This window comes from Flavobacterium piscis, assembly GCF_031457575.1.
Classification (GTDB): Bacteria; Bacteroidota; Bacteroidia; order Flavobacteriales; family Flavobacteriaceae; genus Flavobacterium; species Flavobacterium piscis_A.
Genome location: NZ_JAVDWQ010000004.1, coordinates 230,686 through 288,356, shown reverse-complemented (window position 1 = coordinate 288,356; position 57,671 = coordinate 230,686). Strand labels below are relative to the sequence as shown.

The 57,671-nt window shown below is 34.2% G+C and carries 53 protein-coding genes, 1 tRNA gene and 1 pseudogene (2 of these 55 only partly in view); 28 read left to right on the top strand and 27 right to left on the bottom strand.

Annotated elements, in window-relative coordinates:
• Nucleotides 1-520 carry the 5' portion of a response regulator transcription factor gene (locus J2W48_RS08355; protein WP_007811237.1) on the bottom strand. The gene continues 164 nt to the left of window position 1, outside the view, so only the first 520 of its 684 coding nucleotides appear in the window; its start codon is at nucleotides 518-520; its stop codon lies beyond the left edge, outside the window.
• 233 nt (nucleotides 521-753) lie between these two features.
• Between J2W48_RS08355 and J2W48_RS08350 the strand changes: the two genes are divergently transcribed.
• The 4 genes from J2W48_RS08350 to J2W48_RS08335 all read left to right on the top strand — a co-directional run bounded on the left by J2W48_RS08350 (nucleotide 754) and on the right by J2W48_RS08335 (nucleotide 6,417).
• Nucleotides 754-3,540 (top strand): TonB-dependent receptor, encoded by a 2,787-nt coding sequence (locus tag J2W48_RS08350; RefSeq protein WP_310280274.1) that lies wholly within the window; start codon nucleotides 754-756, stop codon nucleotides 3,538-3,540.
• A 175-nt stretch (nucleotides 3,541-3,715) separates the two neighbouring features.
• Nucleotides 3,716-4,906, top strand: coding sequence for a hypothetical protein (locus J2W48_RS08345; RefSeq protein WP_310280272.1), 1,191 nt, complete (start codon nucleotides 3,716-3,718; stop codon nucleotides 4,904-4,906).
• 104 nt (nucleotides 4,907-5,010) lie between these two features.
• Nucleotides 5,011-5,349, top strand: coding sequence for a T9SS type A sorting domain-containing protein (locus J2W48_RS08340; protein WP_310280270.1), 339 nt, complete (start codon nucleotides 5,011-5,013; stop codon nucleotides 5,347-5,349).
• A gap of 87 nt (nucleotides 5,350-5,436) precedes the next feature.
• A complete protein-coding gene (locus J2W48_RS08335) occupies nucleotides 5,437-6,417 on the top strand; it encodes a LuxE/PaaK family acyltransferase (RefSeq protein WP_310280267.1) in 981 nt (326 codons plus the stop codon).
• Here J2W48_RS08335 and J2W48_RS08330 read toward each other — a convergent pair.
• Nucleotides 6,414-6,758, bottom strand: a complete 345-nt coding sequence (locus J2W48_RS08330) for a hypothetical protein (RefSeq protein WP_310280265.1) — start codon at nucleotides 6,756-6,758, stop codon at nucleotides 6,414-6,416. The two genes, J2W48_RS08335 and J2W48_RS08330, sit on opposite strands and share 4 nt — an antisense overlap.
• Before the next feature lie 176 nt (nucleotides 6,759-6,934).
• A complete protein-coding gene (tyrS, locus tag J2W48_RS08325; protein ID WP_310280263.1) occupies nucleotides 6,935-8,230 on the bottom strand; it encodes a tyrosine--tRNA ligase in 1,296 nt (431 codons plus the stop codon).
• Nucleotides 8,231-8,373: 143 nt separating this feature from the next.
• Between tyrS and J2W48_RS08320 the strand changes: the two genes are divergently transcribed.
• Entirely contained in the window at nucleotides 8,374-9,375 is a 1,002-nt protein-coding gene (locus J2W48_RS08320; protein WP_310280261.1) for an NAD-dependent epimerase/dehydratase family protein, read from the top strand.
• 3 nt (nucleotides 9,376-9,378) lie between these two features.
• On the opposite strand, the gene J2W48_RS08315 is transcribed toward J2W48_RS08320, so the two are convergent.
• From J2W48_RS08315 to J2W48_RS08305, 3 genes are read right to left on the bottom strand one after another with little or no spacing between them, the layout of a single operon-like run.
• Nucleotides 9,379-9,852 (bottom strand): DUF4296 domain-containing protein, encoded by a 474-nt coding sequence (locus tag J2W48_RS08315; RefSeq protein WP_310280260.1) that lies wholly within the window; start codon nucleotides 9,850-9,852, stop codon nucleotides 9,379-9,381.
• Between the two features lie 9 nt (nucleotides 9,853-9,861).
• Nucleotides 9,862-11,202 (bottom strand): dihydroorotase, encoded by a 1,341-nt coding sequence (locus J2W48_RS08310; protein WP_310280258.1) that lies wholly within the window; start codon nucleotides 11,200-11,202, stop codon nucleotides 9,862-9,864.
• Nucleotides 11,203-11,211: 9 nt separating this feature from the next.
• Nucleotides 11,212-11,937 carry a polyprenol monophosphomannose synthase gene (locus tag J2W48_RS08305; RefSeq protein WP_310280257.1) on the bottom strand — a complete coding sequence of 242 codons (726 nt, stop codon included), beginning with the start codon at nucleotides 11,935-11,937 and terminating at the stop codon, nucleotides 11,212-11,214.
• Nucleotides 11,938-12,042: 105 nt separating this feature from the next.
• Between J2W48_RS08305 and J2W48_RS08300 the strand changes: the two genes are divergently transcribed.
• The 3 genes from J2W48_RS08300 to J2W48_RS08290 all read left to right on the top strand — a co-directional run bounded on the left by J2W48_RS08300 (nucleotide 12,043) and on the right by J2W48_RS08290 (nucleotide 14,084).
• Nucleotides 12,043-12,714, top strand: coding sequence for a DUF4271 domain-containing protein (locus J2W48_RS08300; protein WP_310280256.1), 672 nt, complete (start codon nucleotides 12,043-12,045; stop codon nucleotides 12,712-12,714).
• A 14-nt stretch (nucleotides 12,715-12,728) separates the two neighbouring features.
• A complete protein-coding gene (locus tag J2W48_RS08295) occupies nucleotides 12,729-13,478 on the top strand; it encodes a uroporphyrinogen-III synthase (RefSeq protein WP_310280254.1) in 750 nt (249 codons plus the stop codon).
• Nucleotides 13,479-13,613: 135 nt separating this feature from the next.
• On the top strand, nucleotides 13,614-14,084 hold the full coding sequence (locus J2W48_RS08290) for an Lrp/AsnC family transcriptional regulator (protein ID WP_007811264.1): 471 nt from the start codon (nucleotides 13,614-13,616) through the stop codon (nucleotides 14,082-14,084).
• A gap of 407 nt (nucleotides 14,085-14,491) precedes the next feature.
• Here the strand turns inward: J2W48_RS08290 and J2W48_RS08285 are convergent, their stop codons facing one another.
• The 3 genes and pseudogenes from J2W48_RS08285 to J2W48_RS08275 form a co-directional block, all read right to left on the bottom strand.
• On the bottom strand, nucleotides 14,492-15,178 hold the full coding sequence (locus J2W48_RS08285) for a zinc metallopeptidase (protein ID WP_310280250.1): 687 nt from the start codon (nucleotides 15,176-15,178) through the stop codon (nucleotides 14,492-14,494).
• A gap of 100 nt (nucleotides 15,179-15,278) precedes the next feature.
• On the bottom strand, nucleotides 15,279-15,521 hold the full coding sequence (locus J2W48_RS08280; RefSeq protein WP_310280381.1) for a response regulator transcription factor: 243 nt from the start codon (nucleotides 15,519-15,521) through the stop codon (nucleotides 15,279-15,281).
• A gap of 57 nt (nucleotides 15,522-15,578) precedes the next feature.
• Nucleotides 15,579-15,761, bottom strand: a pseudogene (locus tag J2W48_RS08275) (response regulator); the annotation flags it as partial.
• A 654-nt stretch (nucleotides 15,762-16,415) separates the two neighbouring features.
• On the opposite strand from J2W48_RS08275, the gene J2W48_RS08270 reads away from it, so the two are divergent.
• Nucleotides 16,416-17,393 (top strand): hypothetical protein, encoded by a 978-nt coding sequence (locus tag J2W48_RS08270; RefSeq protein ID WP_310280248.1) that lies wholly within the window; start codon nucleotides 16,416-16,418, stop codon nucleotides 17,391-17,393.
• 110 nt (nucleotides 17,394-17,503) lie between these two features.
• On the opposite strand, the gene J2W48_RS08265 is transcribed toward J2W48_RS08270, so the two are convergent.
• The 4 genes from J2W48_RS08265 to J2W48_RS08250 form a co-directional block, all read right to left on the bottom strand.
• Nucleotides 17,504-18,100 carry a hypothetical protein gene (locus J2W48_RS08265; RefSeq protein ID WP_310280246.1) on the bottom strand — a complete coding sequence of 199 codons (597 nt, stop codon included), beginning with the start codon at nucleotides 18,098-18,100 and terminating at the stop codon, nucleotides 17,504-17,506.
• Complete coding sequence (locus J2W48_RS08260) at nucleotides 18,087-18,560, bottom strand: RNA polymerase sigma factor (RefSeq protein WP_310280244.1); 474 nt, start codon at nucleotides 18,558-18,560, stop codon at nucleotides 18,087-18,089. Before J2W48_RS08260 ends, J2W48_RS08265 begins: the two co-directional genes overlap by 14 nt.
• Before the next feature lie 4 nt (nucleotides 18,561-18,564).
• Nucleotides 18,565-19,407, bottom strand: coding sequence for an alpha/beta hydrolase (locus tag J2W48_RS08255; RefSeq protein WP_310280242.1), 843 nt, complete (start codon nucleotides 19,405-19,407; stop codon nucleotides 18,565-18,567).
• Nucleotides 19,408-19,632: 225 nt separating this feature from the next.
• Nucleotides 19,633-23,205 (bottom strand): leucine--tRNA ligase, encoded by a 3,573-nt coding sequence (locus J2W48_RS08250; RefSeq protein WP_310280240.1) that lies wholly within the window; start codon nucleotides 23,203-23,205, stop codon nucleotides 19,633-19,635.
• Between the two features lie 168 nt (nucleotides 23,206-23,373).
• Here J2W48_RS08250 and J2W48_RS08245 point away from each other — a divergent pair, with 168 nt between their 5' ends.
• From J2W48_RS08245 to truB, 4 genes are all read left to right on the top strand, one after another.
• Nucleotides 23,374-24,249 (top strand): cell division protein FtsX, encoded by an 876-nt coding sequence (locus J2W48_RS08245; RefSeq protein WP_310280238.1) that lies wholly within the window; start codon nucleotides 23,374-23,376, stop codon nucleotides 24,247-24,249.
• Nucleotides 24,250-24,349: 100 nt separating this feature from the next.
• Entirely contained in the window at nucleotides 24,350-24,610 is a 261-nt protein-coding gene (locus J2W48_RS08240) for a DUF3098 domain-containing protein (RefSeq protein ID WP_310280236.1), read from the top strand.
• 81 nt (nucleotides 24,611-24,691) lie between these two features.
• Nucleotides 24,692-25,501, top strand: a complete 810-nt coding sequence (locus J2W48_RS08235; protein ID WP_310280235.1) for an undecaprenyl-diphosphate phosphatase — start codon at nucleotides 24,692-24,694, stop codon at nucleotides 25,499-25,501.
• Between the two features lie 3 nt (nucleotides 25,502-25,504).
• Nucleotides 25,505-26,197: a tRNA pseudouridine(55) synthase TruB gene (gene truB / locus J2W48_RS08230; RefSeq protein ID WP_310280233.1), complete on the top strand. Its 693-nt coding sequence runs from the start codon at nucleotides 25,505-25,507 to the stop codon at nucleotides 26,195-26,197.
• A gap of 708 nt (nucleotides 26,198-26,905) precedes the next feature.
• Here the strand turns inward: truB and J2W48_RS08225 are convergent.
• Nucleotides 26,906-27,523 carry a thioredoxin family protein gene (locus J2W48_RS08225; RefSeq protein ID WP_310280231.1) on the bottom strand — a complete coding sequence of 206 codons (618 nt, stop codon included), beginning with the start codon at nucleotides 27,521-27,523 and terminating at the stop codon, nucleotides 26,906-26,908.
• Between the two features lie 186 nt (nucleotides 27,524-27,709).
• Here J2W48_RS08225 and pyrH point away from each other — a divergent pair, with 186 nt between their 5' ends.
• From pyrH to J2W48_RS08210, 3 genes are all read left to right on the top strand, one after another.
• Entirely contained in the window at nucleotides 27,710-28,417 is a 708-nt protein-coding gene (pyrH, locus tag J2W48_RS08220) for a UMP kinase (RefSeq protein ID WP_310280380.1), read from the top strand.
• A gap of 74 nt (nucleotides 28,418-28,491) precedes the next feature.
• On the top strand, nucleotides 28,492-29,055 hold the full coding sequence (frr, locus tag J2W48_RS08215; protein WP_310280229.1) for a ribosome recycling factor: 564 nt from the start codon (nucleotides 28,492-28,494) through the stop codon (nucleotides 29,053-29,055).
• 119 nt (nucleotides 29,056-29,174) lie between these two features.
• Nucleotides 29,175-31,670, top strand: coding sequence for a DUF5686 family protein (locus J2W48_RS08210; protein WP_310280227.1), 2,496 nt, complete (start codon nucleotides 29,175-29,177; stop codon nucleotides 31,668-31,670).
• A gap of 236 nt (nucleotides 31,671-31,906) precedes the next feature.
• Here the strand turns inward: J2W48_RS08210 and J2W48_RS08205 are convergent, their stop codons facing one another.
• The 4 genes from J2W48_RS08205 to J2W48_RS08190 all read right to left on the bottom strand — a co-directional run bounded on the left by J2W48_RS08205 (nucleotide 31,907) and on the right by J2W48_RS08190 (nucleotide 36,667).
• A complete protein-coding gene (locus J2W48_RS08205) occupies nucleotides 31,907-34,177 on the bottom strand; it encodes a cation:proton antiporter (protein WP_310280226.1) in 2,271 nt (756 codons plus the stop codon).
• A 483-nt stretch (nucleotides 34,178-34,660) separates the two neighbouring features.
• Nucleotides 34,661-35,380 carry a LytR/AlgR family response regulator transcription factor gene (locus J2W48_RS08200; protein ID WP_310280224.1) on the bottom strand — a complete coding sequence of 240 codons (720 nt, stop codon included), beginning with the start codon at nucleotides 35,378-35,380 and terminating at the stop codon, nucleotides 34,661-34,663.
• Entirely contained in the window at nucleotides 35,343-36,104 is a 762-nt protein-coding gene (locus J2W48_RS08195; protein ID WP_310280222.1) for a sensor histidine kinase, read from the bottom strand. The genes J2W48_RS08200 and J2W48_RS08195 overlap by 38 nt, the downstream gene beginning before the upstream one ends.
• Nucleotides 36,105-36,337: 233 nt before the next feature.
• A complete protein-coding gene (locus J2W48_RS08190) occupies nucleotides 36,338-36,667 on the bottom strand; it encodes a DMT family transporter (protein ID WP_310280220.1) in 330 nt (109 codons plus the stop codon).
• 178 nt (nucleotides 36,668-36,845) lie between these two features.
• Between J2W48_RS08190 and J2W48_RS08185 the strand changes: the two genes are divergently transcribed.
• The 4 genes from J2W48_RS08185 to rpoN all read left to right on the top strand — a co-directional run bounded on the left by J2W48_RS08185 (nucleotide 36,846) and on the right by rpoN (nucleotide 43,319).
• A complete protein-coding gene (locus J2W48_RS08185) occupies nucleotides 36,846-39,278 on the top strand; it encodes an efflux RND transporter permease subunit (RefSeq protein ID WP_310280218.1) in 2,433 nt (810 codons plus the stop codon).
• Nucleotides 39,279-39,768: 490 nt separating this feature from the next.
• Nucleotides 39,769-41,202, top strand: coding sequence for an asparagine--tRNA ligase (gene asnS / locus J2W48_RS08180; protein WP_310280216.1), 1,434 nt, complete (start codon nucleotides 39,769-39,771; stop codon nucleotides 41,200-41,202).
• 170 nt (nucleotides 41,203-41,372) lie between these two features.
• The gene (locus J2W48_RS08175; RefSeq protein WP_310280213.1) at nucleotides 41,373-41,768 is read left to right on the top strand and encodes a GxxExxY protein; all 396 of its coding nucleotides are present in this window, start codon (nucleotides 41,373-41,375) and stop codon (nucleotides 41,766-41,768) included.
• A gap of 90 nt (nucleotides 41,769-41,858) precedes the next feature.
• Nucleotides 41,859-43,319: an RNA polymerase factor sigma-54 gene (gene rpoN, locus J2W48_RS08170; protein ID WP_310280211.1), complete on the top strand. Its 1,461-nt coding sequence runs from the start codon at nucleotides 41,859-41,861 to the stop codon at nucleotides 43,317-43,319.
• A gap of 272 nt (nucleotides 43,320-43,591) precedes the next feature.
• Here rpoN and J2W48_RS08165 read toward each other — a convergent pair whose 3' ends face one another.
• Complete coding sequence (locus J2W48_RS08165) at nucleotides 43,592-44,029, bottom strand: hypothetical protein (protein ID WP_310280208.1); 438 nt, start codon at nucleotides 44,027-44,029, stop codon at nucleotides 43,592-43,594.
• Between the two features lie 26 nt (nucleotides 44,030-44,055).
• Entirely contained in the window at nucleotides 44,056-44,646 is a 591-nt protein-coding gene (locus J2W48_RS08160) for a thymidine kinase (protein WP_264207438.1), read from the bottom strand.
• Between the two features lie 238 nt (nucleotides 44,647-44,884).
• Here J2W48_RS08160 and J2W48_RS08155 point away from each other — a divergent pair, with 238 nt between their 5' ends.
• From J2W48_RS08155 to J2W48_RS08145, 3 genes are all read left to right on the top strand, one after another.
• Complete coding sequence (locus tag J2W48_RS08155) at nucleotides 44,885-45,898, top strand: hypothetical protein (protein WP_310280206.1); 1,014 nt, start codon at nucleotides 44,885-44,887, stop codon at nucleotides 45,896-45,898.
• A 99-nt stretch (nucleotides 45,899-45,997) separates the two neighbouring features.
• Entirely contained in the window at nucleotides 45,998-46,717 is a 720-nt protein-coding gene (gene rsmI / locus J2W48_RS08150; protein WP_310280204.1) for a 16S rRNA (cytidine(1402)-2'-O)-methyltransferase, read from the top strand.
• Nucleotides 46,718-46,904: 187 nt separating this feature from the next.
• A complete protein-coding gene (locus J2W48_RS08145; protein WP_310280202.1) occupies nucleotides 46,905-47,252 on the top strand; it encodes a HopJ type III effector protein in 348 nt (115 codons plus the stop codon).
• A gap of 86 nt (nucleotides 47,253-47,338) precedes the next feature.
• Here the strand turns inward: J2W48_RS08145 and ade are convergent, their stop codons facing one another.
• The gene (gene ade / locus J2W48_RS08140) at nucleotides 47,339-48,961 is read right to left on the bottom strand and encodes an adenine deaminase (protein WP_310280200.1); all 1,623 of its coding nucleotides are present in this window, start codon (nucleotides 48,959-48,961) and stop codon (nucleotides 47,339-47,341) included.
• 230 nt (nucleotides 48,962-49,191) lie between these two features.
• Between ade and recJ the strand changes: the two genes are divergently transcribed.
• From recJ to J2W48_RS08120, 4 genes are all read left to right on the top strand, one after another.
• The gene (gene recJ / locus J2W48_RS08135; protein WP_310280198.1) at nucleotides 49,192-50,892 is read left to right on the top strand and encodes a single-stranded-DNA-specific exonuclease RecJ; all 1,701 of its coding nucleotides are present in this window, start codon (nucleotides 49,192-49,194) and stop codon (nucleotides 50,890-50,892) included.
• Nucleotides 50,882-52,162, top strand: coding sequence for an MFS transporter (locus J2W48_RS08130; protein ID WP_310280196.1), 1,281 nt, complete (start codon nucleotides 50,882-50,884; stop codon nucleotides 52,160-52,162). The genes recJ and J2W48_RS08130 overlap by 11 nt, the downstream gene beginning before the upstream one ends.
• Nucleotides 52,162-53,082, top strand: a complete 921-nt coding sequence (locus J2W48_RS08125; RefSeq protein WP_310280194.1) for an alpha/beta fold hydrolase — start codon at nucleotides 52,162-52,164, stop codon at nucleotides 53,080-53,082. Before J2W48_RS08130 ends, J2W48_RS08125 begins: the two co-directional genes overlap by 1 nt.
• Nucleotides 53,083-53,241: 159 nt before the next feature.
• Nucleotides 53,242-53,598: a hypothetical protein gene (locus tag J2W48_RS08120; RefSeq protein ID WP_310280192.1), complete on the top strand. Its 357-nt coding sequence runs from the start codon at nucleotides 53,242-53,244 to the stop codon at nucleotides 53,596-53,598.
• Here the strand turns inward: J2W48_RS08120 and J2W48_RS08115 are convergent.
• From J2W48_RS08115 to J2W48_RS08105, 3 genes are all read right to left on the bottom strand, one after another.
• On the bottom strand, nucleotides 53,595-54,338 hold the full coding sequence (locus tag J2W48_RS08115; RefSeq protein ID WP_310280190.1) for a UDP-2,3-diacylglucosamine diphosphatase: 744 nt from the start codon (nucleotides 54,336-54,338) through the stop codon (nucleotides 53,595-53,597). The genes J2W48_RS08120 and J2W48_RS08115 overlap by 4 nt on opposite strands.
• A 104-nt stretch (nucleotides 54,339-54,442) precedes the next feature.
• Nucleotides 54,443-54,892, bottom strand: a complete 450-nt coding sequence (locus tag J2W48_RS08110; protein ID WP_310280188.1) for a 6-pyruvoyl trahydropterin synthase family protein — start codon at nucleotides 54,890-54,892, stop codon at nucleotides 54,443-54,445.
• A gap of 163 nt (nucleotides 54,893-55,055) precedes the next feature.
• A complete protein-coding gene (locus J2W48_RS08105) occupies nucleotides 55,056-55,820 on the bottom strand; it encodes an enoyl-CoA hydratase/isomerase family protein (RefSeq protein WP_310280186.1) in 765 nt (254 codons plus the stop codon).
• Nucleotides 55,821-55,926: 106 nt separating this feature from the next.
• Between J2W48_RS08105 and J2W48_RS08100 the strand changes: the two genes are divergently transcribed.
• A tRNA-Ala gene (locus tag J2W48_RS08100) sits at nucleotides 55,927-56,000 on the top strand.
• A 66-nt stretch (nucleotides 56,001-56,066) separates the two neighbouring features.
• On the opposite strand, the gene J2W48_RS08095 is transcribed toward J2W48_RS08100, so the two are convergent.
• The 3 genes from J2W48_RS08095 to J2W48_RS08085 form a co-directional block, all read right to left on the bottom strand.
• The gene (locus J2W48_RS08095) at nucleotides 56,067-56,330 is read right to left on the bottom strand and encodes a hypothetical protein (protein ID WP_310280184.1); all 264 of its coding nucleotides are present in this window, start codon (nucleotides 56,328-56,330) and stop codon (nucleotides 56,067-56,069) included.
• A gap of 417 nt (nucleotides 56,331-56,747) precedes the next feature.
• Nucleotides 56,748-57,077: a YegP family protein gene (locus tag J2W48_RS08090; RefSeq protein WP_310280182.1), complete on the bottom strand. Its 330-nt coding sequence runs from the start codon at nucleotides 57,075-57,077 to the stop codon at nucleotides 56,748-56,750.
• A 128-nt stretch (nucleotides 57,078-57,205) separates the two neighbouring features.
• Nucleotides 57,206-57,671: the 3' end of a lipid A deacylase LpxR family protein gene (locus tag J2W48_RS08085; protein ID WP_310280180.1), read on the bottom strand. 485 nt of this gene lie beyond the right edge of the window; 466 of the gene's 951 nt are visible here — the last part of the coding sequence; its start codon lies off the right edge, out of view — the gene reads right to left on this strand; its stop codon occupies nucleotides 57,206-57,208.

Sequence of the window (57,671 nt, the reverse complement as noted above, 5' to 3'; positions counted from 1 at the left end):
GTTTTGATGCCAATAGATAAAACAATTCGAATTCTTTTCTTGGAAGGGAAATTTCGATATTATCCTTGATGATTTTATATTCTTCACGATTGATTTCAATTCCGCCAACATTTAACGTATCGCTCACTACTTCCTGTTCTTTAAGTCTTCTTAACAAAGCCTTTACTTTGCTGACCAGTAATTTTGGTTTTATAGGTTTGGTAATATAATCATCTGCACCGGCATCAAAACCAGCAACTTGTGAATAATCTTCGCTTCTTGCTGTTAAAAATGTTATGATAACGTTATTTAATTCCGGAATTTTTCTGATGTGCTCACAAGCTTCCATTCCGTCCATTTCCGCCATCATGACATCCATAATTATAAGGTCCGGTAATTCTTTCTGAGCTTTTGCAATTGCGTCTTTTCCATTTGAGGCCGTTACGATTTGGTAGCCTTCCTGCGCAAGATTATAACCAACGATTTCTAAGATATCCGGTTCATCGTCAACTAATAAAATCTTTGTTTGTGTTTTTTTCATAAAATAGCAAAAATTGAGTTTTCTCATCAAATTTCCTTACTCCGTAAATCTGATGGTTTTTAATTGCGATGGTAAATATAATAATAAATTAACCGTCAAAAATTGCTGTTAACGGTAATTTAATCTCGTAACAATTTGATAATCTACAACACACAAAAACATAACAAGTGCCTAACATGAACTTTACACTGCGTGCATTTCTTTGCACAAAAATAAATTAAACACAACACAGAATGAAATTCAATTTAAAATTTCTAATTATTACGTTATTTATTTGTGCTCTTTCGACAGCGCAAAACAAAGGTACAATTTCTGGGGTTTTAACCGACAAGGAAATGAATAATGAAGTTTTACCTTTTGCAAATATATTGGTAAAAGGAACTAATATTAGCGCCAACACTGATATTGACGGAAAATATTCAGTAACAGTAAATCCGGGAAGTTATACTGTTATTTTTAGTTTCGTAGGTTATGAATCTGTAGAGACACCTGTAACTGTTAAAGCAAACGAGACTGTTACGGTTAATCAGGCACTTTCATCCGGCGGTTACACACTTCAGGATGTAGTTGTAAAAAACACAACAAGTCGTGAAAAAGAAACAGCTCTTTTATTGGATCAAAAAAATGCAGTAGTGATCAAACAAAGTATTGGTGCTCAGGAAATGTCCAGAAAAGGAGTTAGTGATGTTGAAGGTGGTTTAACTAAAGTAACGGGAATTACTAAAGTTGACGGAAGGGGTTTATTTATTAGAGGTCTTGAGGATCGTTACAACAATTTATTGGTTAATGATTTACAGACACCTTCAAACAGTCCTTTCAAAAAGATTATTCCTCTTAATTTATTTCCAACGGACATAGTAGGCATCTTAAATATTTACAAAACATTCAATCCAAATATTTCAGGTGATTTTGCCGGAGGAACAGTAAATATCGAAACAGCACAGCCAAAAAACATTACCAAACTTAATGTTGGTTTTGGCTATACTACAAACAACAATCTTAAAAAATTCCTGCTTTCTGATGATGCTAACACTACAAAAGGGGCTTTTGGATTAAATGGAGACGATAGAGAACGACCAGGTGTATTTGGTTCTGTTCCTAACGGAAAAAGATTATCTCCAGACGAATACAATAGTGCTTATGGGGATAAAAACTGGGATGTTGACCAAACAGCGAGTCCTTTGAACTCAAGTATCGGATTTTTGCATTCTCAGAAATTTGATCTTGAAAAAGAAAGAAACATTAGTTACATCATGTCTATTAACTTTGACAACAAATATCTTTTTAGAGAAGGTGTTGACAGAACCTTTAACTTAGGTCAGGGTAACTATGACAACAATCTTTACAATACTCAATATTCTTACCAAACAACTTTTTCCGGTTTAGCAGGTATAAAATACAAAACCAACCGATTGAACCTAAACTTTACAACCTTGTTCATTCAGGCTACAGAAAGTATGATTCAGGATCAGTTAGGATACACCAACAGTTTGACAAACGTAACCAACAATCTTATTAGAGCAAATCAATTTGAAGAATCGAGATATTGGAATACTCAGTTATTTGGAGATTACAAATTGACAGAAGACGGAAAACAGACGATAAAAGCGGGAGGTTCTTATGTAAAAACCGGCTTTCAACAACCGGACAGAAAATTCATAACAGGACAGAAAGTGAATGATACCGAAATCAATATGTCATACGGGGGGAACAATCTTAACCGTCAGTATCTTGATATAAATGGAAACTTCTACTTCTCAGCTCTGGCAGAGTACAATTTGAAATTTGGAGACAAGGAAAAACAAAACAACTTATCTGTTGGGTACAACAATTACCTAAATGATATGGAGTCTACTTACCGTTTCTTTTCAGGAAGAAGAAATATCGAAAAAAATTATACAGCAGACTTAAATACAATTAGTGCTCCAATCAATGATGACATCAACAACGGAATTCTTTATGTTCAGGAAGAATCTAATGGAGATTACAAAGTAAAACTGAATCAGTTTGTTAATGCCGGATACTTCAATTTATTTTTGACTTTTGGAGAAAAATGGGATCTGAATGCTGGCCTTAGAGCTGAAAGTTCTACTCGTGAAATTAAATACAGATTACAAGGAGATCCGTTTGGTAGCCCGTTTCGCAAGAAAGCAGACGATAATTTAGATTTCCTTCCATCGCTAAATACTAAATATGCCCTAAACGAAAACAGTAATCTTCGTGGCTCTTTAAGCAAAACAATAACAAGACCAGTTGCCATGGAGTTGTTACCGATTACCTACGTAAATCCTGATGGAACTTCTGTAACAGGAAATCCGGACTTATTGAACAGCAACAATTATAATGCTGATTTTAAATATGAATTATTCCCTAACAGCAAAGAATTATTCGCAATTGGAGCTTTCGGAAAGTTGATTGAAAATCCTATTGAAAGAGTTTTTATACCTACTGCAAGCAGCGGTGGACAGATTACAACTTTCAAAAACTCTGAACAAGCTGTAATTTATGGTGCAGAAATCGAAATGATTTTATCATTGAACAGAATTAGCGAATCGTTATCAGACTTTACCTTTGGTTTTAATACTTCATTAATGAATACAGATGTAACAATTGATTTGACAAAACCAGGAAATGAATTAGAAAACAGTAAAAGTCGTAAACTTCAGGGTGCTTCAAACTGGATGATTAACTCAGATTTAAAATACGACTTCACCTTAAACAACGATTGGAAAAACACTATGACATTGGTTTACAACGTTTATGGGGACAGAATTTTTGCAGTAGGTTCTTCAGGAATTGACCATATGTATGAAAAATCATTTAGCAAATTAGATTTTATCTGGTCAAGCACACTTTCAAAAAACATCGAATTGAAATTTACAGCTGAAAATTTGCTTAATCCATATTACAGGAAAGAAATAGGTAACAATAGTACTCTTAACATTACCGAAGATTCGTTAGTACTTCGTGAATATAAAAAAGGAGTTGGTTTCTCAGTAAATCTTGGATATACATTTTAATCTACAAAAAAAGAGCGTAAAGCTCTTTTTTTGCTTAAAAGGCATAACATAGAATTTACATCAAGTTGATTGTTATATAATACTTTGATAACAATTAGCTAACCAAATTTAGAAATACCGGAAGTACTTTTGAATCAACATAATAACACAAAAAAAATAATCAAAATCATTAAAAATGAAAAAATTAGCAATCAGTCTTACTTTTTTAAGCTTAATTTTCGCAAGTTGTTCTTCTAGCGATGATGATACTGTGACTCCTCCGGCAACAGGTTCTGGAGATATTACCGGAGATATTACTGCTTCCAAAACATATATCAAAGGTGTGTACACAATAAGCGGAACTGTAAGAGTAAAGAAAGATGTAACGTTAACTTTTGAAGCAGGATCAATTATTACTGCTGATGCAGTTAACGGACCAGATGCTTTGTTAGTAGAAAAAGACGGCAAACTAATTGTAGCTGGTACAGCTGCTGAGCCAGTAGTATTTACAGAAAAATCTAAAACTGCAGGATCCTGGGGTGGAATTATCATGTTTGGTGATGCGCCAATAGTTTCAGGAAAAACAGCTGACGGAACTCCAATCACAACAGCAACTTCTGAGGACGGAACAAATATAATATACGGAGGTTCAAATCCTACTCACAGCAGTGGTTCATTGAAATACGTTCGTGTAGAATATGCTGGAAAGAAAATCCTTGACGGAAATTCAGAAATGAATGGTTTTTCATTCTACGCTGTAGGTTCAGGAACAGTTTTAGAAAACTTAGTAGCTTACAAAGGTGCTGATGATGGTTTCGAATTTTATGGAGGAACTGTAAGTGCTAAAAACTTAATCTCTTACGGAAATACAGATGATTCTTTTGACTGGCAAGATGGATGGCAAGGACAAGAAAACACTAACTGGTATGCTTACCAAACTGGTGCTGGAAATTTCGGAATGGAAATTGAAGCAAAAAGTGTTAACAATTCATTCTTCCCTAAAGTTTCAAATATTACTTTAAGAAGAGCTGCCGGAACAGTAACTGAAGCTGGAAACCCAACAGAAATTGATGCAATCCAATTCAAAAAAGACGGAAATGGTGAGTATTCAAACGTTGTAATCTCAGGTTACACTTCGACAGGTGCTGTTGCTGTAAGAATCCAGGAAGCTGCTACAAACACTAATCAGGTTGCTGGTGGAAAAATCAAAATGTTAAATGTAAAAGTTGAAGATGCTGCTACAGCTTTAACAGGAACAGGAGCTGCAGGTTTTACAATTGGTTTTCCTGATGGAAATTTCACAACAAGCACAACAGCAACTGGAGCCGCTTTAACTCCTGGAGCCTGGGCAATTGTTGACGGCGTAAACTTATTAGAAAAGCTATAAAGCTCACTTATAAACTGTTAAAAACATCCTAAAATTTTAGGATGTTTTTTTTTGGTGTAGTTTTTGAAAACTTTTTTGTATATTTACGTAACCAAAATAAAACAATGGCAAAAAACTACTTTTATATCACATTCTTACTGGCTTTTTTCTTTACCCTGAGCATTTCTGCTCAAGATAGTAAACAGTTGCCAAAACCTCAGGATTCAAAATCTATAGAAGGTCTGAGCCTGTACCCTAATCCTGTAGTAAACGGAAAAGTTTACATCTCTACTAAAAATGACTTAGAAAAAGAAATTGTAGTCTTTGATGTCCTCGGAAAAAAGGTGCTTCAGGCACATTTGAATTCAAAAGAACTTAATGTTTCTGATTTGACTCCAGGAGTTTACATTATTAAAATAAGTGAAGAAAACACCTCCGCAACACGGAAATTAATTATAAGGTAAAAATATTTCAAAGCTCCAAAATAACATTGGAGCTTTTTTATTGCCCATACATCCTACAATTATTTATACCTTTGCACAAAAAAAGATTTGATTACAGCTACTGATATATTTACTATTTCGAGTCAGAAACAATTTGAAAAAACAGCATTAAAAGTGTTTCGTTTTCAACATGAAAATAATCAGGTATATCGTGACTTTTGCAACTTTTTGAAAGTAAATCCACAACAGGTAAAATCTTTGGAGCAAATTCCTTTTTTACCGATACAGTTCTTCAAAACTCACGAAGTAGTTTCAAACACCAATCCTGCTCAGATAACTTTTACCAGCAGCGGAACCACCGGAATGATTACCAGCAGACATTTGGTTACCGATGTTTCTCTCTATGAAGAAAGCTACCGCAACGGATTTTCTCAATTTTACGGCAACATAGAAGATTACGTTGTTTTAGCCCTTTTACCCTCTTACCTCGAACGCGATGGATCTTCGCTTATTTACATGGTTGAAGACTTAATAAAATTGTCCAATCATCCTGAGAGTGGCTTTTATTTACACAATCATGATGACTTAATTAAAAAACTTACTGCCCTAGATAAATCTGGACAAAATGTGATTTTAATTGGTGTTACCTATGCTCTATTAGATTTGATTGAAAAGCACCAGTTTCAGCTTAAGAATACCATTATTATGGAAACCGGAGGAATGAAAGGCAAACGCAAAGAAATGATTCGCGAAGAATTACACGAACAGCTTTGCAAAGGATTTGGAGTTTCAGCAATTCATTCTGAATATGGAATGACCGAACTTTTGGCGCAAGCGTATTCTCTCGGCGAAGGTATTTTTGAATGTTCATCATGGATGCATATTTTAGTCCGTGATCCCGAAGACGCATTAACTTATGTGAAAGACGGAAAAACTGGCGGAATCAACGTTATCGATTTGGCCAATATCAATTCGTGTTCTTTTATTGCTACGCAGGATTTAGGCAAAAAAAATCCCAACAACTCTTTCGAGGTATTGGGACGTTTTGATAATTCTGATATTCGTGGTTGTAATTTGATGGTTCTTTAATTCTCTTTCACCAAACCAATACTGTCTATTCCTTCTTTTCTCAATAATTCTTTTTCTTCTTGTCCTTTATTTTCTAAATATTTATAGATGCCATAACATCCTAAACCTCCTAAAATAGCAAATACAAAATCTAATCCAGAGTTATAATAACTATCATCATCCAGGGCATCTATTCCGTTCACAAAAGCAATTATGATAACATAAATGATCGCTGCCAAAAAAGTAATTCCGTAATACGATCCTAATCCAAAGAAGAAATATTTCCATTTATTCTTATTGTATTCAATGGCCAAATTACTGAATGCTTTCCAAATCCAATAAAAAAACAGAAGTCCAAACATCTTTTTTAATTTAAGTAATAAACTTACTAAAATAAATCATAATCTCATTCTAATCACAAAAAAATCTCAACAACTCTTTTGAGGTATTGGTAGATTATTATAAGTGTTTAATTGCTAATTTGTTGATTTGTTTAATCTCTTAATCGGCTATACATTCCGCATAAACAATTAACCGATTAAACAATCCTCAACACAAAATAATTCTTCTTTCCGCTTTGCAACAACACAAACTGATTATTGATTAAATCATTTGCAGTCAACACAAAATCTTCTTTGATTTTTTCTCTGTTTACGGAAATTGAATTTGCTGTCAACGCACGTCTCGCTTCTCCGTTTGATTTAAAAAAACCTGTTTTTTCGTTCAAAACAGTAACAATATCTAATCCGTTTTCTAAATCTGCTTTTGCGATTTCAGCTTGCGGAACTCCGTCAAAAACTTCCAAAAAAGTAGCTTCATCCAATTGTTTTAAATCTTCAGCAGTTGAATTTCCAAATAAAATATTCGAAGCCTGAATTGCTTTTTCCAACTCTTCTTTACTATGAACAAAAATCGTGATTTCTTCAGCCAGTTTCTTTTGTAAAACCCTTAAATGCGGAGCTGTTTTATGCTCTTCAATTAAAGCATCAATTACAGTTCTGTCTAAGAAAGTAAAAATCTTGATATATTTCTCAGCATCAACATCAGTTGCATTTACCCAAAATTGGTAAAATTTGTAAACTGAAGTTTTATCCGCATCCAGCCAAACATTTCCTCCTTCGGATTTTCCGAATTTAGATCCGTCTGCTTTTGTAATTAAAGGTGTTGTTAATGCAAAAGCTTTTGCATTCTCGCCTCCCATTCTGCGAACTAATTCCGTCCCTGTGGTGATATTTCCCCATTGGTCAGAACCTCCCATCTGCAAAAGGCAATTGTTGTTTTTATATAAATGATAAAAATCGTAACCCTGAATTAATTGATAGGTGAATTCTGTGAAAGACATTCCTTCGCCCTCTCCGTTGATTCTCTTTTTAACGGAATCTTTCGCCATCATATAATTTACCGTAATACGTTTTCCAACTTCACGGGCAAAATCAATAAAAGAGAATTCTTTCATCCAATCATAGTTGTTTACCATAATTGGAGCATTTGGTTCATTTGAATTAAAGTCTAAGAAACGAGATAAAACACTTTTGATCCCGGCAACATTTTTTGCCAAAGTTTCTTCGTTCAACAAATTTCTTTCGTCAGATTTTCCGGAAGGATCACCAATCATTCCGGTAGCGCCACCCACAAGAGCAACTGGCTGATGACCAAAATTTTTCAAATGAACCAATAAAATGATCTGAACCATACTGCCAATATGCAGCGAATCTGCCGTTGGATCAAAACCAATATATGCCGCCGTTACCTCTTTTAGCAATTGTTCTTCCGTTCCTGGCATGCTATCATGGTATAAACCGCGCCACTTTAATTCTTCAACTAGATTCTTCATTTTTTAAAATATTTTGTGCAAATATAAACAATGGCAATGGCAATGTCAAAAAACAATTTCAATGCAAACATCAAAAGAAAAACCTCTGCAACTTTGAGCCTCTGCCTCTTTGCACCTTCCAAGCAAAAACTTATCTTTACAAAATGATATTAGTTACTGGAGGAACAGGTTTAGTTGGCGCTCATTTATTGCTTCATTTGATTGAAAATGGAGAAACTGTTCGGGCTATTTATCGAACAAAAAACAACATTCAAAAAACAAAATCGGTTTTTGAATTATACCAAAAAGGGGATTTATTTGAAAAAATAGATTGGCTTGAAGCCGATATTTTAGATATTCCTACGCTTGAATTGGCATTTACCGGAATTGAATATGTTTATCATTGTGCTGCTTTGATTTCATTTGACCCAAGAGATGAAGATGTATTAAGAAAAACAAACATCGAAGGAACCGCCAATATGGTTAACTTTTCTATTGCTAAAGAAATTAAGAAATTCTGTTTCGTGAGCTCCATTGCAGCTTTAGGCGATTTAGCTCCCCATGAAGTTTACATTACAGAAGCAACCGACTGGAATCCTGAAAAACCACACAGCGATTATGCTATCTCTAAATATGGTTCCGAAATGGAAGTCTGGCGAGGGCTTCAGGAAGGATTAGATGTTCTTATTTTAAATCCGGGCGTGATTTTAGGACCAATTCCAAAAACAAAAAAAGACACACAAGGCAGTGCTGAACTTTATACAAAAGTAGCTAACGGACTTTCGTTTTACACATTGGGAAGTACCGGATTTATTACTGTTAATGATGTTGTGAAAATTGCATTTGAATTAATGAAAAGTGAGGTCAAAAACGAGCGTTTTACTTTAATTGCTGAAAATGTTGTGTTTCGGGATATTCTCAATACGATTGCCGAGGCTTTGCAAGTAAAAAAACCAAGCATCCATGCAACGCCTTTATTCATGAATTTTCTTTGGATTGCAGATTGGGGTTTCTCAACTTTGTTTTTCCAAAAAAGAAGCATTACAAAAGCTACTGCAAAAGCTTCCTATTCCGGAAACCTCTATTCTAATGAAAAAATAAAAACCGCTCTGGGAACGGTTTTTTCAGATGTACATCAATATATAAAAGAAGTATCAGGACTATAAAATTTATTTTTTTATCAATTGCATTCTTCTTTTAATAGAATCAATATTGATTTTTCTGACCGGTATTTTAACGGAGTCATTTTTTGTATCGTTTATTTTATTCTTTTTTGCCTTGGCGGCCTTTTTTTCTTCTATTTTAACTAATGAGTCGGCTATTTTTTTATTCTTTTCCAATCGCTTACCAACCTCATCATATATGTCCTTGTAGTTTTGATAATCGGCAGCATAATACATATTACTCTGTGCAAATTGCAGACTGTCTACTTTGTATTTTTGCAAAATAAACTTTGCAGGACTGGTTTCCATTGAATCCAAAGAAGCCGGATTTTGATATCTTATTGCCTCCAAAAGAGATAAATCATACATAATATCAATCATTTTTTCTTTCTTAATAAGCTGTTTGGGTTCTTTAACCAAATCCTTTTTACAACTTATGGAAAGAAATAAAACCAATACTATCAATATAAACTTTTTCATTTCAGCTTTTTATCTTTCAAACAATAGTCTTTTGCCTGCGCGGACATCTTTTACCTTAAAATTATTGTAAACCAGTTCACCGTTTACAAAAGTATGTGTAATTCTGGATTTAAAAGTATAATTTTCAAAAGGAGACCAGCCACATTTTGCTAAAATATTCTCAGGTTTCACACTCCAGGGTAAACTCGGGTTAACAATTACCAAGTCGGCAAAGTAGCCTTCTTTTACAAAACCTCTTTTTTCGATTTTGAAAATTTTTGCCGGATTATGGCACATTTTCTCTACAATTTTCTCAATCGTAATTTTCCCCTGATGATGTGCTTCAAACATAGCTATTACAGCATGCTGAACTAATGGCCCGCCAGAAGGCGCATTTAAATACGATTGATTTTTTTCATCTTTTGTATGTGGGGCATGGTCTGTAGCAATAACATCAATACGACCATCATTTAAAGCTTTCCAAAGTTCTTTTCTGTCCTCAGCCGTTTTTACGGCAGGATTCCATTTAATAAAATTCCCTTTCGTTTTATAATCTTCATCAGTAAACCAAAGATGATGCACACACACCTCGGCGGTAATTTTTTTATCTTCTAATGGAATTTTATTGGTAAACAATTCCATTTCTTTCGCAGTCGAAAGATGAAAAACATGCAAACGTGCTCCGGTTTTTTTAGCCAAAGCAACTGCTTTTGAAGATGAAATATAACAAGCCTCTGCACTTCTGATTAAATGATGGGCCGTAACCGGAACATCATCACCATATTGTTCTTTAAAAGCAGCCAGATTATTTTGAATCGTTGTTTCATCCTCGCAATGAACAGCAATTAACATAGGCGTACTTGAAAATATTTTTTCTAAAGTCGCTTCATTATCAACCAGCATATTTCCGGTCGAAGAACCTAAGAAAATCTTGATTCCGGCAACGTTTTTCGGATTGGTTTTTAAAACTTCATCTAAATTATCATTGGTAGCACCCATCATAAACGAATAATTCGCAAATGATTTTACGGCGGCAATTTGATATTTATCTTCTAAAATTTCTTGTGTAACTGCATTTGGAACCGTATTTGGCTGTTCGATAAAAGAAGTGATTCCGCCTGCAACAGCAGCTCTGGATTCAGATTCTATATCTCCTTTGTGTGTTAATCCCGGTTCTCTAAAATGTACCTGATCATCAATTGCACCCGGCATCAAATAATTCCCTTCGGCATCTATAACGATACAATCTGATGTTTTTAGGCTAATGCTATCGGCAACTTCAACAATTAAGTCGTTTTCTATCAAGACATCGCCTTCAAAAATCGTCCCTTCGTTTACAATTTTAGCATTTTTTATTAAAATCCTATTCATGTTTTGAGTTTATAATGAATTGACTAATTTTTTTAATCTAAGCGAAATTACACCAAAAATAGCTTCTTTGATAATGGCATTGCTCATTTTTGAAACTCCTTTAGTCCTGTCTGTAAAAATTATAGGAACTTCTGTGATTTCAAATTTCGCACAGTAAGTCCTGTACTTCATTTCGATCTGAAAAGCATATCCCACAAATTTTATTTTGTTAAGGTTTATCTTTTCCAGAACTTCCTTTTTATAACAAACAAAACCGGCAGTGGCATCATGAATTTTCATTCCGGTAATAAATTTCACATAAACCGAAGCAAAATAAGACATCAACACACGGCTTAATGGCCAGTTGACCACATTTACACCTGTTACATAACGGGAACCAATCGCTAAATCAGCTCCTCCAAAATGGCAGGCATCATATAACTTCTCAAGATCGTTTGGATTATGCGAAAAGTCGGCATCCATTTCAAAAATATAATCATATTTGCGCTCTAAAGCCCATCTAAAACCATGAACATATGCAGTTCCCAAACCTGACTTTTTGGCTCTTTTTTCAAGAAATAATCTTCCGGAAAACTCTTCCTGCAAAGCAATAACTTTGTCAGCTGTATGATCCGGGGAATTATCATCAATTATTAAAAGATGAAAAGGTTTGTGTTGTGAAAGTACAGCCCTGACTATACTTTCTATGTTTTCGATTTCGTTATAAGTGGGAATTATGACAATACTATCATTCATTTTTCTGCGTAATTTCACCGCAAAAGTAAACTTTTTATGCCATTTGATTCATAATAAATTTATAATAAAAGTATTGATATAAAAAATTACTAATTTTGTAGCGCTATGATTGAACAACTTCATCCCAGGATTCTCGAAAACAAAGATTGGGCTACACTTTTATTTGTGTTGGCATTTGCGGTTATTGCTGTTACAAAGTCTGCTTATGAAAACAGATTCAGCGAATTTACAAAGCTTATTTTCTCTGATAAATACGTTAAAATTTATCGCGACACCAGTCATTTAAAAAGCCGTTTTACGATATCCCTGTTCTTAGTGCAAATTGTGTCCTATACCTTTTTCATTCAGCTTACGATGTATATTTTTGGACACATCGAAACAAAAACCGATTGGGTATTATTCATTCAGATTGCTACGTTTTTGTTTTATTTTATCCTCGCTAAGTTTTTAATCGAAAAAATTGTAGCAACTTCTTTCAATATAGATGAATTTACAGATGTTTTTAACCTGCAAAAAGTAACTTACAGAACTTACATTGGCGTTTTGATTCTTCCTGTAAATGCAATTCTGTTTTATTATGAGAATATTCCGCAAATTATTCCCCTAGTAATAATAGGGGTTTCAGTATGTATAAGCTTATTCTCCTATTTTATTTCAATTAAAACGTATCAAAATATAATATTCAGCAAGTTATTTTATTTTATTTTATATCTTTGCGCTCTTGAAATAGCCCCTTATTATTTTCTTTATTATTGGATAACAAAAGGGAGTGCTTAGAAAATGTTTATAATATGAAAGTGAAAACAATTTTGGTGTCACAGCCTGAACCTAAAGTGGAGAATTCTCCTTACTTTGAGCTCCAACAAAAACACAAAATAAAAATTGATTTCAGACCTTTTATTCATGTGGAAGGGGTTAACGCAAAAGAGATCAGATTACAAAAAATCGATCTTAATCATTATACTGCGATTATCTTGACAAGCCGAAATGCGGTAGATCATTTTTTTAGAGTAGCCGAGGAAATGCGCTACAAAGTTCCTGAAGGATTGAAGTATTTTTGTCAATCTGAAGCAGTTGCTTTTTACCTGCAAAAATATGTAGTTTACAGAAAGCGTAAAATATATGTAGGAGCTAAAGATTTTGCCGATTTATCTCCGCTAATCAAAAAATACAAAGACGAAAAATTTCTGCTTCCTGCATCTGATCAGTTAAATGCCGATGCGCCAATTACTTTGAATAATTTAAAAGTAGACTGGGCACAAGCTGTTTTTTATAAAACGGTAATGAGCGACTTATCTGATTTGGCTGATGTTTATTATGATGTTTTAGCGTTTTTTAGTCCAACCGGAATAAAATCGTTGTTCAAAAACTTTCCTGATTTTAAACAAAACGATACCAGAATTGCTGTTTTTGGAAGCACAACTCAAAAAGAAGCTCTTGATCATGGTTTAAGAATTGATATTCTTGCCCCAACTCCGGAAACACCTTCTATGACAATGGCTTTAGAGAAGTACATTAGCGAAGCAAACAAAGGAAAATAATCCTGTAAAATATTTTAAATTCCAAATTTCAGCTTTAACCTGTTGAAATTTGGAATTTTCTTTTTTACAGTATTTTAACTACATTTGATTCCTATTCTAAACCAAACTACAAGAATTAGTTTCAAATATCAAGTTATGAAAATCAACTCCCTATTAATTGAAATTGACGGTATCGACAAGGAAATCCTTCGTTACCTAATGGATGATGCCAGAAAACCAATTTTACAGATTGCCAACAAAATAGGAATTTCCGGAGCTGCTATTCATCAACGTTTGAAAAAACTGGAACAATCAGGTGTGATTTCAGGCTCAAAATTTACCGTAAACCCTAAAGTTTTAGGTTACAATACCATGGCGTTTATTGGTGTTTATCTTGACAAAGCATCCCGAAACTCTGAAGCTGTAAAAGACCTGAAAAAAATACCCGAAGTTCTGGAATGCCATTATACAACCGGAAACTGGTCGGTTTTGATTAAGATCATCTGTCGCGACAACGAACATTTGATGCAGCTTTTAAACACTAAAATTCAGGCTATCGAAGGAGTTTCAAGAACTGAAACGTTTATTTCATTAGACCAGCAGATTGACAGACAGATTCAGCTTTAATTAGACAATATGTCAATTTAGATAATTAGATAATTCTTTAAAATTCTTAATGATAAACATTAGACCTGAACTCAAAACAATACTTTTTTTCATTGGCTACTTTATAATAGCGTACTTATGTGACAAAATAAGTCCAAGTGGCCCATGTGCACCTGGAATAGGCGCTTTTTTATTTCTGCTTTCAATTCCAATAAGTATAATTTACACTTTAATACTTTTCTTTAAATATTATAAATCCCAAAACAAGGAATACTTAAACTGTGTTTACATTATATCCGGATTATGGGTTATATTTTTTATTATTTTAAATTTCCACCATTAAAACATAAAACAAAAAGACTCGACAAATTAAATCTGTCGAGTCTAAAATAAAATTATCTAATTGACTAATATTCTAAATTGTCACATTAGCTCCTCCTGCTTCCGGAATAAATCGAAATATAGTACAACAACGTAGCAATTGAACCAATAGCGGCCACTACATACGTTCTTGCTGCCCATTTCAATGCATCTTTTGCACCTGCCTGCTCTTGTTGTGTAAGCATACGCTTATTTTCCAGCCAGGCTAATGCCCTGTTACTCGCATCATATTCAACGGGTAAAGTTATAATTGTAAATAAGGTTGTAGCGGCAAAAATCACTATCCCGACTAACAATAATTGCGGAAAAGTTCTAATCATCAGGATTCCGGCCAGCAAAATCCATTGCACATAATTTGAGGCTACACTTACTATAGGTACCAATGTAGAACGCAAAGTCAACCACTCATAGCCAATAGAATGCTGAACAGCGTGACCACACTCATGAGCTGCAACTGCTGCCGCTGCTGCATTTCGATGGTTATACACCGCTTCGCTTAAATTAACTGTTTTATCTGCAGGATTATAATGGTCGGTCAATTGTCCCGGAGTTGAAATTACACGAACATCACGGATACCATTATCTGCAAGCATTTTTTCAGCAATTTCTTTACCACTCATTCCGTTTTGCAATTGCAATTTCGAGTATAGCTCGAATTTACTCTTTAGCCTTGAACTCACCAGCCAGCTGAATAACATAATTACCCCGGCAAGTATTAAATATTCATATCCCATATTTTTAGTTTTTTGATTGAGATTTAAAGTTACGAAACAAACTGCAATTTCTGAACCACTTTAACAAAATGACATTTTGACATTATTCAGTCCAATTTTCTTAATTCAGAAGATTATTTTTAAGTAGAAATGTTATCAGTTCTGCAACATTTTTAGTTTTATATTTCTGCAGAATATTTCGTCGGTGAGTCTGAACAGTTAAGAAACTTAAAAACAAATCCTCCGCTATTTCCTGAGTTGATTTTCCTTGTGAAAGCAATAGTGCAATATCACGTTCTCTTCTGCTTAAAGCCGGAATTCGCTCTAAATCTTCAGACAATGGCTGGCTAATTATAGTTTTCACTTCTTCACTAAACACAATTTCCCCTTCGATTGCTTTATAAATACAGTCTTTGAATTCGTTAAAAGAAGCACTTTTCAGAATGTAACCATTTCCTCCATTCTGAATAAACTGCATCACCAGGCTTCTTTCAGACTGACTGCTCATCCCGATAATTACAATTTTAGGATATTTCTGTTTGATTATTTTACATAAATCAACTCCATTTAGTATCGGCAAAAAAATATCCATCAAAATTAAATCAACCTCATGGTTTCTTTAATCAGCTAAAACCATCATCGGAAAATTTAAGAAGTTTAAAGAGACGTATTGAACGTCTCTTTGAATTTAATTGGATCTAAGCACCTATTAAGATACCACCAATAAGAATTGGCCCTGCAGTAGTGACAAGCTGCATTTGACTTACAATTTCTACTAAATTTAGTAATAATTCCATAATTACAAAGCTTAAAATTTAACAAAATATTTCTTTAATATTTATTAAACAAACTTACAAAAAATTAGTATAATTGAAAAAATAGTAGATCAAAAATATTTACATTAATATAATTTGAAATATAATAAATAATCAATAAGAATGTTATTAAATCCTTTTTTGTATTCCTGCACTTATTTCCCTTTAAATAAAATTAAAAACAATTTCTTTCCTGTTTACAATTGTTTTCCTTTTAAAAAATCTCTCTGATTTGTCAATTATGGCTAACTTTTTAATGTTTTATTATCTTTATCCCCTATAGTATAAAAGTAAATATATTTATAGTTTTTTACTTATATTATTAATTTAAAATTTAAAAATAATCCTATATCTTTGTTTCTGAATAAATTTAAGAATTAGCAGATTAAATGTATCTGTTATCCTTAAAGAGTAAAAATGTAATCTTAATTTAAATAACAAAAATGAAAAAGTATTTCTTATTTCCTATTATGCTTATAGCAATAATTTCATGTTCTAAAGATGAGACAACATCTGAAATCGTAACTAAAACCAGTGAAGTACTTGATTTCTCATCAATGTCAAAAATGGATGAAAAAGTAGATGAAATTTATGCAATTAAAGCAGAAATGGAAACTAAAACAGTTCAAACATATACTTCAAAAAGTTCTAGTTCTAAAAATAATCCATCCAACAATTCTATATCAACCATTTTAAGAAGCTATAATTTAGATAGATTATCTAACATCAACAAATTAAGGGAAAAATTAAATTTTGTAAGTATTCAAAGCATTGCTGATGAAATTAATTCATTACAATTAGTGAATCCAGAGAAGGCTAACAAATTGTTTATAAAACATAATGAATTTCTTAAAAAAAACAAATATAACCTAACAGAAACTATATTTGAAAATAGAACATCAGAAGTTATAAATGAGAAGGGGGACGTTCTTATTAATGGAAAACCAGTTAATTTTAAAATCAGTGACTCAAACAATACAACAAGTAAATTCATCACTAGTTCAGGAAAGCAAGGATCATTTTACGATGCAGATTTTAGATATATTATAGCATTTAGTGCTGGAAGACAAACCCATAAAGATGATTTTGGAAGGACATTTTTTAGATACTGGACTAGGTTAAACGCAATTTACAGAGATCCCACAACAAAAATGATGACACCTTGTCCAACATTTTTCGGCACAAATAGTAACTCCATAGCAGGATTTTCACAATCAGGATACAATCCATTAGCTGGCTTCGAATACACGAGGGAATATCCTAGTGGAACTGGCAGTGAAATAAGCAGTGTAAGTAGCCAAAAATGGACTGCTTATCAGGTTGAAGGGGGCCATATTCAAGGACTTTATCAGCCTTTAGTTGGAAATGAATTTTTTTTATATGTAGATTTTGATTATGATAGTGACTTACTTAAAAAATAAAACTATTTTTTTTAAGTAAAACTAATATACTACAAATGATTTTATATTAAATTTAATCATAACCCAAAAAAGCACTTCAAATTGTATTTTGAGGTGCTTTTTGGTTTTTTTTATGATTCTAACTGATGCGTTGCCTCTTCGAATCTCTGAATGAGACTATTGATTTTGTCCTGCTGTTTTTTGATTTGTTTGGGGCGAATGAAAAACCAGTTGAATAAAATCCATAAAAATGTTATCCCATAAGTCAACCCGGCTCCCAAAAGAGTCATTCGGCTTGCGTATTCATACATGTATAAGCCAATTCCGGCACTTAACATCACAAAATACAGGCTCATCATATTAGTTTGTAAAAATTGCTGTTTCTTTTTAATCAAAACTAATTTTTGGAGATAATCATGATTAGTAGTAGTAGCGTCAATATCTTTATATTTTCCAAATAATTTATTGTAAACTAACAGATAAACCACCATAGCGAGAATCACCAAAACGATTCCTATCTTAGTTGATATTAACTGAGGCTTAAAATATATCCAGATAAAAATGATAAAAATACTTGTTGCCAAAAGCATAATATTGGTCATCCACAAACTGCGCAGTGCCGCTTTTTTAAACACGCTCACCCTGGAAAGCAAATCCTGAATATCAGGCTGACTTACGGTTTGTTTCTTCCATAAATCTTTAAAATCTATATTGTTATCGTTGTCCATTTTCTTTAAATTTTTGAGTCAGTTTTTCTTTTGTTCTGTGAATTTTCACGCGTACATTGGCTTCTGAAAGTCCAACGATTTTGGCAATTTCAGCCTGTTTTACATCTTCTAATTCCAGGGAAATAATAATACGGTCTGTTTCCGGCAATTCAGCTATGCATTTATATAAAAACTGAATCTGTGGTTCAATGGAAGTTTGTTTTTCTTCTGAAAGGTGAACGGGCAAATCTGATTTTGGGAAACGTTTTTCTTTCTCGATCTGCTTTAGGCAATTGTTGGAGGCAATCCTGAAAATCCAGGTTCCTATTGCCGACTCGTTTCTAAAAGTTTCCAGTTTCTGCCAGACTATTATAAAAGTTTCCTGAGCCAGATCTTGTGCTGTATCATAATCGTTTACAAATCCCATGCAAAGCCTGAATATTCTGTCCCAATACGTTTTGTAGATATCTTCAAACTCCATTATTCTATTTTATAAAGTTGTTTAATTGTTCCAAATACCATGCTGTATCGTCGTACATAATAAAATGCAGTCCTTTGTTGGCATATTGAAGATTGGCAGTTTTCAGGTTTTTATACTGTTCTTCGATAGCAGGTTTTAAATTTACGAAATACGATTCCAGTAATATCAAGGAAGGACATTTTATGGTGGCAATTTTATCTCTCAAATCGGTATTCGAGAAATCGCAATACATTTCAGCAAATGTTTTTCTGTCTGACTTTACACTCCAGTCTATGATCAAATCCTTTTTTGAAGCATTTTCAACCAGTCTTGGAATACTCATTTTTTGCATATCATAAAATTGACTGTCAGACATTGCCATCATTTGATTGACCATTGGCGAACAATCATTATTTTCTTTTGATTTAAAAGAAGGATCCATCAGGGTAGACAAACTCGGCAATGCATCCACGACTACAATTTTCCCGATCAGTTCCGGATAATCAGCTGCAATTGCCAGTGCCAGTCCGCCTCCCATGCTATGACCAATTATAATTGGTTTTTCTATTTTGTTATTTTTGATGTAATGGGCAATTTCTGTTTTCCAATATTCGAAAGTAACATTCGGCTGCGGTTTTGCACCTGCGAAACCTGCCATTGTTAAAGTGTAACAAGTAAAATCTTTTTCGAAATTAGCTTTGGTTTCGTTCCAGACATCTGCTGAAGAAGCAAATCCGGGAATAAATATAATGGCTTGTTTTCCTTTTCCGGTTTTGTTAACCTCAAACGGATACGATTTGGTTTGTGCTAAAACATTTAAACATAATGCTGAAAATAAAAGGGCGGTAATCAAAATATACTTTTTCATTTTTAATAGTTTTAAATTGTTAATTAATCGGATCCACCCTTTGGATACGAGAACTATTAAAATGTTACAATGGAAATTAGGTTTGCCACGAATTACACTAATTTGCACGAATTAAATTGGTGAAAATCCGTGTAATTAGTGGCAAGAAAAAACTACCACAAAAAAAATCCCAAACCCCAATCGTAAAATTGGAATTTGGAATTTAAAATATTGGAATTTATTTGGTTATCCAACCAAATTAATAATCTTCCCAGGAACAATAATCACTTTATTGGGTGTTTTACCATCTAATTGTCTTAACGTTCTTTCATCTTTCATGATGATTTCCTCGATTTGTTCTTTGGTTAAATCCAAAGGCAATTCGATCGTGAAACGCATTTTTCCGTTGAAAGAAACCGGATATTCTTTACTGCTTTCAACCAAATGTTTGGCATCAAAAACAGGAAAAGCAACTGTCGAAATAGAACCTTTATGTCCCAATTGCGACCATAATTCCTCAGCAATATGCGGTGCGTAAGGCGAAACCAAAATAGCTAATGGTTCTAAAATCGCTCTTGAATGACAATTTTGAGAAGACAATTCATTCACACAAATCATAAATTGGGAAACTGAAGTATTAAAAGAGAAACTCTCAATATCTTCTGCTACTTTTTTGATGGTTTTGTGTAATGATTTTAAGTTGTCTTTTGTTGGTACGTCGTTATTTACGATTAAACCGTTATTTTCATCAAAATACAAACGCCATAATTTTTTAAGGAAACCAAAAACTCCCGAAATTCCAGCGGTATTCCAGGGTTTTGCCTGCTCTAACGGGCCTAAAAACATTTCGTACAAACGTAATGTATCAGCTCCGTATTCTGCACAAATATCATCCGGAGTTACTACATTAAGCCAACTTTTTGACATTTTTCCAATTTCTCTTTTACAAGTATATTTATCTGTAAATTTTCCTTCTCTGTCAATTATTAATGCATCTGAAAAATCTTTGTAGTAAGGAGCATTTCTAAATCTCTCAATATCTAAGTCATTTGTTCCAAATTTTAGAAGATTTATATCTAAACGAATATTTTGAATACTCGAAACCCATATCTTTTTATCTTCTTCAGTTATATTCGAATTAGGAAATTCAGATTCAATTTTAGAGAAATAGTTATCTCTTATACTTTTAAAAATTTCTGAGGAATTCAAATAATCATCAAGTTTCTTAAAATCTGTTCCATCTTCTCCGTTGTAAGAAATCAAAATTTTAGGAATACACTCTTTATAAATCTCAGGAATTCTTTCATTATCATCTACCTCATGGCGATCATCACTGAAGTGCCATTTAAACCCAATTTTAAGTTCATGTATATAAGCTCCCTCTCCCAAAATCATTCCCTGATTAATCAGTTTTTTGAATGGCTCTTCGGTTGGAGCAAAACCTTTGTCTTTTAAGAATTTATTCCAGAAACGAGAATACAATAAGTGTCCGGTTGCGTGCTCGCTTCCGCCAATATATAAATCTACGCTTTCCCAATACGCTAACGCTTCTTTGCTTGCAAATTTGTCTTCGTTGTGTGCATCCATATAACGCATCCAATACCAGGAACTTCCCGCCCAACCTGGCATCGTGTTCAGTTCAAGAGGGAAAATTTCAAAATTATCAACCAAATCAGTATTGACAACTTCATTGTTTTTGGTATCCCAAGCCCAGATTGTTGCATTTCCTAACGGAGGCAAACCATCTTCGGTTGGTAGATATTTCTCTACTTCCGGCAAAATAATGGGCAAATGCTGTGCATCAATCATTTTTGGCAATCCGTTTACATAATACACCGGGAAAGGTTCTCCCCAATAACGCTGACGCGAAAACACAGCATCACGCAAGCGATAATTGGTTTTTCCGGTTCCCTGCCCTATTTCTTCTAATTTTTCAATCGCTTTTTGAGTTGCCTCTTTATAATTTAATCCGTTTAAGAAATCAGAATTTGCGATTTCAACATTGTCTTTTGATCCGTAAGCGGCTTCAGAAATATCAACATTAGCAAAAATATTTTTGATTTCCGGCATTCCGTTTTGACCTTTAAAGAAATTGGCAAAAGCATAATCTCTCTCATCTCCGCAAGGAACCGCCATTACAGCACCAGTTCCATAGCCTGCCAAAACGTAATCTCCAATCCAGACTGGAATGGGTTCTTTTGTAAAAGGATGTTCTGCATAAGCTCCCGTAAATACGCCTGAAATGGTTTTTACATCAGCCATACGCTCACGCTCTGAACGTTTTGCTGTTTTTTCTATGTAAGCTTCAACGGCAGCTTTTTGTTCCGGAGTTGTGATTTTAGCTACCAAATCATGTTCTGGAGCTAAAGTCATGAAGGTTACTCCGAAAATGGTATCGGGACGGGTTGTGAAAACTTCAATAAACCTCACCCCCAGCCCCTCTCCAGTGGAGAGGGGAGTTTGCTCCTCTTTATCTTTAAAAGAATTTCGCAGGCTTAATTCTTCTTTTATCTTTGATAAAACTGATTCAATATCCTTTAAAACTTCTTCGTTTGTAAAGCGAATAACTTTAAAAATATGCTTTTGTTCTAACTCTAAAGTTCGCAGTTCATCTAATTCAATTTGCTCTTTTGTATCGTGATAACCTCCGTCAACTTCAATAATTAACTTTTTCTCCAGACAAACAAAATCAACAATAAAATTTCCAATATAATGCTGTCTTCGAATTTTATATCCTAAATTCGAATTTCTAACTTCCTGCCAAAGAATATCTTCAGCCTCAGTTGAATTCTTACGGTTTTCCCTCGCATTATTAACCAATTGCGAAGCAATCGAAGCATTAGCTGTCATATATCCTTTTTCAACAGCCTGGCTCCCCTCTCCACTGGAGAGGGGCTGGGGGTGAGGTTTTACAGCAAACTTAACCATCGCGCCAACTGATTTCCCAATCCAGTTTCTTTGAGATTCTTTTATAGACTCACTCCAGTCGATATCATTTAAACCCTGAAGCAAACGTTCGGCATAAGCAGAAATTCGCATGCTCCATTGTGTCATTTTTTTACGGATTACAGGATATCCTCCACGTTCCGAAACGCCGTTTACAATTTCGTCATTTGCCAAAACAGTTCCTAAACCGGGACACCAGTTTACTTCGGTTTCTGCCAAATAGGTTAATCTGTATTGTAGTAATATTTTTTCCTGCTCATCTGCTGAAAATGCATTCCATTCGCCTGATGAAAAACTTTGAATATTATCGTCCGAAACTGCATTTACATTCGCATTCCCTTCATTTTCAAAAATGGTTACCAAAGTCGAAATATCTTCGGCTTTGTCTGTGTTTCTATTGTACCAGGAATTGAACAGCTGAATAAATATCCATTGGGTATGTTTGTAATAATCCGGATTTGATGTACGTACTTCACGGCTCCAGTCAAATGAGAAACCAATTTTATCCAATTGTTTACGGTAACCCGCAATTTGTTTTCCTTCTTTATCTACTCCACCGTCAATATTTACGCGTGTTGTATCTTCCGGACGCTGACCGGTCTGGATCGCATATTGTTCAGCCGGCAATCCAAAACTGTCATATCCCATTGGATGCAAAACATTGAAACCCTGATGTCTTTTGAAACGAGAATACACATCTGAAGCGATATAACCCAGCGGATGCCCAACGTGTAATCCCGCTCCGGATGGATAAGGAAACATGTCTAACACATAATGCTTCGGTTTTTCAGAATTGTTTTTGGCAGCAAAAGTTTGGTTTTCAGCCCAATATTTTTGCCATTTCGCGTCTATTTCGTTTGGATTATACTTCATTATAAGGTTCAAAGGTTCAGAGTGACAAAGGTTCAAAGGCTTTTCACTATTAATTATACTATTTAAGTTGGCAAATTTACATTTATTGTACGAAAGTTGAAAGTTTGGCCGTTATTAACTTTAAATAAAGAAATTGTTTATTATTTTTACCACAAATTAAAGTAAACTATGAGTTCTAACTTCGATAAATTTCAAAAGCGCAGATTAATTTCCTCTTATTTTTCAGTTGTATTAAGTGTTTTTCTGGTATTATTCCTTTTGGGGGTACTGGGATTATTCATTATCAATTCTAAAAAACTGGCCAATGATTTTAAAGAAAAAATCGCCATGACGGTTTTCTTTAAAAACGAAGCAACTGATAGCGTTACCAAAGCATTTGATTCCGAATTAAAAAAAGCTCGTTTTGCAAAATCGTATGCGTATGTTACCAAAGATAAAGCCGCTAAAGAACATACTGATATTATTGGGGAAGATTTCCTGACTTTTTTAGGAGAAAACCCATTATTGAACTCCTACGACATTCACCTAAAAGCAGATTATGTTGAAAGGGACAGTATCGTTAAAATCGAAAGCAATTTGCGCAAAAATATAATGATTGAAGATATTGTTTATGATAAACAATTAGTCAACCTGGTAAACGATAATATCAAAAAAGTAAGTATGTGGATTTTGATTATCAGTGCATTTCTGGCTATCATTGCCGTTCTTCTTATCAACAGTTCATTGCGTTTGTCGATACATTCAAACAGATTTATCATTAAAACCATGCAAATGGTAGGTGCTACTAAAGCCTTTATTCGTAAACCTTTTGTGATGCGCAGCGTAAAATTAGGAATGTTGGGTGCAGGATTAGCTATCATTGCTTTGATTGCTCTTTTACTTTACGTAGAAAACAATTTCCCGGGATTAGGAATTTTAGAAGACAAAATTCTAATAGGATTGGTTTTATTAACTGTTTTCGGACTAGGTGTTTTAATTACCTGGTTAAGCACGCATTTTGCAACACAACGTTTCCTGAATTTAAGAACTGACGACTTATATTAGTATTCAGTCTCAGTTTTCAGTATTAAAAAAACTTCGACTCGCTCAGGGTGATAAAAAACAAACATCCTTTGGCTTTGGCCGGGATGACAAAAGAAATAAAATGAAAAACAATTTTAAAGAAGAACCACAATCACAACCACAAAAACAGGAATTTCTTTTTGACACTGTCAACTATAAAATTCTCCTGGTTGGGATTGGTGTTATTGCATTAGGTTTTATCCTGATGTCTGGCGGAGGAAGTGATGATCCGAATGTTTTTAACGAAGAGATTTTTAACTTTAGACGTATCCGTTTGGCTCCAACTACCGTTTTGATAGGTTTTGGAATTACAATTTATTCTATTTTCAAAAAATCCAAATAAACTTCTCAGACTGCATATATCTTAGATTATTTAGATAAATCTTGAAGTCTAAATAATCTAACGATTTAAAATCTAATTTAAATGAATTATTTACAAGCAATTCTTATTGCAATTGTTGAAGGATTAACAGAATATTTACCTGTTTCTTCTACTGCACACATGATATTTACAAGTTCTTATTTTGGAATTCAGGAAGATGATTTTGTGAAATTATTTCAGGTTTCCATCCAATTTGGCGCTATTCTGGCCGTTGTGGTTTTATATTGGAAAAAGTTTTTTGACTTTAGTAAAATTAATTTCTATGTCAAATTAGCCTGTGCCGTTATTCCTGCCTTAATTTTAGGAAAATTATTTGATGATAAAATTGATGCTATTTTAGGAAATCCTATTCCGATTGCCATTGTTTTAATTCTGGGCGGAATCGTTTTGCTTTTTATAGACAATCAATTCAAAAAACCGACTATTACTAACGAGGAAGATATCACTATCAAAAAAGCCGTTACTATTGGTTTTTGGCAGTGTCTGGCTATGATGCCGGGAACAAGCCGATCTGCTGCTTCTATAATTGGCGGAATGCAGCAAGGATTAGACCGACAAACTTCTGCTGAATTTTCGTTTTTTCTTGCCGTGCCAACCATGCTGGCAGTAACTACTTACTCTTTGTTTTTAAAAACGTATGAAGTTTCCCAACTTAAAGGATATGAATTATTGACGCAATCACCTGAGAACCTGAAAATGTTTTTTATTGGAAATATCATTGCTTTTATAGTTGCCGTTATTGCGATTAAATCCTTTATCGAAATCATCAAAAAATACGGTTTTAAACCTTGGGGTTATTATAGAATTATTGCCGGAATCCTTTTGTTGACTTATTTTTTCCTAAACAAATAAAATTTGAAAACGCCTGAAGATTACCTAAACGGACAGATTTTATTGATTGACAAACCTTTAAAATGGAGCTCCTTTCAGGCTGTCAATAAATTAAAATATCTTTTGATTAATAAGGTTGGACTTCCAAAAAAGTTCAAAATTGGCCATGCCGGAACTTTAGATCCTTTAGCAAGTGGTTTGCTATTAATTTGCACAGGAAAATTCACCAAAAGAATAACCGAATTGCAAGGTCAGGCAAAAGAATATACCGGAACTTTTTATATTGGGGCCACTACTCCATCGTATGATTTAGAAACTGAAATTGATCAGACTTTCCCAACTTCCCACATTGACGAAGTTTTGATTCACGAAACCGTAAAACAATTTTTAGGCGAAATCGATCAAAAACCACCTATTTTCTCTGCTATTAAAAAAGATGGTGTTCGATTATACGAACACGCCCGGGCTGGGGAAACAATAGAAATTGCCAGCAGAAAAACTACCATTCATGAATTTGAAATTACCCGAATTGCATTACCGGAAATTGACTTTAGGGTTGTTTGCAGTAAAGGAACCTATATTCGTTCATTGGCTTTTGATTTTGGAAAGGCTATGAATTCAGGTTCACATTTAACCGTTTTACGCCGGACCAAAATTGGTGATTACGATGTAAAGGATGCAATTGATGTTACTTTGTTTGAGGAATCATTGCAATAATTTCTTCAAAACAAACTCGTTTTCAATACCTTTAATTAACTTTACTATTATGAAGACAAAAAAACTCCGATAATCTTGCGACACCGGGAAAACCTATATCTCAAAAAAAATTCGCTTCGATGATTAAAGAAGCTGAAGAAGGAACTTTTTATACTTTAGAAGAATCTAAAAGACATTTTGAAGAATGGAGAGCAAAAAGAAAGAAGTAGTAACTTCTACTCTTTTCTTAGAGCCTGTTTAAATTTTATCTAATTACTTTTACGGATTATTTTCCGCTATATTTCGTTGAATTTACTCAAAAATAAGTCTATTATTCTTTCAAAATTTGCCTCATCTATCGAAAAATAATCTCATAAAAATCTAAATATTTAAATTTTAAACAGGCCCTTAAATAAAGTATTACTATCTCATACTTGTTTTTGAGTTAATAGTGAGGAATATTTTTTCCTCCAAACAAAAATCCAGAAATAAAATCGTAGAATCTTTCGAATAACTTTTTCATAATAGTGCATTTTTTAATCGTTATACATTAAATAAACACCAATAAAAGAGTAAACCAAAATTGATAATAGAAATGGGATTATTGATGCAAGGTAAAAAAATAATTTAAAACAAAACAAACATTTTACCACATTTTTAACATCAACGCATTTATTATCAATACATTAACAATTTAAAAAACTCTAACTATCCATTACAAGACAAAAATTATAATCGGTTGTATTTAATATTTTCCATAATCTGAACTAATTCTTCCTGAATCGAAATTCCTTTATCATGTAAATACCACAACTGTAAATCAGTTTTGATTTTTTCATCAATAACACCAAATTCATTTTTATAACTGGTCATCAATTCGGAAGCCCCTTTTGGTCTTGGTCCCCAGTCAGCACGAACGATTCCGGCTTCTTTGCAAATCACAATGACTTTTGGAATTGCTTTTCCGTCATTGGTCAGGTATTGGTTCATTAATTCTTCGTTTTCATCTCTCAAAACAATCCGAAGATCTATTTTTCTATTTGATTCAACAGCCATTTTATTGATTACAGGGAGTATTTGTGCAGCATCACCACACCAGCCTTCAGAGATGACCAGCCAGATGTAATGATTGTCTAAATTTTGCAGTTTTGAAATAACATCTTCCGAAATAGAAATTGTTTTTTCTAACCGATTCATTCTGGCTTCATTTAGTTTGGAGTAGTTTGTCAGACTTTCAGATTGTTCATTGCCTGTTGATTTTCCTTCTGACAACAAATCGGTAACTAATTTTCGATATTCAGAATAAGAATGACTATTGAATAATCCTTTGGCTACAATACTTTTCATAGGTGTTTCGTTTTGAATTCTATAAATCTACGGATTTTAAAAAGAGAAGGGAATGATATTTATCAGATTCAAAAAAATCCTAAAAAAACTTTATAGATTTAAAGATAAATGAGCAATTAATTTTTTTAAAACACTATTTTAAAAAATCAGAATATGTCTATATTTGCACAAACAAACGCAACAAACATGAAATATAAAAGAATTCTTCTAAAACTAAGTGGCGAAGCCTTGATGGGAGACTTACAATACGGAATTGACCCTAAAAGATTAGCCGAATATGCCGAAGAAATTAAGCAAATTCACAGTAAAGGAGTAGAAATTGCTATTGTTATTGGAGGAGGAAATATTTTTAGGGGAGTTGCCGGAGCCAGTGCAGGAATGGACAGGGTACAAGGTGATTATATGGGAATGCTGGCAACTGTAATAAACGGAATGGCGTTACAGGGCGCCCTTGAAGACAAAGGGATGAAAACCCGCCTGCAGACTGCCTTAAAAATGGAATCTATCGCAGAACCCTATATCAAAAGAAGAGCAGACCGCCATCTTGAAAAAGGAAGAATCGTAATTTTTGGGGCCGGAACCGGGAACCCTTATTTTACAACTGATACTGCAGCTGTTTTAAGAGGAATCGAAATCAATGCTGATGTTATCTTAAAAGGAACCCGTGTGGATGGTGTTTACGATTGTGATCCTGAAAAAAATGTATCAGCTGTAAAATTTGATTATATTTCGTTTGATGATGTCCTGAAAAAAGGATTAAACGTAATGGATACAACTGCTTTTACTTTAAGCCAGGAAAACAAATTACCAATCGTTGTTTTTGACATGAACAAAATTGGAAATTTATTAAAAATCTGTGAAGGCCAAAACATAGGAACTGTAGTTAATATATAGTCCTCAGTAACAGTTCACAGTCGTATTGGCTGAATAAACTGAAAACTGAGATTGCAAACTGAAAACTTAAAAAAATGAGTGAAGAAATAGATTTTATATTAGAAAGTACAGAAGAATCAATGAATGGTTCGATTGCGCATTTAGAAAAAGAATTTCTAAATATTCGTGCCGGGAAAGCATCACCGGCTATGTTAGGAAGTGTTTTTGTAGATTATTACGGATCTGCAACACCGCTTTCTCAGGTATCAAAAATTAGTGTTCCGGATGCAAGAACTATTACATTGCAACCGTTCGAAAAAAACATGCTCCAGGCTATCGAAAAAGCAATTATGATTGCCAATATCGGCTTCAATCCTATGAATAATGGTGATGTAATTATCATCAGCGTTCCGCCTTTAACAGAAGAGCGCCGCAGGGATTTAGCCAAACAGGCCAAATCTGAAGCTGAGGATGCCAAGATTGGTGTTCGTAATGTTCGTAAAGATGCCAATACGGATATTAAAAAATTAGAAAAAGAAGGAACTTCTGAAGACATTTGCAAATCTGCAGAAGAAGAAGTTCAGACTTTGACGAATGCTTATATCAAGAAAATAGATGAATTGTTAGCTGCAAAAGAAGCTGAAATCATGAAGGTATAAATTATTCAACAAAAAATAAAAAATCCGTTTAGTTAAATTATACTGGACGGATTTTTTTATTGCTATTTTTGCCATACCAAAATCATATTCTTTTCGTTTTAGAAACTATATTACTCAGTATGAAGCTATTTTGTTTATTGACTTTGTTTTTTACGCTTACCCTGCAGGCGCAATTTCAAATAAACGGAATTGTAAACGATCATAATAAAAAACCACTGCCGTTTGCTACAATTACAACTCCGGACAACACCAATACCATTACGGATGTTGATGGAAAATTTATACTTTCTTCAAAATTAAAAATTACCAGTTTTACTGTTTCTTACATTGGTTTTGAATCCAGGACTATTACAATATCGGATACTAAAAAATTTTATCCCGTTTCGCTTAGTCAGAAAACCGATGCTTTAAAAGAAGTTTTTGTTTCAAATGAAAATCCGGCTTTAGCAATTGTAAAAAAAGTCATTTTAAACAAGAGCATTAATAATCCACAAAAAAAATTAAAGAGTTTTGAATACAAAACCTACAACAAACTTATTGTAACTGCCAATCCTGACTCAATTGATGGCAGAATTGACTCCTCGGCCACTTATAAAGATTTAAAGAAAAAAAGAATAAATATTGATTCATCTGATTATAAATTCAAAGAAATAATCAGCAAACAGCACTTATTTCAAACCGAAAAAATATCCCAATATCAATTTGGAAGTAATAAACTCAAGGAAACCATTTTAGGTACCAAAATGGCAGGTTTTAAAAATCCAGTTTATGAGATTATTGCCTTCAACTTACAATCGATTTCTATTTATGATTCGAAATATGAACTTTTCGAAACCAAGTATAACAATCCAGTTTCTAATGATGCCCTAAAAGATTACAACTATAAATTACTGGATACCGTTACGATTAAAGGCCGTGATGCGTACATGATTTATTTCAAAAATAAAAAGAAAAGAAAATCATCCGGTTTAGAAGGCGTTTTATATATAGACCAGGAAAATTATGCGATTGCGAAAGCCGTAATGCGGATAAAAAACGTTTTGGATATTAGCGGTATCCATGAATTTGAATATGTTGCGGAAGAAAAAATCTGGTTTCCAGCCCAAACGACTTTTAAAATCGTAAAAGGTAAAAATGATGATGATATTAAAATATTAGGCGGAACTATTCAGTTTGACGGGGACGTTGAAGAAAATTTCGAGTCCAGAAAAAAAAGCGCCTCCGATTTCACTTATTTGCTTTCGGAAAGTAATAATTTTGACATTCATTACAACACGGCTTCCTTAATAAAAAACCCATCCCTTTATATTGAAATTCAAGAAGATGCGAACAAAAAACCGGAAAGCTTCTGGAACAGGTACCGTAAAGACAGTTTAGATTTAAAAAGCCAGAAAACATACCTGTTGCTCGACAGCATTTCTATTGACAAAAGAATTGAAAAACGATTGGGTTCAGGCCGAAAAATAATTAACGGCTATTTTCCCGTTGGCCCTGTTGACTTTGATTTGAAGAAATTAATCAGCTATAATAATTATGAAGGTTTTAGATTAGGTCTTGGCGGAATTACAAATGACCGTTTTTCTAAAAAATTCAGAATTGAAGGTTACTCTGCCTATGGCACGAAAGATGGAAATTTTAAATACAATATAGGCGCAGGAGTTCAACTTGAAAAAGCGACCAACACCTGGTTAAATGGCTATTATACTGACGATGTCCGGGAAATTGCAAGTACTTTTTTTGCAGTCGATAAACGTGTTTTTAAAATTTATGACCCGCGACCAATCAACATTAGTACCTTTTATAATTATGTGAGCTGGAAAGCCAATATTCAATCGAGGATTATACCAAAAACCGAAGGCATTTTTGAATTATCACGAACATATGTTGAACCAAAATTTGATTATATTTTTAATTTAAACGAAAAGTTATATTCCAATTATGTTATGACTACGGCAATGGTTTCACTTGTTTGGGCCCCATTTAGCGATTTCATGCAAACACCAACGGGAAGAAACGAATCAGACAAACGCTTTCCACGATTTACTTTTCAATACACGCAATCATTACCCAACGTTTTGGAAAACGATTTTTCATTTGCCAAAATAGATTTTAAAGCCGAATATGAACAAAAATATCTGAATCGTCAAAAAACGAATTTGCTTTTTCAGGGCGGACTGGCGATGGGAGACCTTCCAATTACGCATTTATACAATACCGGACCAAACAACCTGAACAAAGAAACCATAACACAACGTATCACTTTTTCAGGAAGAAACAGTTTTGAAACCATGTATTTTAATGAGTTTTTCTCCAGCCAATATGCAATGTTTCAGATAAAACATGGTTTTGACAGAATTACTATTTTGAAAAAAGTGCGTCCTTCATTAGTCCTGGTTACCAGAATGGCATGGGGGAATATGAAAAATCCTCAACAGCATGTGGGACCGACATACAAAACGTTAGATAATGGCTTTTTTGAATCAGGAATAGAACTTAACAAGATTTATAAAGGATTTGGTTTAGGCGGATTTTATCGCTATGGCCCTAATCAATTAATGAGAGTTGAAGACAATATTGCTGTTAAGATTTCTTATGTTCTTGATTTAGGTTTGTAAATTAATAATAGTTTAAAAAGCTGTTCCTGCTGTACGCTATATCTTTTATGCCAAACCCCGGCACAAAAGGATGCCGCTTCCATCACGGCTAAGGCTTTTGGTATCAAAAGAAATTTTTTATGAACAGATAATTTTATAATATTGTCATTTCTGACACAACAAAACTAAAAAAATCCAAATATCAATCTTTTATAGATTTGAAATTTGGATTTTTAATATTAGAATTACTTTCATTCTTATGGTTTCAAAATCAAAACCGAAGGTGTATTATTCAGCCATATACTCTGAGACTCAATTAGCTTTTTCCAACTGTCTAAGCTAATAATCATTAAGTTCTGACTCTCTAAAAATTCTTTTTTGATGGTTCTGTCATGCATAATCATAATATGATTGGGTGCAATTTGCTCTATCGACCGAATCGTTTCCTGGATATCACGGGTATTTTTTACTTCTCCTCCTGCATCCAGAACCGTAATTTGAGAACCATTGTTATTGATTAGTTTTTTAGCATAATCGATTAAAAAAGCATCTTCCTTGTTAAAAACCGGTATAAAAACCTGATTGACTTCTTCCAGATCCTTATCAATAAAAATACCTACCGGCATTTTGGTTTTAGCAATAATGTGGCGTGTTCTTTCATCAAAAGGAGAATTTTCAAATAAACCTTCTTTTCCGGTAAACTTGTCAATCAAACGATCCGGATTCACGATTCTGGTTGTGAATCCAAGTATTTTTCCAAGCAGGGTTCCGTCAAAAATAGACTGCCCTAGTCCTACCAATAATAAATCATATTCTCCCTGATTAGCCGTATCGATAATATCTGTATCAATATCATTAGTCACTTTAAAAACACTAATCATATTCTGGTTGAGGCGTTCAGATTCTTCAATAACCGGAACCAGCATTTTACGTTCATAGTCTTTTACATCAAATGAATGTATTTCCGTACTTAATGACAAATGCATCGCCGTTACAATTGAATTATCCGGCTGTTTTTTTACCAGACTATTGGCAAGCTTCAATAATTGTTTTCCCTTTTCCGGAGTTGCAAACGAAAGCAGAATCTTATATTTACTTTTATTACCAATTTCCTGAGGAATGGCGGTCATTTTATCCTTAAAAATATATCCGATAAAATCCAGTGCCGGTCCCGTCATAAAAGTAGTTACCAGAGCCATAATAACCATCATCGTAAAAATTTCTGTTGAAAGCACTCCCAAATCATATCCAATATTTAAAACCACCAGTTCCATTAAACCACGTGTATTCATTAAAGCCCCGATAGCCAGACTATCTTTCCAGTTCTGACCAACGAATTTTGCAGCCAAGGCACTTCCGAAGAATTTCCCAACCACAGCAACGGCAACAATAACAGCGGTAACTTTCCACAAATAAGGGTCGTTCAACGAACCAATTTGCGTACGTAAACCTGTAAATACAAAGAATAAGGGTAACAATAGGATTATCGCAACATCTTCAACTTTTTCAATAAAAATATTTCTGAATTTATTGTTTTCCGGCATAATTGCTCCGGCCAGAAATGCTCCAAACAAAGCATGAATTCCGATTAACTCTGCTGTATATGCAGAAAACAAAAGTGTTAAAAAGAAAATAGCCACAACCGGTTTGTTTAAACTTTCCCGGGTTGAATTTAAATCTCCAACACGTTTCAGAAACGGACGCACTATTTTCAGCATCACAATCACATACAAAATAGCTAAACCAATTACATACAAAGAACTCGTTAATGAACCTGCTTTTACAATTGCAATCACCACTGCCAGAATACACCAGGCCGTGATATCATCTGCAGCAGCACAAGTGATGGCAATGGTTCCTAATTTTGTTTTTTGGATTCCCCTTTCCTGAACAATTCTTGCCAAGACCGGAAAAGCAGTTATACTCATGGCAATACCCATGAACAACCCAAAAGAGGCAAACTCTACCCCATCAGGTGCAAAAGTTCCGTATATAAAATAGGCTAACGTTAATCCTAATGCAAACGGAATTACAATACTGGCATGGCTAATAACAACCGATTCATGTGCTTTATTTTTTAGCACTTTCAAATCTAATTCCATCCCGATAACGAACATGAAAAGTATTAGCCCAATCTGACTTAAAAATTGTAGGTTACCAAGAGACTCTGTTGGAAATAAAGCGGCTGAAAACGCTGGAAAATACATTCCCACCAAGGATGGCCCTAAAACAATTCCGGCAATCATTTCGCCAATTACAGAAGGCTGACCAATTTTTCTAAAAATCCAGCCGAACAAACGTGCCACTAAAATAATAGTCACAATCTGTGCTAACAAAATCGCTAAAGGATGTTGCAAGTTTTCAACCATCGACTGAAGGAAATCGTTCCAATGATTGCTTTCAATTTTTTTCTTCACAATTCCGCGTCCCACTTCCAACGCAGCACCTTTAGAAATTACCCAATATATTAAAGCTGTAAATCCTCCAATGATAGTAACGTAAAACAAGGAGTTTTTTATCTTATTCATAACTCTTTTTTTAATTATTGGTGCAAATATCATAACTGAAAATTAAGTGAAAAAGTAAATTCATGCTTAATTTTTAATGTATGTAACAAGTCCGAAAAACTTTGTAATAAGTTAGCGTAACGCAATGATTTCTGATTCTTATTAATATTTTTTTGCAACAACCCAACCGAAGATGAACTATTTTTACATGAAGCGTTCCTTATGGAACTTCTTTTTTCGGTTCTTGTTTTATTCCAACGGAATAAATTCCGTCGCTACAAAATAAATCGTTCCTGTGGAACTCAAACCAGAGAGTCATCGGCTCAAAAAATATTGCAGGGATGAATTTTAATTTGTCCAAACATATAAATCAATGTTCATTATAAGAGGCTGATGATAAGACATATAAGTCTTTGTTAAGCATTTATGACATTAAATTCATGTTGTATTTGTGAAATTAGTTCCTCAATTCCCTTCACCTGGGCCGTGGCAAAAAATCACAAATTACAATTTCACCTTTGCTAAAAAATCCGAACGATAGGTTTCGCTCAGGACTAATGCGCTGTTTTTGTCATTTTTTTCTAAATGATGCAAAACAATTTCATTGTGATTAAAAAACTTTATTGCTTTTACAGCTACTATTTCTTTTTTGTTCACACGGCAAAAATCAGTTTCAGGCAATTGTTTTAAAAGTGTATCGAATTTAACATTCTTCAAATTCAGAAAACTTCCATCTGTCAAAAGAACTATTTTATCACGGCTGTCACTTATGGCCGTTTTAATATATTGAATTTGATTAAAATACAATAACGTTTTTCCTTTGTCTGTATTTAACTGAATGAATTTTTTAGTCGTTTCGGGTTTATTAAAACGTTCATAAGCTTTTGAAATCGCTTTTTGCAAACGCTCTAATTTTACAGGTTTTGTAATATAATCTACGGCATCGATATTAAAAGCCTCGGCAGCATAATCTTTGTAAGCAGTACAGAAAATCACTAATTTATTCTGAATCATTTCTGCCAGATGCAAACCGTCAATTCCGGGCATTTCAATGTCTGAGATTAATAAATCAAAGTCGAGATCCGGAATTTCGGCCAATAGTTTTTCAGGATTATTAAACGTTTTTACGATTTCTACTTCGGGAATTTGTTCGCAAAGCATTTTCAGGTACGTTAATCCGGGCAACTCATCGTCCAGCAGTAAGCATTTCAGTTTTGTATTCAAGTAAATCTATTTTTAGATGAGCAATATAAATATCGTTTTCTACAAACCTTTCGAGTTTGAAGTTGTTTTTGTAAATAATCCTTAAGCGGTGTTCCAAAGTCGTATTTCCTAAACCGCTTCGTTCTTTCTTCAATACTTTTTTATCGGAGATTTTATTCGAAACCGTCATAAAAAAAGCATTGTCCTTAAACTCAAAAACAACCGAAATAAAAGCATCAGCACTTTGCAGATCCGCATGTTTAAAAGCATTTTCGATTAAATCAATCGAAATTAACGGTGCCAATAAAGGCTGTTCGTATAATTTATCCTCTTTGTTGATGTTGGTTTTTATCTTCAACTCAAAAAGCGGACTGATTTTGATTTTATTGATTTCGATTAGATTCAGTGCAAAATCAATTTCTTCTTTGGCAGTGACAAATTTTTTCTTGCTTTCGTACAGAATATAATCCAGAACATTGGCCAGTTTATCTAAAGCAAAATAGGTTTGGTAGGCATGTGACTGAATCGAATTCAGGATATTCTTAAACAAATGTGGATTCAGTTTAGATTCTAATGTTTCCAACTGCAGGTCATTCACTTTTCTTTCGAGCGCATAAAAACTTTCCTCCGCATTTTCTTTTGCCTTTCTGGACTGCATTAATTGATACACCATAAAACCAATGATAACGACAAGCAATAATATAATTGCCAGAAAAATAAAGGTGATGGTATTGTTTTCCTGCATTTTGTTCTATTGTTTATTTTAATTTCTTATTTCTATTCTTAAATAATAAAAGTTTCTTTTTCAACAGATTAAAATGATTTTATAGATTTAGAATTAATAATCAGTGGTAATACGTTTTATCATTATTATCCGCATCTTTTTTAAAACCACAAATTAAAAAGACTTTCACAAATTTTTAAATTAGAAATCAGCGTAGATCCTCTTTATCAGCATCATCGCGTTCCATCATTTTCTTAATGACCCGAAACAAATTTCAAACCAATAATCGAAGCAATCAATGTTGAAAGGAAAAATATCCTCCAAAAAGTGGCTGGTTCTTTAAATACAAAAACTCCAACCAAAACAGTTCCAACGGCTCCAATTCCTGTCCAGACAGCATAAGCAGTTCCTATTGGCAAAACTTGTGTAGCTTTATAAAGCAAAATCATACTGATTGAAAGGCAGACAAAAAAACCAGCCATCCAATACGTTGAAACCATTCCTGATGTTTCTTTTGCTTTGCCTAAACAAGAGGCAAAACCAACTTCAAAAAGCCCGGCTATGATTAATAAAATCCAATTCATTTTTGATGCTTTTAATTTTAACTACAAAGATGAGAAAACGTGACGTACAAATTACAGACAATTACTAAATTATCTAAACATTAAGTGTGTTAATTTATGTTAACAAATCGCAAAAACAGAGAGGATTACCAATGCTTTTTAACACTTTTCATTACATTTGCAACCATTTTATAAAAACATGAAAAAAAGAATAAATGTTGGTTTTTGGGAATTTATTGCCCGAATTGTACTCAAAAATAGAATTACAATTATTTCGCTCATCATTTTAATCACTATTTTCTTTGGATTACAATGGAAAAATATACGCTTTTCGTTTACTGAAGCCAATCTGCTTCCTGATGACCATATTGTCAATAAACAATACGAAGCTTTTTTGAAAGAATTTGGAGAAGAAGGAAACCTGATTGTCATTGGGGTTCAGGGAGATGCTTTTTTTACTCCAAAAGCTTTTGCTGCATGGGAAAAACTAACCAAATCGCTGAAAAATCAAAAAGAAGTTGATCTGGTTGTTTCAATAACTGATTTACAGAAATTACAAAAAAATGATTCGATAAAAAGTTTTGAATTAGTTCCTTTTGTTAACGAAAGTAAGACCAATGACAAAGCTTACTTAAAAAGTTTAAGAACTGAATTATTTGACAGAATGCCTTTTTATGAGAGCCTGCTTTTTAATAAAAAAAGCGGTTCTATCCGTTCGGCAATTTACTTGGATAAAAAAATTGTAAACACAGCGCATCGAAAAGATTATATTTTAAAAGACTTCATTCCGAAAATAGAAGCTTTTGAAAAAGAAACAGGGATTGATTTGCGTGTTTCCGGCATGCCATACATCAGAACATTAAATGCAAAGAGCATTACAGATGAAATCAGTTTGTTTGTTGGCGCCTCATTATTGATTACATCATTGATTTTCTTTTTCTTTTTTCGTTCTTTCAGGGCTACTTTGATTTCAATGGTCATTGTTATTATTGGCGTAATGTGGACATTTGGTTTGCTTGGGTTGTTTAATTATGAAATTACGGTGCTTACTGCCTTAGTTCCTTCTTTGGTCATTGTAATTGGCGTTCCCAATTGTATTTTTCTCACCAACAAATATCAGCAGGAATATCTTGCTCACGGCAATAAAGCCAGAGCTTTACAACGCGTAATCACCAAAGTTGGAACAGCCACTTTGATGACCAACCTTACAACAGCAGCTGGGTTTGCCACTTTTATTATTACCAATAGTCTTTTATTGAAAGAGTTTGGTATCGTGGCTTCCCTTAGCATTATCTCATTGTTTTTCTTATGTTTAATTGTTGTGCCTGTTTACTACAGTTATCAACCAGTTCCGAAAGCAAAACACCTGGAACATTTAAGCCGGAATTATACGCGTTCTTTCATGAATTGGATCGAAGAAACTGTTCGTTATAATCGTCGTTATGTTTATGCCGTTTCCCTGATTATTTTTCTGATAAGTACTTTTGGTGCGTTTCAGATAAAAACTTCGGGAAGTTTAATTGAAGATATGCCTCAAAAAACAGATTTTTTTAGAGACATCAAATTTTTTGAAAAAGAATTTAATGGCGTAATGCCTTTAGAAATTACAATTGACACTGAAAGAAAAAAAGGCGTTATGAAGCTTTCTACTCTTCAAAAAATAGATGAATTACAGCAAAAAATAGAAGAAATTCCGGAACTTTCGAAACCCGTTTCAATACTAAATTTGGTAAAATATTCTAAACAGGCTTATTATAACGGAAATCCCGATTTTTATGAGTTGCCTACTTCTCAGGAACAATCTTTTATTTTGAGTTATGCCAAAAACGCAACAAAAAACACCGACAAAAACATAATGAAAAGCTATGTTGACAGTACGGGGCAAGTAGCGAGAATCACAACTTTTATGAAAGATATTGGCACCGGAAATATGGCCAATATTGAAGACCAGCTTCAGAAAAAAATTGACACCATTTTTCCTGCAGACCGTTATAAAGTAGTAATGACCGGAAAGGCTTTGGTTTTTGAAAAAGGAACAAAATATTTACTCAACAACTTAGTGAGTTCTATACTTTTTGCAATATTATTGATTTCGCTACTGATGGTTTTTATGTTCAGGTCGTTTAAAATGGTCATAGTTTCTTTGATTCCGAATTTACTTCCGTTGATGATTACAGCAGGATTAATGGGGTACTTTGGCATACCGCTAAAACCATCAACGATATTAGTTTTTAGTATTGCTTTTGGCCTTTCGGTAGATGATACGATTCACTTTTTGGCGCAGTACCGTCAGGAATTAACTAAAAACAACTGGAAAATAAAACGCTCTGTTTATGCCACTTTAAAAGAAGCCGGAGTAAGCATGTTTTATACTTCGGTAGTTTTATTTGCTGGTTTTTCAGTGTTTATGCTTTCAGATTTTGGAGGAACAGTTGCTTTGGGCGGATTAATTGCAATAACACTTGCTTTTGGTATGTTATCAAATTTAATGTTATTGCCATGTTTGGTTCTTACTTTGAATAAATCACTGGCTAACGAACAGGAATTTATAAAACCTAAATTTGATGTTTTAGCTGATATGTCAGAGAATGATGATGAAGAAAATCAGGATGCTGAGAATAACAAAGATTAAAAAGACTTTAGCAAAAAGATTGCATTTGGTGGATTGATTTCATGCACATTGATTTTACCGGCCTTGGTTTTGGCTTTTAATACAGAAGAAAGCTAAGAAATAGGATTTTGGAGGGGTTGAAGAGGTAAAATTTCGCCACGCATTTATTAACGTAATCTTTCCCAAAGTTTGAACTTTGACAAAGTCTGACCACAAACTTGTCATTTCGACGAAAGAGAAATCACATCCGTAACTCTACAAAGATTGGCGATTTTGATTGCGGAGTTTCTAGTATGATTTCTCTTTCGTCGAAATTGACAAAAATGAGAATAATCGGTTCTCTTAAAAGCGATTGCCCTGGCCCAGATAGAAGCGACATCCTTTTGTTGCTTTCTTTAAGGCAACAAAAGATACAGCGGATAGCGGGAAATAGCTTCTAATTTTAATAATTATCGTTTATATTTGCAATTATTACACAACGAATAATTTAATTTCAACATTATATATAAAAATGAGACACACAAAAGTTAAAGACTTATTAAACAGTACGACGACGCTTCAGGAGGTTAATGCAAAAGGATGGGTGAGAACTTTTAGAAATAATCAGTTCATCGCTCTTAACGACGGTTCTACCATTAATAATATACAATGTGTTGTTGATTTTGAAAATACCCCGGAAGAAACTTTAAAAAGAATCACAACCGGAGCAGCTGTTTCAGTAATTGGAACTTTGGTGGAAAGTAAAGGTGCGGGTCAGAAATATGAAATTCAGGTTAAAAAACTTGAAATCTTAGGAGATTCTGATGCAGAGAAATTCCCAATGCAGCCTAAAAAACACTCTTTGGAATTCTTGCGTGAGAATGCGCACTTACGTGTACGTACGAATGCTTTTGGAGCGATTATGAGAGTACGTTCGGTATTGTCGTTTGCGGTTCACAACTATTTTCAGCAAAAAGGTTTTGTGTATGTAAACACGCCAATTATTACTGGAGCTGATGCAGAAGGCGCCGGAGAAATGTTTCAGGTAACTTCATTGCCCCTTGACAATTTGCCAAAAACGGAAGAAGGAAACATTGATTTCAAAAAAGATTTCTTCGGAAAACATACTAACTTAACGGTTTCCGGACAATTAGAAGGTGAAACTTTTGCGATGGCTTTGGGTCAGATCTATACTTTTGGACCTACTTTTAGAGCGGAGAATTCAAACACTTCCCGTCATCTTGCAGAATTCTGGATGATTGAACCGGAAGTTGCTTTCAACGACCTTGATGACAACATGAATTTGGCTGAAGATTTTATTCAGTACGTAATTAAATATGCTTTGGATAATTGTGGTGATGATTTAAAGTTTCTGGAAGGAAGACTTTTAGAAGAAGAAAAATCAAAACCTCAGGCAGAAAGAAGCGAAATGGCGTTGTTGGAGAAACTGAATTTTGTTTTAGAGAACAACTTCAAACGTGTTTCTTATACCGAAGCAATTGACATTTTGAGAGATTCAACTCCAAACAAAAAGAAAAAATTCAATTATATCATTAACGAATGGGGCGCTGATTTACAATCAGAACATGAGCGTTATCTAGTGGAGAAACACTTTAAATGTCCGGTAATTTTGTTTGATTACCCGGCCAACATCAAAGCATTTTATATGCGTTTGAATGAAGATGGAAAAACGGTTCGTGCGATGGATATTCTTTTCCCTGGAATTGGAGAAATCGTTGGTGGTTCGCAAAGAGAGGAGCGTTATGACGTTTTGGTGGAGAAAATGAAAGCTCTTGGAATCGATGAAGAAGAGTTATACTGGTACTTAGATACCAGAAGATTTGGTACAGCGACACACTCCGGTTTTGGACTAGGATTTGAGCGTTTGGTATTGTTTGTAACAGGAATGACAAACATTAGAGACGTAATTCCTTTTCCTAGAACTCCTGGAAGTGCAGAATTTTAATTAAAGAGAATGCCACGAAGACACTAAGTCACAAAGTTTTTTTATAAATTGTAAATTGCTATGCAAACAAATTGACTTATGTTTTACGTCATAATGACAAAAATGCCACAAAGCAAAACTAGTAACAACAACTTAGTGCATTAGCGCCTTCGTAGCTAAACTCAAAAAATATGCTCTCTGAAAGAATTGAAGAAATAGGAAGAATTATTGTAAACTCTGCATTTAAGGTTCATAAGCAACTTGGACCAGGATTATTAGAAAGAGTTTATGAAGTTTGTTTAGCTCATGAAATTAGTAAAGCTGGCCTTGATGTAAAACGCCAAATTGATATTCCAATTGTTTATGACGGAATTGAATTTAGCGAAGGATTACGATTAGATTTATTAGTTGAAGATTCTATAATCATAGAAATAAAAGCAGTTGAACAAGTTAATCCTGTTTGGGAAGCTCAAATTATAAGTCATTTAAAATTACTGAATAAAGATTTAGGCTTTTTAATTAATTTTAATGTTCCGTTAATCAAAAGTGGGATCAAAAGATTTATACACACAAAAAGAGTATTTTAAAACTTTCATATAAAAGCCTTTCAAAGGCAAATTAAAAATAAAAACTTTGCGCCTTCGCGTCTTAGTGGCTAAAAAAAGTAGTGCCTTATTATGCTAAAGCAATTTTTAAATTTAAAATTATCCCAAAAATTATCTCCACAGCAAATTCAGCTGATGAAGTTAATTCAATTGCCTACGCAAGCTTTTGAGCAACGTTTATTAGAAGAAATGAACGAAAATCCGGCTTTGGAGGCGGGACAGGAAGAAGAATACGAAGCGGATGAATTCGCTAATGAAGACTTCGACGATTATGATGATGCAGAATCTGACAGAATCGAAGCGGACGACATTAATATTGACGAGTACTTAAGCGACGATGATACTCCTGATTACAAAACACAAGCCAATAATTACAGTGAAGACGAAGAGCGTGAAACACCTTTTGCTTCACCCATTAGTTTTCATCAGGATTTAATCAATCAGCTGAATACTTTTATCCTGAATGACGAAGAGCGTGAAATTGCCGAATTCCTGGTAGGAAGTATTGATGATATGGGGTACATCCGCAGAAGCGTTGCCGATATGGTGGATGACATGGCCTTTACTCAGGGTATTTACACCGATGAGAAAATGGTTGAAAAAATGCTGCATGTTATTCACGAACTAGAACCTTCGGGAGTGGGTGCACGTGATTTGCAGGAATGTTTGTTACTACAATTAAAGCACAAAACGCCAACAGAATATGTTGATCTGGCAATCGATATTATCGAAAATCAGTTTGATGCTTTTACCAAAAAACATTACGATAAATTACTTCAAAAATACAGTGTTTCAAACGAACAGCTAAAAAAAGCGATTCACGAAATCGAAAGGCTGAACCCAAAACCAGGCGGATCTTATACCGGAAACAATAAAGTAACTGAAAATGTAGTTCCTGATTTTGCTATCAGAATTATAGAAGGCGAATTAGAACTAACCTTAAACGGAAGAAATGCCCCTTCCCTGCACGTTTCTAAAGATTATCAGGAAATGATGCAAACCTATAAAGATTCCCGTGATAAATCGACTGCCCAGAAAGACGCGGTTCAGTTTATCAAACAAAAACTGGATTCGGCTAAATGGTTTATTGATGCGATTCGCCAACGTCAGGAAACACTTTTTGTAACGATGAATGCAATTATGCATTATCAGGAAGAATTCTTTTTAGATGGTGATGAAACCAAGCTAAAACCAATGATTTTAAAAGACATTGCTGATATGGTTGGTTTGGATATTTCGACTATTTCGCGTGTTGCCAACAGCAAATATGTGGAAACTCCATACGGAACAAAACTAATCAAGGAGTTTTTCTCTGAAGCGATGAAAAACGATCAGGGAGAAGATGTTTCGACTTTGGAAATCAAAAAGATCCTGAAAAATACGATTGAAGACGAAGACAAAAAGAAACCTTTACCAGACGATCAGCTGGCAGAAATCCTAAAAGAAAAAGGGTATCCAATTGCCAGAAGAACTATTGCTAAATACCGTGAACAGCTTGATATTCCGGTTGCGAGAATGAGGAAGAAAATATAGTTTTTTTTAAACCATATAAGAAATATAAATTCATTTAAATAGTAATCCCGACAGATTTCAAAAATCTGTCGGGGTTTATTTTTTTATGGAAATTAGAAATTCTGTCGGGGTCATCACTGGATTTTCAGAATTTTTGAAATCTTTTTTATTGCGGGTTAAAATCACTTCAGATTGATGATGGACAGCACCAAAATATTGAACAGCATCATCAAAATCATTAAACAAACCCGATAAGGCAGATACTTATCAGGTTTATCATATAAAATTTACAACTACTTATATTGATTCGGTATTATTGTAATGTCAAATAAATAAATCTTTCTTTTATCAGTATACTTATAACCCAAAGTATAATTATGATCCCGAAATACTTTAAGCCCCGGATTTTCTTTGGCGGTACTGATTAAACTTGCTTCTATATTTTCTTTTATTGTTGCAATATCCGCAGTGGCTTTTTCAACATTTACTAAAGTTAAATTATATTGAACGGTATTATCTTTAGGCAAAGTAACACTATCCAGACGTATTCCTTCCTGAATCGTTAAAGGGCAATTTTTATTATACTTGGCAACCAACTCAGTCATTTGAGTATCTGTAACAGGCTTTTCAGAAAAAAAATCATATTGAGTTAAAGTCCAAAACAACACCACAAATACAATCACGATTCCTATTACAACTGTTATTTTATTATTCTTTCCTTGTTCCTGCATTTTATATTTGTTTTGAGAAAAGAATTTTACTTCTCCTGATTCTTTTTCATTGCGTTATAATAGGCTGCACGGCTTAATGGCTCGTATTCCTCGGTTTCCCCTAACATGACTAATTTATCATTATCTGTTTTACGGAAACTATAATTGGCAAGATTTCCCGTTCTGGTACATACAGCATGCACTTTGGTAACATATTCGGCTGTTGCCATAAGTCCTGGCATGGGTCCAAACGGGTTTCCTTTAAAATCCATATCAAGTCCTGCTACTATCACACGAATACCCTGATTGGCCAAATCATTACAAACAGTAATAATTTCGTCATCAAAAAACTGTGCTTCATCAATACCAACAACATCACAACCTTGTGCTAAAATCGCAATATTGGCGGCGGCAGGAACAGGAGTTGAACGAATTTCGTTGGCATCGTGCGACACCACCATTTCGTCATGATAGCGGGTATCAATAGCAGGTTTAAAAATTTCGACTTTTTGTTTGGCAAATTGGGCGCGTTTTAATCTGCGGATTAACTCCTCGGTTTTACCCGAAAACATTGATCCACAAATAACTTCAATCCAACCAAATTGTTCTTTGTGATTAACTGTATTTTCGAGAAACATTTTGTATTTTTCTACCTTTAAAAATGAATAGTTTTTATTACTTTGTACTGGTAATAAATCAACGTGAAAAATTGCTGTTTTTACACTTTTTCAAAAGTAGAAAATTTTTATCAAATCGAAGATTCGCAAACGCTTATTAACAGAAATAAAAAAATGTTCTGCGTATTTTACTTCAGGAATAAAGACATTCAAATACTAAATATACTAAAATACCCTATTCACTATAATTTCAACAGTTATGAAAAAAAAATTGGAAGCCGATTTAATCAGCATTGCACATCGAATTTTAAAAATTAAAAACAAATCCGATATCAATCTATTGTATCTGGAAACACAGAAATTATACGAGAAATTAGCCGTTTTGAAATTTGTAGAGGAGAATTTCGGTACTTTAAAACCAACAATTGGTCAAAGTGAAATTAATTCTGAACTGGAAACTATTTTTGACAAAGAAGAAGTACTTCCGGCAGAAATTCAAACCGAAGCCCCAGTTGCTGAAGAAGTAATTTCTCTTGAAGAATCTTATAAACCTGAAATTACGGAAGAAGCAATACCAGAAATTGTGGCTGAAACTCCTGAAGAAATACTTCCTGAATCTGTTGCCGAAGTTATTCCAGAGCCTGTAGTTGAAACCGAAGAACCTATTATTGATGAAATAGTAGAAGAACCTGTTTTGGAAACCAAAGAAGAAACAGAAACTGCCGAAGAACTTTCTTTTAGAACAATCAGCGATTTGAAACCAATTCCTGATTTCAAACCTGCTTTTGAATTAGAAAGAGATGAGGAAAAAATAGAAGAACCAAAAATTGAGACAGCTTCTAAATCAAACCCTGTTCAGATTTCATTTGAAGATTTAGGAATTAATTATGCCGATGCCCAATTTGTAAAAGTAGATAGTTTTGAAGCTGTTTCTCCTACTCCAACTCCATCAATAAATGAATTTAAAGAGAAAAAAGAGTCGGTTGAAACTGCAATTTTAGAATCGACAAAACCTAAGACTGTTCCCTTAAATGAAAAACTGACCAAAGGCTTTCACATTGATTTGAATGACCGAATTGCCTTTACCAAAAATCTTTTTGGCAACAATACCGAAGACTACAGCCGTGTTTTAAATCAATTACTGACTTTTGACAATTATACCGAAGCTCAGGAATTCATAGAAACCATGGTAAAACCGGATTATAATAACTGGGAAGGAAAAGACGATTATGCAGAACGTTTTATTGGAATTGTAGAGAAAAAATTCTCATAACACGAAGTTCACAGATTTATACTAATTTATATTTGTGAAATTTTAGCACTCAATCATTCGTGTTAATTCGTGAAATCTGTGTTTAAATATTAATTAATTATGTCAAAATTATATATCGTTCCCACGCCAATTGGCAATCTTGAAGACATGACTTTTCGTGCTATCCGGATCCTGAAAGAAGTCGATTTGATCTTGGCGGAAGACACCAGAACGAGTGGTAAATTGTTGAAGCATTTTGAAATTGGCACGCACATGCACAGCCATCACATGCACAACGAGCACAAAACAACCGAGAATTTAATTTCGCGTTTAAAGGCTGGCGAAACCATCGCATTAATTTCTGATGCAGGAACTCCGGCGATTTCAGATCCCGGTTTTTTATTGACGCGTGCCTGTGTCGAAAATAAAATTGAAGTAGAATGTTTACCCGGCGCAACTGCGTTTGTCCCTGCTTTGGTAAACAGCGGATTACCGAACGACAAATTTATTTTCGAAGGTTTTCTGCCTGATAAAAAAGGCCGTCAAACCCGGTTTTTGGCTTTAGCCGAAGAAACCAGAACAATGATTTTATACGTTTCGCCACATAAATTAGTCAAAACTTTAGCTGAATTCATTACTTATTTTGGCGAAGACAGACAAGTTTGTGTTTCAAGGGAATTATCAAAATTACACGAAGAAAATGTCCGCGGAACCGCCAGAGAAGTATTAACCCATTTTGAAAAAACAGCACCACGTGGCGAAATTGTCGTTGTCGTTGCCGGAAAAACAATAATCAAAGAACCTAAGAAAAGCAAGTTTTCTAAGGATGATGAAGAATAAAATATGTAGGCTACAAATTAATATGGATTAAATTTTTTAGCCACAAATTGCACAAATTTTCACAAATCGGTATATGAAATTAATTTGCGGGAATTTGCGGGAATTTGCGGAATTTATGGTAAAAAAACAAAAGCGAAAAATGACTTCAATCCTCTAAATCTGTGGCAAAAAACTAAAGCCCAATACTATGACAATTCAAGCCTTTTTAGAAAAACTAAAACAAACTCCAACCCAAATAACATTTCCTGAAACTATTGCAGTAATTGAGGAAAACTACAACTTTACTCCAACTGCTTTTCAAAACGGAACACAGCATAATGCTGTCGGAGAAAATTCCGGTTCCTGTAAACTATTTTCTTTCGCAAAGTTGCAAAACTTAAGCAAAGAAGAAACTTTGTCCTGTTTTGGCGCTTTCTATTTTGAAGAAGTATTGGGAGATCCAGAAGGTGCAAACCACCAAAACATTCGTAATTTTATAAAATTAGGATGGGATGGCGTTCAATTTCAAGGAGAAGCTTTGACTTTGAAATCTTAAATATTTTGGCCACAGATAAAAACGGATAAAACGGATTTTACTTATATTGAGAAAAACAAGTTACTTCTTGATTGACCTTTATATGGTTAAATAATTTCCAAATCAACAAATGAAAAACTATTTCCGCTAAATAATCCTTTATCGGATAACTTTAAATCGGGAATAACCAGTAGAGCCATGAACGAAAGCGTCATAAAAGGCGCTTTCAGATTGCTTCCCAATTCTTTTGCCATTACATCAATTTCCTGATATAATTTTCCGGTTTCCCAACCGTTTTTATCGCTCATAATTCCGGCAACAGGCAACGGCAGCATTTTGCTTTCAGAACCATTTACGGCACAAACTCCACCGGTATTTTTAATAATCAGATTGACAGCATTGCAAATTTCTTCGTCAGAAGTTCCCACAACAACAATATTATGACAATCGTGTGCTACAGAACTGGCGATAGCACCTTTTTTCAGACCAAAATTCTTAATGAAGGCAATAGCAGGTTTGGTATCCTGATAACGATTCACAACAGCCATTTTCAGAATATCATTTTCGGTATCTGAAACGATTTTTCCATCAACAAGTAATGATTGATGGTGAATTTCATTAGTAATTAATTGTCCTTCTAAAGCTTCAATTACTCTGATTTTTGAACCCGAACCCGAAACTTTAAAATCGCTTGTTTCTTTGGAAGTGATATTGAAATTATTAGGCGTTTCAAATGGAATATGTTTTATAAAAGACTCACCATGTTCGGCAACTAATTCGCCGTTGATGTAAGTTTGTTTCACTTTGAAATCAACTAAATCTTCGACTACAATAAAATCGGCAGCATCGTTTACTTTCAATAAACCTACATCCATTTTATAATGATTCACAGGATTCACACAAGCTGCTTGTAAGACTTTAAAAACGTCAATTCCTTTCGCAACTGCGCGAGCGCAAAGCGAATTAATATGACTTATGATTAAATCATCAGGATGTTTATCGTCTGAACAAAACATCATGTTTTCGAAATTTTCCGGAAGTAAATCGATGAGTGCTTCGAAATTTTTGGCAGCACTTCCTTCGCGAATAATTACCTTCATTCCCAGAGATAATTTTTCTTCAGCTTCTTCAAAAGTAAAGCATTCGTGGTCGGTAGAAATCCCGGCTGAAATGTATTTTTTAACCGCCTCACCTCTTAATCCCGGTGCATGACCATCAACGGGTTTGTTGAAATGTTTCGCCCATTGAATTTTCTTTAAAACTTCTTCGTCATTTAATAAAACACCGGGATAATTCATCATTTCTGCCAAATAATAAATGTCGGGAGAAGCCAATAATTCCTTAATTCCGTCTGAATCTATGATAGCACCAGCACTTTCGAAAGAAGTAGCAGGAACACAAGACGGTGCGCCAAAATGAAATTTCAACGGTACTTTTTTGCTGTTTTCAATCATATAATAAACGCCTGTCGTTCCTAAAACATTTGCGATTTCGTGTGGGTCAGAAATGGTACCGACTGTTCCGTGAAGTACGGCAATTTTTGCAAACTCAGAAGGAACGAGCATCGAACTTTCGATATGAATATGGGCGTCAATAAATCCCGGCATAATGTAATTTTTTACATTGTGGTTTTTCTCCATTATCGAAATGATTTTTTTGTTTTCGACAGTGATTTCCCCAGCATAAATACGTCGGTTTTGGATGTCAATAATTTGCCCCTGAATTTGCATTTTGTTTGTTTTAAAAATGATATAATCAAAAGTAACAACAAATTTTCATTTTTTGTTTTCTCAAATGACCTTAATATAGCTTATTAAGACCAATAACCATATAAGATCAACTTAAGGTTTGTATTTGATTAAAATTTGCATTGAAGAAGATTAAAATGATTAGCTATTTTAAACTAAATTTGTTCTCTCACATAAAATCCTAATTCTTAATTTTCAATTCATAATTATTTATGCGCTGGACCATCAAATCAAAACCTTCAGAAGGAAAGGTAAAACATCTTGCAGCCGCTTTAAATGTAGAAGATTTTGTAGCAACACTTTTGATTCAGCGTGGTATTGAAACTTTTGAAGATGCCAAAAACTTTTTTCGTCCTTCATTAGAACATCTTCATGATCCGTATTTGATGAAAGATATGGACAAAGCGGTTGCGCGAATCGAATCAGCTATTGAAAATCAGGAAAATATTCTGGTGTTTGGCGATTATGATGTTGATGGGACAACAGCTGTTTCTTTGGTTTCCTCCTATTTAAAATCACATTATCCCAATATTGCGACTTATATTCCGGATCGTTATGACGAAGGATACGGAATTTCGTTTAAAGGAATTGATTTTGCCTACGATAACGGATTTTCGTTAATTATAGCACTCGACTGTGGTATCAAATCCATTGACCATATCGCTTATGCGAAAGAAAAAAACATCGATTTTATCATTTGTGATCACCACAGACCCGGAGAATTTTTACCAGATGCAGTGGCGATTTTAGATCCAAAAAGAGAAGATTGCTCCTATCCTTATGATGAGTTATGCGGTTGTGGCGTAGGCTTTAAATTGATTCAGGCTTTAGGTCAGAATCGAAATGAAACCATTGAAGATTTGGTTCCTTATCTCGATTTGGTAGCTACCGCAATAGCTGCCGATATTGTTCCGATAACAGGCGAAAACAGAGTTTTGGCTTATTTTGGATTACAGGTTATCAATAGCGAACCAAGACCGGGAATTAAAGCTTTGGTACATCAAATCAAAAAGAAAGTTTTAGATATTACGGATGTCGTTTTTATCATTTCACCAAGAATAAATGCCGCAGGAAGAATTAAACACGGCAACCATGCTGTTGAATTGTTAACTGAATTCAATTTTGAACAGGCACAACAATTTGCTTCAGAAATCGAACAATACAATTCAGACCGAAAAGATTTAGACAAAAGAATTACCAAAGAAGCTTTTCAGCAAATTATAGAAAATCAGGAAGAAGAGCGATTTTCGACCGTTGTTTTTCAGGAAGACTGGCACAAAGGCGTAATTGGAATTGTGGCTTCCCGTTTAATCGAAACCTATTATCGACCAACTTTGGTATTTACCAAAAGTGGAGAAAAATATGCAGCATCTGCAAGATCTGTAAAAGGTTTTGATGTATACAATGCCCTGGATGCCTGTGCAGAACATCTGGAACAATTTGGAGGTCACATGTATGCAGCCGGAATGACTTTGAAAGCAGAAAATTATGTAAATTTTAAAGATGCCTTTGAAAAACAGGTCCAGGAAACCATTCTCCCGGAAATGCGTACACCTGAAATTGAAATTGACGCTGAAATTAATTTCTCAGATATTACACCAAAACTGATTCGCATTCTGAAACAATTCGAACCTTACGGTCCACAGAATATGACACCGGTTTTTATGTCTTCGAATGTAAAAGACACCGGTTACGCCAAAACTTTAGGTGCGGATGATGAGCATTTGAGGCTTTTTGTCAAGCAAAATAATTCTGAAGGGCTAGCTGCAATAGGTTTTGGGCTCGGAAAAAAAATAGCGCTTACAGAAAATCAAAAATCTTTTCAGTTGGCATATTCCCTTTGCGAAAACGAATGGAATGATAAAATTTCTACGCAGCTTATGTTAAAAGATATCAGGACAAATGAAGAATAATACAGACAAACGCGATCCTTATCAGGCTTTACGCTTTAGAGAATTTAATATTTTTTTATTATTACGTTTTGCCATGGTTTTTGCCTGGTCGATGCAGTTTATCGTAATCGAATGGGAAGTATATAGCCTGACCAAAAATCCGCTTTCATTAGGGTTGATTGGACTAATGGAAGTAATTCCGGCTGTTTCGATGGCATTATTTGCCGGACACATGGTAGATCAACGAGAAAAGAAAGGATTATTGGTAAAATGTATTCTGGGATTTTCTGTAATTAGTTTTGGACTGTTTTTACTAACATGGCCAATAGTTATAAACGAATGGTCTACTAACGCTATTTTATATTCTATTTATTTTCTGGTATTTCTGGGAGGGTTAGTACGTGCTTTTCTGGGACCCACTATTTTCTCACTTCTATCGTTAATTGTTCCTAAAAAAGCCTATCCAAATGCAGCGACCTGGAGTAGTTCGGTTTGGCAGATTGGTTCGGTTCTAGGACCAGCTGCTGCCGGGTTTTCAATTACTTTCATTGGCGTTCACTGGTCAATGTGTTCCGTTTTTGCCTGCTCAGTTTTTGCCTTGTTAGCGCTATCACAAATCAGCAAAAAACCTATTTTGAATCCTAAAATAGGGGAACCGGTAATGGAAAGCCTAAAAGAAGGCTTAAAATTCGTTTTCAATAATAAAACTATCTTAGGTGTTCTTTCACTTGATATGGTTGCCGTATTATTTGGAGGGGCAGTAGCCTTACTTCCCATTTTCGCGCAGGATATTTTAAAAGTTGGACCCGAAGGTTTTGGAATTTTGAGAGCAGCGCCTGCAGTTGGTGCTTTTATTACGATGATGATTTCCGCTTATGTCCCTTTATACAAAAAGGCAGGGATGAAACTATTAGGTGCCATTTTTGTTTTTGGATTAAGTATTATTTTATTTGGAGTATCTACCATTTTCTGGGTTTCTGTTATGGCTTTGTTTTTAAGCGGACTCGCTGACGGAATTTCAGTAGTAATTCGTCAAACTATTTTACAGCTTAAAACTCCCGATCACATGCGTGGTCGTGTTGCAGCAGTAAATTCGATGTTTGTTGGATCTTCAAATGAACTAGGTGCTTTTGAAAGCGGGTTAACCGCTAAATTGATGGGAACTGTAACTTCTGTGGTTTTTGGAGGAAGTATGACGCTTTTAACCGTTTTAGGCTTCGGAATAAAATCTCCAACATTTAGAAATCTGGATCTTCGAAAAGACATGGAAGACCACCAAAATATGGAGTAATGAAAGCATTTTCTGTTGTTTTATTTTTTATAATTTCACTTTTTGCCAATGGCCAGAATCTCTATTTCAAAACGTACGGAAACAAAAAAGAAAAGCCTCTAATTTTTATTCATGGTGGTCCGGGCGGAAATTCAACTTTATTTGAGAGTACCACTGCACAAAAACTGGCTGATAAAGGTTTTTACGTTATTGTTTATGATCGAAGAGGTGAAGGAAGATCTGCTGATCCTGAAGCAAAATTCACTTACGAAGAAGCTTTTCAGGATTTAAATACGATTTTAAAGAAATACAATTTAAAGAAAGCGGCATTTATTGGTCATAGTTTTGGTGGATTGGTGGCAACCCTTTATACAGAAAGATACCCTCAAAATGTAAGTAATCTTATTTTGGCCGGTGCTTTATTTTCGCAACAGGAAACTTACGATCATATTTTAAACTCCGTTAAAAAAATATCCGCAGATAAAAATGATTCTACTTCGTTAGCCAAAATAAATATTATTGAAAAACTAAATAAAAATAGTGCCAAATACCGAAAAGCATGTTTTGATATAGCAGGTGAAAATGGTTATTTTAAAATGCCAAATCCAACCGAAAATTCAAAAAAGTTATACCGGGATTATGAAGCAAGTCATTTTTATAAAACCAATACAAGAAATAAAAATGCCCCTTTACTTTTCTATCAAAATGAAAAACAAAACAACATCGACAGCAGACCTCTCTTAAATAAGATAAAAGCAAACGGCATTCCTGTTTATGCTATATACGGAAAAGAAGATAGTATCTTTTCTGATGCACAAATTACCTCAATTAAAAATGTTGCCGGCGTAGATCATTTTGCCTTACTTGAAAATTGCTCGCATTACCTATTCGTAGATCAGCAAGAACAATTCTTAACTCAAATTAAGACGTGGTATAAGTGAAATCATATCAAGCATACGGATGACATAAAAAAAATTAAGTTCAGTTCTATTTAAATGTACTGACGTTTATATATAATTTAAAAAAATATAATTTTATGATTTTTTTATTTAGAATTAATATAAATAATATTTATATTTGTTCAAATAAAGGATTTTAGAATGAGAGAAATTGAACAGATATACCATAATAATTTTGGAATGGCCTTTTACTGGAAAAAGGAAAACCAAACCGTACTCGACAAAATACAGCTCATATTTAAAGAAACAGGGCTATATTTAACTTTATCCGAATTAAGTCATTTTTATCAATTGATAGAAGACAGCATGATAGAAAACACTTGTTGTGAATCCTGTCAGTTAAAAAATACCTGCCATAAATTTTTACTCAAAACACCTTGCCATCAGGTAGATTTAGCGGTTTCAATGAAAGAAATAAAATCAATAAAGGATTTGGTGGAAGGAACTTTATTTCGATTGGACTTAGATGAATATGTCTACGGAGCAGGTAAGAATTAGTTTTCGAATTTTTGAAGTTCAAAAGTTTCGCCATCAAAAACACCGTAGGTAAAATATCCGATCCAGTCTCCCAGATTAACATATTTGGAATTTTCCCCAACCTGAATAATCATTGGTAAATGACGGTGACCAAAAATAAAGTAGTTGTAATGTTGGGTTTCGAGTTTTCGTTTGGCATACAAAACCAGCCATTCGTTTTCCTCCCCTAAAAATTTTACATCATCATCGCCTGAGATCAATTTATTTTTAACGGATAAATATTGAGCCAGACTTACACCAATATCAGGGTGCAGCCAACGGAAAAGCCATTTTGAAAACGGATTTGTAAACACCTTTTTCATACGCTTATAACCTTTGTCGCCGGGGCCTTTTCCATCGCCGTGACCAATTAGGAACGTTTTTCCGTTAAAAGTAAATTCTTTGTTATCATGATAAACCGGAATATTCAATTCCGTTTCAAAATAATCATGCATCCATAAATCATGGTTGCCCACAAAGAAGTAAATTGGAATTCCACTGTCACGAATTTCTGCCAGCTTACCTAAAACACGCACAAAACCTTTAGGTACAACCGTTTTATATTCAAACCAAAAATCAAATAAATCGCCCAATAAAAAAATAGCTTCCGCATCTTGTTTTACCTCATCAAGCCAGGACACGAATTTCTTTTCACGAGGCAAACTCAATTCCGAAGTTGGAGCTCCAAAATGCTGATCAGAAGCAAAATATACTTTTTTCATTTAGATTATTAGATTTTTGGACTACTTAGAATATTAGATTTCAAATTTAAGCTGTTTACCTGGCTGGTTTTTGACTTTTGCCTGGCAACTTTTGACTAACTTAATTAATTGTCACTCGCAAACCACTCGGCAAAGGACGATTCGGTTTCCTGAAGTTTTAGGGAGAACAATTTAATTCCTGAAGGTAATCTTGCTACAATTCTGTCTGCGAAATCAACCACCATATTTTCACTCGTTGGCTGATAATCGACTAAAATAACATGGTGTCCGCGGTTTTTTAATTCATTTGCCAATTCAATATGAGGCGTAGTCTGATTAAAAACTGTTGCATGATCAAATTGGTCGACGATCTCTTCTTTTACAATTTTCTTCAGATCCGAAAAATCGATTACCATTCCGAATTTTACATTTGACCGATCCGTAATTGGCGATCCAATAACGGTTACCGATAACTTGTAACTGTGTCCGTGAACGTTTTTGCATTTTCCGTCGTAACCATACAAAGCGTGACCGGTTTCGAAACTAAATTGTTTTGTAATTCTGATATTACTCATCGATTATTTTTTTGCAAATTTAGGAAATAGAAGCGAGAAATAGTCTTTTATTACAAAAAGGTCTTGATTTATGGTTCTAGCCCTGATGGAAGCGGCATCCTTTTTCTCGCTTCTTTAGCGAGGAAAAGATACAGCGTACAGCAGGAACCAGCTTCTGAAAAAACTATTTCTTAAATTCCAGTAAAGCACTTTTGGTAAAATCAGACAATACTAATTTTCCTGTAATGGCAGCACGTTCGATTAATAAGGACTCCCAAAGTTCTGTTCCCTCCCAAATGATTTTTTTCATTTCGGACAATGCTTCCGGATTGTATGAACTAAGTTTTTCGGCAAAAGCTACAACGGCATCGTCGAGTTCATTTGCAGTGTGAATAACCGAAAAAAGTTTGTTTTGTAAAGCCCAGTCGGCTGATTTCCATTCATGGGCTGCCAGTGTCATTTCGGTCATGGCCGTTTTTCCAATTTTTCGCGAAACGGCGGGCTCAATTACAAACGGACCAATGCCAATGGCGAGTTCCGAGAGTTTAACAGCGCTCTCGGGAGTGGCCAAAACATAATCGCAAGCTGCAATAATTCCGACACCACCGCCAACAGCTTTGCCCTGTACACGAGCTATAATAAGCTTAGAGCAGTTACGCATGGCATTTATCAGATGTGCAAAACCCGAGAAAAATTCCGTTCCCTGTTCTTCATTTTCTACCTCCAAAAGTTCATCAAACGATGCGCCAGAACAAAAAACCTTATCTCCTTCGCTTTGCAAAACAATAACCGAAACATCTGCATTGGTACTCATAAAATTAATTTCGGCAGTTAAGCGATTTAGTAATTCACGAGGAAAGGAATTGCTCGCAGGGTGGCCAAACCGCAGTGTGGCAACAGTATTATGGACAGTAGTCTGTAACGAACCGGTCTTACTTTTTGAACTCATAAAAATAAATTTGAACGTAAAGTTACAATTTTGGCAACTATTTTTCGGTCTAAGCAATTTGAAATTTGCTTTTTGAAAATTAATTGACTTAATTTGCTATCGAATTGGGGGATTAGCTCATTTGGCTAGAGCGCTTGCCTGGCAGGCAAGAGGTGACCGGTTCGAATCCGGTATTCTCCACAAAAAAACCGTATTACTTTATTTGTAATACGGTTTTTTATTTACAAGCAAAAAAGTAGCTTATCACTAACTTGCGTTATTATCAAAATCCGGTTCATCTTCTTCAGCTTTCTTAAAATCATTATTTAATAAATCTGTTAACTTCTTTTTCTCCTTTTGATTTTTTCTAATCGTAAATACGATTAAAACAACCACGAAAACTGCCACAATCCCTATTATTATCCAATTGATTTCCATAGCTTTAATTTTAAATAAAGTTAAGAATTTAAACTTTAGAAACATTATTAAAATGTTAATAATCTGGTTATCATCAGAAACAGCAATTTTCATTTTCAAATCGCCACTTGTCCCGCTGTACGCTGTATCTTTTTCCTGCTAAAGAAGCAAAAAAAAAGATGCCGCTTCCATCTGGGCTAAGTGAGAGGTTTTTATTTTATAAGACTAGTTAATAACAAAACCTATGGACTGAAGGCCAGCAAGGTTGTAACACTATTTATTAGCCACAAATTACTCAAGACATAATTTGTAAAAATTTGTGGCTGTTATTTTTTTGAAGCTAAAGTAATGGGAACAATATATTGTCGCATTTTGTAGTGTCAAATCCTCTGTAGCGGTTAAGGTCGCTCTAAAAACAAATACAACATTGTTTCAGGCGCATTCCTTACATAGTTGTAAACTTATATCTGAGACCCAACAAAAAAGCTCCCAATAATGAGAGCTTTCCAATTATATTTTTACAGATCAAATTTACGCCTGATCATCTGTTGTAGCATCAGGAGCATTTGTTTTAACAGAGGCAATACCATTATCTCTGGCTGAAACACTTTCATACATTTCACTAGTACCGATAATTTGACCGTTTGATGCTTTTAAATTAAAATACGGCTTTCCGCCAGAAGATTCTTTTTTATCAAACTTAGACTCATCCTTTGAATTCGTTTTTACAGATTCTATTCCGTTTAAACATGATGCTTTACTGGAATATCCTTCGCTGGTTAAAATGATCTGACCGTTACCGGCTTTTAAATTAAATTGAAATTCCCCGTTCTTTCTCTTGGTAATTACAAATTTTCCCATACTTTTTTTGGTTTATGTTAGAAATATTTTTGATGGTGCAATTCTATAAAAATACAAAACTTTGAAATACAATTTTAAAGTGAACCAAAATATTAATAGTTGGGACTTGTTCAATTAACCCGCAAAAATCATTTCAACAAAAATCCCATTCGTATCGATCCATAAAAAGATCCAGTCATATCAGGGCTTTCCAATTCTTTTCCCCGGTAAACAAAAGAGTACGATACATTAAAATTATTGTAGCGGTATTTCAAACCCAATTCTGCATTAAAACGCCACGAAATCAAATCAAAAGTTACCGGACTGGTATCATTAAACAAACTGCCTTCTATCGTAGCATCATAAAACTGGTAATTAATACTTGACATTCCGTACAAATAAAATTCCTTCACATTAAATTGCGGTTCAAAACTTACGGACGCATTGTGCAAATTAGAATCGTAAACAGGAAGTAGTTTCCTGAAACCAATACGGGTTAAAAATCCTGTTGAAATACCTGTAAAGATTGTTCCTAAATTAGCTTCCGACTGAAAATGAAGGTCTGCAAAATCATGCTGCTTTTCCGGAAATAATTTCCTTGAATATAAAACATGC

What these genes read in the sequence shown, in the direction of transcription:
- J2W48_RS08350 (WP_310280274.1), top strand. Translation starts at nt 754, where the DNA reads ATGAAATTCAATTTAAAATTTCTAATTATTACGTTATTTATTTGTGCT.
- J2W48_RS08345 (WP_310280272.1), top strand. Translation starts at nt 3,716, where the DNA reads ATGAAAAAATTAGCAATCAGTCTTACTTTTTTAAGCTTAATTTTCGCA.
- J2W48_RS08340 (WP_310280270.1), top strand. Translation starts at nt 5,011, where the DNA reads ATGGCAAAAAACTACTTTTATATCACATTCTTACTGGCTTTTTTCTTT.
- J2W48_RS08330 (WP_310280265.1), bottom strand. Translation starts at nt 6,758, where the DNA reads ATGTTTGGACTTCTGTTTTTTTATTGGATTTGGAAAGCATTCAGTAAT.
- tyrS (WP_310280263.1), bottom strand. Translation starts at nt 8,230, where the DNA reads ATGAAGAATCTAGTTGAAGAATTAAAGTGGCGCGGTTTATACCATGAT.
- J2W48_RS08320 (WP_310280261.1), top strand. Translation starts at nt 8,374, where the DNA reads ATGATATTAGTTACTGGAGGAACAGGTTTAGTTGGCGCTCATTTATTG.
- J2W48_RS08315 (WP_310280260.1), bottom strand. Translation starts at nt 9,852, where the DNA reads ATGAAAAAGTTTATATTGATAGTATTGGTTTTATTTCTTTCCATAAGT.
- J2W48_RS08310 (WP_310280258.1), bottom strand. Translation starts at nt 11,202, where the DNA reads ATGAATAGGATTTTAATAAAAAATGCTAAAATTGTAAACGAAGGGACG.
- J2W48_RS08305 (WP_310280257.1), bottom strand. Translation starts at nt 11,937, where the DNA reads ATGAATGATAGTATTGTCATAATTCCCACTTATAACGAAATCGAAAAC.
- J2W48_RS08300 (WP_310280256.1), top strand. Translation starts at nt 12,043, where the DNA reads ATGATTGAACAACTTCATCCCAGGATTCTCGAAAACAAAGATTGGGCT.
- J2W48_RS08295 (WP_310280254.1), top strand. Translation starts at nt 12,729, where the DNA reads ATGAAAGTGAAAACAATTTTGGTGTCACAGCCTGAACCTAAAGTGGAG.
- J2W48_RS08290 (WP_007811264.1), top strand. Translation starts at nt 13,614, where the DNA reads ATGAAAATCAACTCCCTATTAATTGAAATTGACGGTATCGACAAGGAA.
- J2W48_RS08285 (WP_310280250.1), bottom strand. Translation starts at nt 15,178, where the DNA reads ATGGGATATGAATATTTAATACTTGCCGGGGTAATTATGTTATTCAGC.
- J2W48_RS08270 (WP_310280248.1), top strand. Translation starts at nt 16,416, where the DNA reads ATGAAAAAGTATTTCTTATTTCCTATTATGCTTATAGCAATAATTTCA.
- J2W48_RS08265 (WP_310280246.1), bottom strand. Translation starts at nt 18,100, where the DNA reads ATGGACAACGATAACAATATAGATTTTAAAGATTTATGGAAGAAACAA.
- J2W48_RS08260 (WP_310280244.1), bottom strand. Translation starts at nt 18,560, where the DNA reads ATGGAGTTTGAAGATATCTACAAAACGTATTGGGACAGAATATTCAGG.
- J2W48_RS08255 (WP_310280242.1), bottom strand. Translation starts at nt 19,407, where the DNA reads ATGAAAAAGTATATTTTGATTACCGCCCTTTTATTTTCAGCATTATGT.
- J2W48_RS08250 (WP_310280240.1), bottom strand. Translation starts at nt 23,205, where the DNA reads ATGAAGTATAATCCAAACGAAATAGACGCGAAATGGCAAAAATATTGG.
- J2W48_RS08245 (WP_310280238.1), top strand. Translation starts at nt 23,374, where the DNA reads ATGAGTTCTAACTTCGATAAATTTCAAAAGCGCAGATTAATTTCCTCT.
- J2W48_RS08240 (WP_310280236.1), top strand. Translation starts at nt 24,350, where the DNA reads ATGAAAAACAATTTTAAAGAAGAACCACAATCACAACCACAAAAACAG.
- J2W48_RS08235 (WP_310280235.1), top strand. Translation starts at nt 24,692, where the DNA reads ATGAATTATTTACAAGCAATTCTTATTGCAATTGTTGAAGGATTAACA.
- J2W48_RS08225 (WP_310280231.1), bottom strand. Translation starts at nt 27,523, where the DNA reads ATGAAAAGTATTGTAGCCAAAGGATTATTCAATAGTCATTCTTATTCT.
- pyrH (WP_310280380.1), top strand. Translation starts at nt 27,710, where the DNA reads ATGAAATATAAAAGAATTCTTCTAAAACTAAGTGGCGAAGCCTTGATG.
- frr (WP_310280229.1), top strand. Translation starts at nt 28,492, where the DNA reads ATGAGTGAAGAAATAGATTTTATATTAGAAAGTACAGAAGAATCAATG.
- J2W48_RS08210 (WP_310280227.1), top strand. Translation starts at nt 29,175, where the DNA reads ATGAAGCTATTTTGTTTATTGACTTTGTTTTTTACGCTTACCCTGCAG.
- J2W48_RS08205 (WP_310280226.1), bottom strand. Translation starts at nt 34,177, where the DNA reads ATGAATAAGATAAAAAACTCCTTGTTTTACGTTACTATCATTGGAGGA.
- J2W48_RS08195 (WP_310280222.1), bottom strand. Translation starts at nt 36,104, where the DNA reads ATGCAGGAAAACAATACCATCACCTTTATTTTTCTGGCAATTATATTA.
- J2W48_RS08190 (WP_310280220.1), bottom strand. Translation starts at nt 36,667, where the DNA reads ATGAATTGGATTTTATTAATCATAGCCGGGCTTTTTGAAGTTGGTTTT.
- J2W48_RS08185 (WP_310280218.1), top strand. Translation starts at nt 36,846, where the DNA reads ATGAAAAAAAGAATAAATGTTGGTTTTTGGGAATTTATTGCCCGAATT.
- asnS (WP_310280216.1), top strand. Translation starts at nt 39,769, where the DNA reads ATGAGACACACAAAAGTTAAAGACTTATTAAACAGTACGACGACGCTT.
- J2W48_RS08175 (WP_310280213.1), top strand. Translation starts at nt 41,373, where the DNA reads ATGCTCTCTGAAAGAATTGAAGAAATAGGAAGAATTATTGTAAACTCT.
- rpoN (WP_310280211.1), top strand. Translation starts at nt 41,859, where the DNA reads ATGCTAAAGCAATTTTTAAATTTAAAATTATCCCAAAAATTATCTCCA.
- J2W48_RS08165 (WP_310280208.1), bottom strand. Translation starts at nt 44,029, where the DNA reads ATGCAGGAACAAGGAAAGAATAATAAAATAACAGTTGTAATAGGAATC.
- J2W48_RS08160 (WP_264207438.1), bottom strand. Translation starts at nt 44,646, where the DNA reads ATGTTTCTCGAAAATACAGTTAATCACAAAGAACAATTTGGTTGGATT.
- J2W48_RS08155 (WP_310280206.1), top strand. Translation starts at nt 44,885, where the DNA reads ATGAAAAAAAAATTGGAAGCCGATTTAATCAGCATTGCACATCGAATT.
- rsmI (WP_310280204.1), top strand. Translation starts at nt 45,998, where the DNA reads ATGTCAAAATTATATATCGTTCCCACGCCAATTGGCAATCTTGAAGAC.
- J2W48_RS08145 (WP_310280202.1), top strand. Translation starts at nt 46,905, where the DNA reads ATGACAATTCAAGCCTTTTTAGAAAAACTAAAACAAACTCCAACCCAA.
- ade (WP_310280200.1), bottom strand. Translation starts at nt 48,961, where the DNA reads ATGCAAATTCAGGGGCAAATTATTGACATCCAAAACCGACGTATTTAT.
- recJ (WP_310280198.1), top strand. Translation starts at nt 49,192, where the DNA reads ATGCGCTGGACCATCAAATCAAAACCTTCAGAAGGAAAGGTAAAACAT.
- J2W48_RS08130 (WP_310280196.1), top strand. Translation starts at nt 50,882, where the DNA reads ATGAAGAATAATACAGACAAACGCGATCCTTATCAGGCTTTACGCTTT.
- J2W48_RS08125 (WP_310280194.1), top strand. Translation starts at nt 52,162, where the DNA reads ATGAAAGCATTTTCTGTTGTTTTATTTTTTATAATTTCACTTTTTGCC.
- J2W48_RS08120 (WP_310280192.1), top strand. Translation starts at nt 53,242, where the DNA reads ATGAGAGAAATTGAACAGATATACCATAATAATTTTGGAATGGCCTTT.
- J2W48_RS08115 (WP_310280190.1), bottom strand. Translation starts at nt 54,338, where the DNA reads ATGAAAAAAGTATATTTTGCTTCTGATCAGCATTTTGGAGCTCCAACT.
- J2W48_RS08110 (WP_310280188.1), bottom strand. Translation starts at nt 54,892, where the DNA reads ATGAGTAATATCAGAATTACAAAACAATTTAGTTTCGAAACCGGTCAC.
- J2W48_RS08105 (WP_310280186.1), bottom strand. Translation starts at nt 55,820, where the DNA reads ATGAGTTCAAAAAGTAAGACCGGTTCGTTACAGACTACTGTCCATAAT.
- J2W48_RS08095 (WP_310280184.1), bottom strand. Translation starts at nt 56,330, where the DNA reads ATGAAAATTGCTGTTTCTGATGATAACCAGATTATTAACATTTTAATA.
- J2W48_RS08090 (WP_310280182.1), bottom strand. Translation starts at nt 57,077, where the DNA reads ATGGGAAAATTTGTAATTACCAAGAGAAAGAACGGGGAATTTCAATTT.